Origin of the sequence: Pseudomonas sp. HMSC067G02 (assembly GCF_001813485.1) — a bacterium.
GTDB lineage: Bacteria > Pseudomonadota > Gammaproteobacteria > Pseudomonadales > Pseudomonadaceae > Pseudomonas > Pseudomonas aeruginosa.
In genome coordinates, this window is record NZ_KV812698.1 from 55,609 (window position 1) to 111,331 (window position 55,723).

Below are 55,723 nucleotides of genomic sequence, written 5' to 3' on the forward strand. Positions count from 1 at the left end.
TGAGCAGTACACCCGCAACATGGCCACCGGTGCCTCGACCTGCGACCTGGCGATCATCCTGATCGATGCCCGCTACGGCGTGCAGACCCAGACCCGCCGGCACAGTTTCATCGCGTCCCTGCTGGGCATTCGGCATATCGTGGTCGCCATCAACAAGATGGACCTGAAGGACTTCGACCAGGGTGTCTTCGAACAGATCAAGGCCGACTACCTGGCCTTTGCCGAGAAGATCGGTCTGAAGACCAGTTCGCTGCACTTCGTGCCGATGTCGGCGCTCAAGGGCGACAACGTGGTCAACAAGTCCGAGCGTTCGCCCTGGTACGCCGGCCAGTCGCTGATGGAAATCCTCGAAACCGTCGAGATCGCCGCCGACCGCAACCTCGATGACATGCGCTTCCCGGTGCAGTACGTGAACCGGCCGAACCTGAACTTCCGCGGTTTCGCCGGTACCCTGGCCAGCGGCGTGGTGCGCAAGGGCGACGAAGTGGTGGCGTTGCCGTCGGGCAAGGGCAGCAAGGTGAAATCCATCGTCACCTTCGAGGGCGAACTGGAGCAGGCCGGTCCCGGCCAGGCCGTCACCCTGACCCTGGAAGACGAGATCGACGTTTCCCGCGGCGACATGCTGGTGCATGCCGACAATCGCCCGCTGGTCACCGACGGCTTCGATGCCATGCTGGTGTGGATGGCCGAGGAGCCGATGCTTCCGGGCAAGAAGTACGATATCAAGCGCGCTACCAGCTATGTGCCGGGTTCGATTCCGAGCATCGTCCACAAGGTGGACGTGAATACCCTGGAGCGGACCCCGGGCAGCGAGCTGAAGCTGAACGAGATCGCCAGGGTCAAGGTCAGCCTGGACGCGCCCATCGCGCTCGATGGCTATGAGCAGAACCGCACCACCGGCGCCTTCATCGTCATCGATCGCCTGACCAACGGCACCGTTGGCGCCGGCATGATCGTCTCCGCTCCGCCGGCGGCCCATGGCAGCAGCGCGCATCACGGTTCGAATGCCCATGTAACGCGCGCGGAGCGTGCCGGCCGCTTCGGCCAGCAGCCGGCGACCGTACTGTTCAGCGGCCTCTCCGGCGCCGGCAAGAGCACCCTGGCCTACGCCGTGGAGCGCAAGCTGTTCGATATGGGCCGCGCGGTCTACGTGCTGGACGGGCAGAACCTGCGCCACGACCTGAACAAGGGGTTGCCGCAGGACCGCGCCGGACGCACCGAGAACTGGCTGCGTACCGCCCATGTCGCCAAGCAGTTCAACGAGGCCGGGTTGATCAGCCTCTGCGCCTTCGTCGCGCCGAGCGCGGAAGGGCGCGAGCAGGCCAGGGCGCTGATCGGTGCCGAGCGCCTGATCACCGTCTATGTGCAGGCGTCGCCGCAGGTCTGCCGCGAACGCGATCCCCAGGGGCTGTATGCGGCGGGCGAGGACAATATCCCCGGCGAGTCCTTCCCCTACGACGTGCCGCTGGATGCCGACCTGGTGATCGATACCCAGTCGCTGAGCGTCGAGGACGGCGTGAAGCAGGTGCTCGACCTGTTGCGCGAACGCCAGGCGATCTGATCGTCTCGCAGCCATGAAAAAGCCCCGCGGATGCGGGGCTTTTTCATGGGCGTCGGCAGGTTCGCGCAGTGCGTCAGTACTTGCCTTTCAGGCCGTAGGTGGCGTCGAGGGTGCCGGGGCTGTCCGGGCTCTTCGGCGCATAGTCCTTCGGCACTTCGCCGGAGGCCGGCGGAGTCAGGCGCTCGCGGCGCTCGGCCGGGTAGGCCTCGTCGGCATGCAGCGCAGCCAGCAGACGCTGGCGGGTCTGTTCGTCCAGGGCCAGGCGCTGGGCGCCGTCGGAGAGGTGCTCCTGCACGTCCTGGTAGCTCTGGGTCAGCTTCTTCACGAGGCTGGCGGTGGTGTTGAAATGGGTCACGACTTCGCGCTGATAGCTGTCGAAGCGGTCCTGCAGGTCGTCCATCTGGCGTTGCACCTTGTTCGGCGCGGCGTTGGGCAGCAGGCGGGCGATCAGAAAACCGATGGCGACCCCGGCGACCAGGGCGAGGGCCGGCAGCAGCCAGGCGGTGAGCGACTGTTCCACGCGAATCCTTCCTCTATAGACGGCTTTGCTTTACGTTAACGGCTTGAGTCCGAGCTGTATACCACGGCACGCGAGTAAGTGCCTGTGTCGCTTGGAGTAATCTGCTAGACGAGTCGACCCGAGCCGGGGTCACGGAGTTTCTGTTTGTCTACCCGCGAAATCCCTGTATCCATCGATGGCCCCTGCGGGCCGCTGGAAGCCCTGCACCTCGATCTGCCCGATGCCCGCGGCATCGCTCTGGTCTGCCATCCGCACCCGCTGTTCGCCGGCACCATGCAGAACAAGGTGGTCGCCACTCTGCAACGCAGCGCCCGCGATGCCGGCCTGGCGACCCTGCGTTTCAACTTCCGTGGCGTTGGCCAGAGCGCCGGCAGCTATGGCGAGGGGATCGGCGAAATCGACGACGCCGAGGCCGCTGCGCGCTGGTTGCTGGCACGCCATCCGGGGCTGCCGCTGACACTGATGGGCTTTTCCTTCGGTTCCTGCGTTGCCGGCAATCTGGCGGGTCGCCTGGAGGCGGAGGGTGTCGGGCTGGCGCGGCTGTTCATGATCGCGCCGCCGGTGGAGCGCTTCGCGGTCAGCCTGCCTGCGCGCTGCCCGCTGACCGTGGTGCAGCCGGAGGACGACGACGTGGTCACGCCGGCCGCGGTATATGCCTGGAGCGAGTCCCTGGCACGACCGCACGAGCTGTTGCGGGTGGCGGAAAGCGGACATTTCTTCCATGGCAAGCTGATCGATCTGAAGGACCTGTTGCTGCCACGCCTGCAGGACTGACGTCGTCGCGCCGGCCCTGCTACCATCCGGCGCGCCATTCTTTTCTTTGCCTGACATCTGGTATCGCATGACTACTCGTATCCTGACCGGCATCACTCCTACCGGCACTCCGCACCTGGGCAACTACGCCGGCGCCATCCGCCCGGCGATCCTCGCCAGCCGTCGGAGCGACGTGGATTCGTTCTACTTCCTGGCGGACTACCACGCCTTGATCAAGTGCGACGATCCCGCTCGTATCCAGCGCTCGCGCCTGGAAATCGCCGCGACCTGGCTGGCCGGCGGCCTGGACGTCGAGCGTGCGACCTTCTACCGGCAGTCGGACATCCCCGAGATTCCCGAGCTGACCTGGTTGCTCACCTGCGTCAGTGCCAAGGGTCTGCTCAACCGCGCGCATGCCTACAAGGCCGCGGTGGACCGCAATGTCGAGGCCGGCGAAGACCCGGACGCCGGCGTGACCATGGGCCTCTACAGCTATCCGGTGCTGATGGCCGCGGACATCCTGATGTTCAACGCGCACAAGATCCCGGTCGGCCGCGACCAGGTGCAGCACGTGGAGATGGCCCGCGACATCGGCCAGCGTTTCAACCACCTGTTCGGCAACGGCCGCGAGTTCTTCGTCCTGCCCGAAGCGGTGATCGAGGAAAACGTCGCCACCCTGCCGGGCCTGGACGGACGCAAGATGTCCAAGAGCTACGACAACACCATTCCGCTGTTCAGCCCGTCCAGGCAGCTCAAGGACGCCATCGCACGCATCGTCACCGACTCGCGCGCGCCGGGTGAGCCGAAGGACCCGGACAGTTCGCACCTGTTCCTTCTTTACTCGGCCTTCGCCAGCGCCGAACAGGTCGCCGCGTTCCGCCAGGAACTGCTCGACGGCCTGGCCTGGGGCGAAGCCAAGCAGCGCCTGTTCCAGTTGCTCGACAACGAACTGGGCGAGGCTCGCGAGCGTTACCAGGCGCTGATCGCCAAGCCCGACGATATCGAGGATATTCTCCTCGCCGGCGCCGCCAAGGCGCGCCGCATCGCCACCCCATTCATCGCCGAGTTGCGCGAGGCAGTCGGCCTGCGCTCCCTGCGCGAGCCGCTGAAAAGTACCGAGAGCGGCAAGAAGAAGGCCGCCAAGGCTGCGCGCCTGGTCAGCTTCCGCGACGACGACGGCAGCTTCCGCTTCCGCCTGCTGGACGCCGCCGGCGAACAGCTGCTGCTGTCCCGCGCCTTCGCCGACGGCAAGGCCGCCGGTGCGGTGAGCAAGCGCCTGCTGGCTGGCGAGACTGCCGACCTGCGGGCCGAGGGCAATGCCTTTGGCCTGTGGCTGGATGGCGAGGCGGTGGCGCAGAGCCCGGCCTTCGCCGACGCCGCCGCCCGTGACGCCGCCATCGAGCGCACCCGCGAAGCGCTGGCGCCGCAGGAGTAGGCAGCCCCGGTGCATCCTCGACGGATGGCCGATTGCCAAGAGACGGGGTCGTCGCTAAAGTGACGGCCCCGTTTTCGTTGCATTGCTACCGATCATGACGCCCCTCGAGCGCTACCAGGCCGATCTCCAACGCCCCGATTTCTTCCACGATGCCGCACAGGCGAATGCCGTGAAGCATCTGCAACGCCTCTACGATGACCTGGTCGCCGCCGACCATGCCAAGCCCGGCCTGTTCGGCAAGCTGCTCGGCAGGAAGTCCGGCGGGCCGGTGAAGGGCCTGTATTTCTGGGGCGGCGTCGGCCGTGGCAAGACCTACCTGGTGGACACTTTCTTCGAGTCGCTGCCGTTCGAGCAGAAGGTGCGCACGCACTTCCACCGCTTCATGAAGCGGGTACACGAAGAACTGAAGACCCTCAAGGGCGAGAAGAACCCGCTGACCATCATCGGCAAGCGCTTCGCCGACGAGGCGCGGGTGATCTGCTTCGACGAGTTCTTCGTCTCCGACATCACCGATGCGATGATCCTCGCCACCCTGCTGGAAGAGCTGTTCAAGAACGGCGTGAGCCTGGTGGCGACCTCCAACATCGTGCCGGACGGCCTGTACAAGGACGGCCTACAACGCGCCCGTTTCCTGCCGGCGATCGCCCTGCTCAAGGAGCATACCGAGATCGTCAACGTCGATAGCGGCGTCGACTATCGCCTGCGCGCGCTGGAGCAGGCCGAGCTGTTCCACTGGCCGCTCAGCGAACAGGTCGAGGAGGAGATGGCGCGCAGCTTCAAGGCCTTGACCCCGGACTGTGCCAAGGCCCAGCGCGACGAGGCGCTGATGATCGAGAACCGCGAGATCCGCGCGCGCCTGACCTGCGACGACGTGGCCTGGTTCGAATTCCGTGAGCTGTGCGACGGCCCGCGCAGCCAGAACGACTACATCGAGCTGGCGAAGATTTTCCACGCCGTGCTGATCTCCAACGTCGAGCAGATGGGCGTCACCAAGGACGACATGGCGCGGCGTTTCATCAACCTGGTGGATGAGTTCTACGACCGCAGCGTCAAGCTGATCATCTCCGCCGAGGTCGAGCTAAAGGATCTCTACAGCGGCGGCCGACTGGAGTTCGAATTCCAGCGCACCCTCAGTCGTCTGCTGGAAATGCAGTCCCACGAATACCTCACGCGTCCGCACCGGCCCTGATCCGGGGCTGAAACGAGAAAGGGGTTGCCGATGGCAACCCCTTCTTTCATGGACGCGCGGCGTTTCAGCGCTGCGCGGTGTTCTGCTCGAAGCCGGCGAGGAGCTTCTTCGCATGGGCCACTTCGAGGGCTTCCATGGCGTTGATCGGCTTGATCGCCACGGCCTGCTTCAGTTGGGCGATGGCCTTCTCCCGCTCGTCGTCGCCGTATACGTAGGTCAGCGCGTTGGCGTACTCGTAGTGGCCGATCGGCAGGTCGTTGGCCTGGCGGAAGGAGCGGGCGAAGTACTGTTCCATCTTGTCGGCGCTGACCCCGTAGGTCATCTTGCCGACCAGCTTGCCGACCTTGCGGATCACTCCCGCCTCGTAGCCGCCGTAGAGCGCCAGGGCGAACGGCTGGTTGGGTTGCCTGGCCAGGAGGGCGTCCAGTTCCTTGGGGATTTCGCTGGTATAGCCGCGCTTGAGCACTACCGGTACCGATAGCTCCTCGGCCAGGCGCGCCTTGGCGTAGACGCTGCCGAACTGGGCGACGATATCGGCCTTGACCAGCGGGCCGGCCTGTTCGGTGTAGTCGATGACCTCTTCGAGCAGGCGCTGTTTCTCCGCCTGGTCGGGAGCCAGGAACATGGCGTAGAGCACCTGGGCGAACATCGCCGGTACCTGGCCGCCGACTCCCAGGGCCAGTCCCTGCTCCTTGGCCTTGGCGTAGTCGCCGCGGAACAGCAGGCGCCAGACATCCTGCAGGCGCGCCGCATATTGCGCGGCCTCTTCCGGCTTGCCGGTGAAGCCGGTGCCGGCCTTCACGGTCTTTTCCAGGGCATCCGGATGGGAGGTCGCCATGTTCACCACCCAGTCGGCGTCCGGATAGGGATAGTCGCCGAAGCCGCGGGTCAGGCGCGGCCAGGCTTCCTTCAACTTGTCGCCTGGATAGTCATAGGCGCTCTGGTCGTAGGGGAAGGCTTTCCAGTTGTCGGCGGCCATAGCATTCATACCGAAGAGGGCCAGGAAGGCGAGCAGATAAAGGCGCATGGCAAAGGTCCGTTCTTGTCGTTGTTCGGAACGCCCGCGTCTGCGGCGGGCCTGCGGATTCATGAGAACCCGCGAAGGCCGACCTGGCTACCTATCCTAGGTTCTGTAGGGAAAGCGCCGGCGCCGATGCCGTTCGGGCAGGCCTGGCGATGTCCGGCTCAGCTTTCCTTCTGCATGAACTGGCGACGGTAATGGTGGGGAGAGAGTTCGGTGTGCTGGCGGAACAGGCGGGCGAAGAAGCTGGCGTCGTCGTAGCCGACCTCGTAGCTGATCGTCTTGATGCTCTTGCGCGTGCTCGAGAGCATGCCCTTGGCGGTCTCGATCCGCAGTCGCTGCAGGTAGTGCAGTGGCTTGTCGCCGGTAGCGGCCTGGAAGCGCCGCATGAAGTTGCGGATGCTCATGCCGTGGTCGCGGGCGACGTCCTCGAAACGGAACTTGTCGGCGAAGTGGTCTTCCAGCCATTGCTGGATCTGCAGGATCGTCGGGTCATGGTGCAGCTTCTGTCCGCCGAAGCCGATACGCCCTGGGGTGTAGCTGCGCTGTACTTCGTAGAGGGTATCCCGGGCCACCGCCTGGGCCACCGATCCGCCGCAGAAACGCTCGATCAGATAGATGTAGAGGTCGCAGGCGGAGGTGACGCCGCTGGCGCAGAACAGGTCGTCGGCATCGGTCAGGTGCTTCTCCTGGTTGAGCAGCACGTTCGGGAAGCGTTCGGCGAATTCCCGATAGAAGCGCCAGTAGGTGGTCGCTTCCTTGCCATCCAGCAGGCCTGCCTGGGCCAGCCAGAAGACCCCGGTCGCCTCGCCGCAGAGGGCGGTTCCCTCGGCATGGCTGCGGCGCAACCAGGGAACGATTTGCGGATAGCGCCGTTCGAGCGCGTCGAAGTCGCCCCAGAAGGCGGGCAGGACCACGATATCGCAGGCGGCGAGGGGACCGTCCACGGCGATGCTGTCGCCGCTGAAGCTGCGTACCGGCTGGCCGTCGGGGCTGAGGATGCGGGTGCGGAAGGCCGGCTGGAGACCGAGGCCCTGCTGCTTGCCGTGGCGCAGGCTGGCCATGTGGAAGAAGTCCTTGGCCTGCATCAGGGTCGAGGCGAAGACGCCGTCGATGGCGACGATGCCGACATGTTTCAGCACCGGAGCGGATTGAGCGCGCATGGATTTTTATCGTTGTTGTGAGTAAGGGAAAGCGGTCAAAAGGCGGCTGGATCGTCTTATTTTTTGGCGCAACTGTCCAGTGCGTCGGTCGGGGCATTTCCCTACAGTCGAAGACCTGCCGCGTGCAGCCAACCCGATCCCAGACCGTTTCCAGGTGACCACGATGATACCGAGAACCCTGTTCAGCTCCGACCACGAACTGTTTCGCGACAGCGTGCGCAAGTTTCTCGAACAGGAAGCCGTGCCTTTCCATCACCAATGGGAAAAGGATGGGCATGTCGACCGCGCGCTCTGGAACAAGGCTGGCGAGGCCGGAATGCTCTGTTCGCACCTGCCGGAAGAGTATGGCGGGATGGGCGCGGACTTCCTCTACAGCGCCGTGGTCATCGAAGAGATCGGTCGGGCCGGCCTGACCGGGATCGGTTTCTCCCTGCATTCGGACATCGCTGCGCCCTACATCCTCCACTACGGCAGCGAGGCGCTGAAGCGCAAGTACCTGCCGAAGCTGGTATCCGGCGAGATGGTCGCGGCCATCGCCATGACCGAGCCGGGGGCCGGTTCCGACCTGCAAGGGGTGAAGACCACGGCGGTACTGGATGGCGACGAGTATGTCATCAATGGCTCGAAGACCTTCATCACCAACGGCTTCCTCGCCGACCTGGTGATCGTGGTGGCGAAGACCGATCCGAAGGCTGGCGCCAAGGGCATAAGCCTGTTCGTGGTCGAGGCGGGTACGCCGGGCTTCAGTAAGGGCAAGCGCCTGGAGAAGGTCGGGATGAAGGCCCAGGACACCTCCGAGCTGTTCTTCCAGGATGTGCGGATTCCCCGGGAGAACCTGCTCGGCAAGGACGGCCAGGGATTCATCTACCTGATGCAGGAGCTGCCGCAGGAGCGCCTGACCGTCGGTATCGGCGCGCTGGCGTCGGCCGAGGCGGCCCTGCAATGGACGCTCGACTACACTCGCGAGCGCAAGGCGTTCGGCAAGTCGGTGGCGGACTTCCAGAATACCCGCTTCAAGCTTGCCGAGATGGCTACCGAGATCCAGGTCGGCCGGGTCTTCGTCGATCGCTGCATGGAGCTGCATCTCCAGGGCAAGCTGGACGTACCCACCGCCGCCATGTGCAAGTACTGGACGACGGACCTGCAATGCAAGGTGCTCGACGAATGCGTGCAGTTGCACGGCGGCTACGGCTTCATGTGGGAATATCCGGTGGCGCGGGCCTGGGCCGATGCCCGGGTACAGCGGATCTACGCCGGTACCAACGAGATCATGAAGGAGATCATCGCGCGGGCCCTGTGAGGCGCTCCTGGCCACCGGGAGGGGCGAACGACCGCATCGCGCGGTTGTCCGCCGAACCCGCCGGCACCGCCAGGCCCCTGGAGCCTCAGGGAGCCGGGTTCGGTTGCTCCCGGTGGATCGCATCGATACCGGCGAGCACCTCCTCGTCCAGCCTCAGGTCGACGCTGCCGAGATTGGTTTCCAGCTGTTCCAGCGAGGTCGCGCCGATGATGTTGCTGGTCACGAACGGCCGCGAAGTGACGTAGGCCAGTGCCATCTGCGCCGGTTCCAGTCCATGTTCGCGGGCCAGCGCCACGTAGCGCGCGCAGGCCGCTTCCGCCTGCGGGTTGGTGTAGCGGGTGAAGCGACTGTAGAGACTGATGCGCGCGTTGGCCGGGCGGGCGCCGTCCGCGTACTTGCCGGAAAGCATGCCGAAGGCCATCGGCGAGTAGGCCAACAGGCCGCACTGCTCGCGGATGGCGATTTCCGCCAGGCCCACCTCGAAGCTGCGGTTGAGCAGGTTGTAGGGGTTCTGGATCGATACCGCGCGCGGCCAGCCGCGCTCCTCGGCGAGCCTGAGGAAGGTCATGGTGCCCCAGGGTGTCTCGTTGGACAGGCCGATGTGGCGGATCTTGCCGGCGCGCACCTGCTCGTCGAGCACTTCCAGGGTTTCCTCCAGCGGTGTGAAGCTCTCTTCCTGGTGCTGGTAGCCGAGCTGGCCGAAGAAGTTGGTCCGCCGCTCCGGCCAGTGCAACTGGTAGAGGTCCAGCCAGTCTGTCTGCAGGCGCTCCAGGCTGGCATCGAGGGCGGCGACGATGTGCTGGCGGTTGAACTTGAGGTTGCCGTCGCGCACATGGCTGATGCCGTTGCCGGGGCCGGCGATCTTGCTGGCGAGGATCCAGTCGGCGCGGTCGCCGCTGCGGCGGAACCAGTTGCCGATGATGCGCTCGGTGCTGGCGTAGGTCTCGGCGCGGGGCGGCACCGGATACATTTCGGCGGTATCCATGAAATTGATCCCGGCGGCCTTGGCCCTGGCGATCTGGGCGAAGGCGTCCTGCTCGCTGTTCTGCTCGCCCCAGGTCATGGTGCCGAGGCAGAGGACGCTGACTTTCAGATCGGTGCGGCCGAGCGGGCGATACTCCATGCGGGTGTCCTCGTGAAATTAAGTGGTTAATGCGGTTGTAAATTCTGGCGAAATCTGCATAATTCCGCAGCCTTTCATCGGTGGGGGATGCCAAGCCTGCCGATCGATGTATCTAGTCGTTACGGACGCACACCGACCCGAGCCCCAATTCGTGTCTGTTTTCGGCTGTCCTTGACTTGTCAAGGCAACCACTGTCCAGTAAGATTCGCCGTCTTATTTTCAGGCGGCCCCTGAGGCTATAACGAATGAAAACCTATACCGCGAAACCGGAAACTGTACAGCGCGACTGGTTCGTCGTCGACGCTGCCGGCCAGACCCTGGGTCGTCTGGCGACCGAAATTGCCCGCCGCCTGCGTGGCAAGCACAAGCCTGAGTACACTCCGCACGTTGACACCGGCGACTACATCGTCGTCATCAACGCCGAGCAGGTGCGTGTGACCGGTGCCAAGACCACCGACAAGATGTACTACCACCACTCCGGCTTCCCGGGCGGCATCAAGTCGATCAACTTCGAGAAGCTGATCGCCAAGGCCCCTGAGCGCGTCATCGAGACCGCTGTAAAAGGCATGCTGCCGAAGAACCCTCTGGGTCGCGATATGTATCGCAAGCTGAAGGTGTACAAGGGTGCCAGCCACCCGCACACCGCTCAGCAGCCCCAAGAACTGAAGATTTAACGGGATAGCTCATTATGTCGGCGACTCAAAATTACGGCACTGGCCGTCGTAAGACCGCTACCGCTCGCGTCTTCCTGCGTCCGGGTACTGGCAAGATTTCCATCAACAACCGTGGTCTCGATCAGTTCTTCGGTCGTGAAACCGCTCGCATGGTCGTGCGTCAGCCGCTCGAGCTGACCGAGACCGTCGAGAAGTTCGACATCTTCGTTACCGTCGTTGGCGGTGGCGTAAGCGGTCAGGCCGGTGCGATCCGTCACGGCATCACCCGTGCCCTGATCGAGTACGACGAAACCCTGCGTAGCTCGCTGCGCAAGGCCGGCTACGTGACTCGCGATGCCCGTGAAGTCGAGCGTAAGAAAGTCGGTCTGCGTAAAGCGCGTAAGCGTCCGCAGTACTCCAAGCGTTAATTCGACGCTTGCTGAAAAACGCCCACCTCTTCGGAGCTGGGCGTTTTTTTATGTCTACGCTTTAACTCTGCGGCAAGGTGTCGCATGGCCGAAGGGCGCGCCCTACAAGGGTTTCGGGCGTTTTGTGTCAGGCTATTACCTTGTCATCAAAGGGGGTTTTCTTTACCATTTGGCGAATTTTTTGCGCGGCTCGAATTTTTACTTAAAGGCCTGATTAGAACAGGTCTGAAGCTGATGGGAGACGACTGAATGAGTAATGACGGCGTGAATGCAGGCCGGCGTCGCTTCCTCGTCGCGGCCACCTCTGTGGTTGGCGCGGCGGGAGCGGTGGGTGCTGCGGTCCCGTTCGTAGGGTCATGGTTCCCCAGTGCCAAAGCCAAGGCTGCTGGCGCGCCGGTGCAGGTGAACGTGGGCAAGATCGATCCAGGTCAGCAGATCATCGCTGAATGGCGCGGCAAGCCTGTATTCATCGTGCACCGCACGAAGGAGATGCTGGACGCCCTGCCGAGCCTCGAAGGACAACTGGCCGACCCGGACTCCAAGGCCTCGGAGCAGCCGGAGTACGTCGATCCCAAGCTTCGCTCGATCAAGCCGGAACTGGCGGTGATCGTCGGCATCTGCACCCACCTGGGCTGCTCGCCGACCTTCCGTCCCGAAGTCGCCCCCGCCGACCTCGGTCCGGACTGGAAGGGTGGCTACTTCTGCCCTTGCCACGGCTCCCACTACGACCTCGCCGGTCGTGTCTACAAAGGCCAGCCAGCGCCGCTGAACCTGCCGATTCCGCCTTATACGTTCGATGCTGACGACGTCATCACCATCGGCGTGGACCAGGAGAAAGCCTGATGAACAAGTTCATGGCTTGGGTCGATGCGCGTTTTCCCGCGACCAAGATGTGGGAAGACCATCTGAGCAAGTACTACGCACCGAAGAACTTCAACTTCTGGTATTTCTTCGGTTCCCTGGCGCTGCTGGTGCTGGTCAACCAGATCCTCACCGGCATCTGGCTGACCATGAGCTTCACGCCGTCGGCCGAAGAGGCGTTCGCTTCCGTCGAATACATCATGCGCGATGTCGACTACGGCTGGATCATTCGCTACATGCACTCCACCGGTGCATCGGCGTTCTTCATCGTGGTCTACCTGCACATGTTCCGCGGCCTGCTCTACGGCTCCTATCAGAAGCCGCGCGAGCTGGTGTGGATCTTCGGCATGCTGATCTACCTGGCGCTGATGGCCGAGGCCTTCATGGGCTACCTGCTGCCTTGGGGTCAGATGTCCTACTGGGGCGCCCAGGTGATCATTTCCCTGTTCGGCGCGATTCCGGTGGTCGGCGAAGACCTGGCCCAGTGGATCCGCGGTGACTTCCTGATCTCCGGCATCACCCTGAACCGCTTCTTCGCCCTGCATGTGATCGCCCTGCCGATCGTCCTGCTCGGCCTGGTCGTGCTGCACATCCTGGCGCTGCACGAAGTCGGTTCGAACAACCCGGACGGCGTTGACATCAAGAAGAAGAAGGACGAGAACGGCGTACCGCTGGACGGCATCGCGTTCCATCCGTACTACACCGTGAAGGATATCGTCGGTGTGGTGGTGTTCCTGTTCATCTTCTGCACCGTGATCTTCTTCTTCCCGGAAATGGGCGGCTACTTCCTCGAGAAGCCCAACTTCGAGATGGCCAACCAGTTCAAGACCCCCGAGCACATCGCTCCGGTCTGGTACTTCACCCCGTTCTACGCGATCCTCCGCGCGGTTCCGGACAAGCTGATGGGCGTGGTGGCGATGGGGGCGGCGATCGCCGTGCTGTTCGTCCTGCCGTGGCTGGATCGCAGCCCGGTTCGCTCGATCCGCTACAAGGGCTGGCTGAGCAAGCTGTGGCTGGTGATCTTCGCGGTGTCCTTCGTGATCCTCGGCTACTACGGCGCCCAGGCTCCGAGCCCGCTGGGTACTACCCTGTCGCGCGTTTGCACCGTCCTGTATTTCGCCTTCTTCATCCTGATGCCGTTCTACACCCGGATGGAGAAGACCAAACCGGTTCCGGAAAGGGTGACTGGCTGATGAAAAAGCAATTCGCTGCACTGATTCTGGCGGTACTGCCAGTCCTGGGTTTCGCCGCTGGCGGCCATGGGCCGCAACTGGATCATGTCGACATCGACCTGACCGACAAGGCGGCCATGCAGGATGGCGCGCGTACCTTCGCCAACTACTGCATGGGCTGCCATAGCGCCAAGTTCCAGCGTTACGAGCGTGTCGCCACCGACCTGGGCATTCCTACCGATCTGATGATGGAGAAGCTGGTGTTCACCGGCGCCAAGATCGGCGACCACATGGACATCGGCATGAAGCCGGCCGACGCCAAGACCTGGTTCGGCGCTGCTCCGCCGGACCTGACCCTGGTTGCCCGCGTACGCGGCACCGACTGGCTGTACAGCTACCTGCGCTCGTTCTACGAGGATCCCAAGCGTCCGTGGGGCGTGAACAACGTGATCTTCCCCAACGTCGGCATGCCGAACGTCCTGGCGCCCCTGCAGGGACGCCAGGTGATCGGCTGCAAGCAGGTACAGGTGGTCGAGGATGGCAAGAAGCAGTTCGATCCGTTGACCGGTACCCCGCTGACTCACGAAGCTTGTGACCAGTTGACCGTGGTCCCGAAGACCGGCGAGCTGAACGAAGCCCAGTTCGACGAGAAGGTCAAGAACCTGGTGACCTTCCTGGCCTATTCGGCCAACCCGAACAAGCTGGCCTCCGAGCGTATCGGTACCTACGTCCTGCTCTACCTGGCCTTCTTCTTCGTATTCGCCTATCTCCTCAAGCGCGAGTACTGGAAGGACGTGCACTAACCCGCACGTTGGTCTTCGAAGCGCGCGCCCTACGGGGCGCGCGCGTCTTTTCACCTCCCACAAGTCGACCTGCGAGGAGGGCTCCATGGCTTCAATCAACAAGCTGACCTGCTATTCCGACCCTGCCGATCATTACTGCCATCGCATCCGCCTGGTCCTGGCCGAGAAGAACGTGGCGGTAGAGGTGATCGATATCGAGGCGGGCCGCTGTCCGCCGATGCTGGCGGAGGTCAACCCCTACGGCAGCGTACCGACCCTGGTCGATCGCGACCTGGCGCTGTACGAGCCGACGGTGGTCATGGAATACCTCGACGAACGCTATCCGCATCCGCCGCTGCTGCCCGATTATCCGGTGAAGCGTGCCAACAGCCGCCTGTTGATCCATCGTATCCAGCGGGACTGGTGTTCCCTGGTGGACCGGATCCTGGATGCGCGCAGCAAGGAGGCCGAGCGGGTCCAGGCGCGCAAGGAGTTGCGCGAGAGCCTGACCGGGGTTTCCCCGCTGTTCGCCGACAAGGCATATTTCCTCAGCGAGGATTTCAGCCTGGTGGATTGCTGCCTGTTGCCGATCCTCTGGCGTCTGCCGTTGCTGGGCATCGAGTTGCCGCGGCAGGCCAAGCCGTTGCTCGACTATATGGAGCGCGGATTCGCCCGGGAAAGCTTCCGGGCCAGCCTGTCTTCCGTTGAACGAGATATGCGTTAAGGAACATGAAGATGAATTCCAGCCGTCCCTATCTGGTCCGCGCGCTCTATGAATGGATCGTCGACAACGATTGCACGCCGCATATCCTGGTGAACGCAGAGTTCGCCGGGGTAAAGGTGCCTCCGGGCTATGCCAGCGATGGGCAGATCGTGCTCAATGTCTCGCCCTCTGCCGTGCGGCATCTGCACATGGACAACGAGGCGGTCAGCTTCGAGGGGCGTTTCGGCGGCGTGGCGCAGAGCCTGTACATTCCAGCGCTGGCGGTAATGGCCATCTACGCCCGGGAAAACGGCCAGGGCATGGTCTTCGATCTGGAGCAGCCGGGTCCGGTGGACGACGAGCCGGGCGATGACGATGGCGGACCGTCCGATGAGCCGCCGCGTCCCAGTGGCAGGCCATCCCTGAAGGTGGTCAAGTAAACGGCGAGCAATGAAAAAGGCGATCGAAGGATCGCCTTTTTTTCGTTCGCTGTTCTTCAGTTTATGTATTCGAACAGCTTGACGATCTTCTGCACCCCGTCGACGCCCTGGGCGACGCGGACAGCCTGGGCGGCTTCCTGCTGGTTGACCAGGCCCATCATGTAGACGATGCCGTTCTCGGTGACCACCTTGATCCGCGACGAGGGCACGTTGGGATCGCTGAGCATCTGGGTCTTCAGCTTGGTGGTGATCCAGGCGTCGTTGTTGCGGGCGAGCAGGGAGGAGGGCGAGGTCACCTGCAGTTCGTTATGCACGTTCTTGACCTTCTGCACCGTGCGTGCGGCCTGCTCGGCCTTGCTCTTGAGGTCGGCGCGCGGGGTCTGGCCGGCGATCAGCACGATGCCGTTGTAGCTGACCACGACGATGTGAGAGTCCTTGTCCAGGGCCGGATCGGCCTTGGCGATGTTCACCGCGGCCTTGGTCTCGATCAGCGAGTCGTCGATCTTGCTGCCGATGGTTCGGGTCCCGCGATCGTCGTCGATCGGTTTGTCCCGGGTGGCGCTGAGGAAACTGCTGCAGCCTCCCAGGGCCAGGCTCAGGGCCAGGGTGGCGGCGACGAAGGCGGTACGGCTCATTCTTCACTCCCGAACAGTTGGCGGTCGATCAGGTCGCAGAGGCAGTGGATGGCCAGCAGGTGGACTTCCTGGATGCGTGCGGTGATCTTGGAAGGAACGCGGATCTCCACGTCTTCCGGCAGCAGCAGCGAAGCCATGCCGCCACCGTCGCGGCCGGTCAGGGCGACCACCAGCATCTCGCGGTCGTGGGCAGCCTGGATGGCCTGGATCACGTTGGCCGAATTGCCGCTGGTGGAAATCGCCAGCAGGACGTCGCCCGGCTGGCCCAGGGCGCGGATCTGCTTGGAGAAGACTTCGTTGTAGCTGTAGTCGTTGGCGATCGAGGTGATGGTCGAGCTGTCGGTGGTCAGGGCCACGGCCGGCAGGCTCGGACGTTCGCGCTCGAAGCGGTTGAGCAGTTCGGAGGAGAAGTGCTGGGCATCGCCGGCCGAGCCGCCATTGCCGCAGGAGAGGATCTTGCCCTCGTTGAGCAGCGCATTGACCATCACCAGGCTGGCTTGCTCGATATAGGGAGGCAGTACTTCCAGGGCCTGCTGCTTGGTCTCGATGCTGGCCTGGAAGAGCTGGCGGATACGGTGTTGCATGTCCATCGGTAATGACCTTCGGTGGGGCGGCTGATCAGGCGTCGAATGCGTTCTGAATCCAGTCCAGTCGCGGTGGTGATTGTCCGTCGCTGGTATCGACGGTGACCACATCGAAGCGACAGGGGCGTTTGGCCCAGCGCGCCTCCTGTTGCAGAAAAAGTTCGGCGGAGAGAATCAGGCGTTGCCGCTTGCGCGCGTCGATGCTCTCCAGGGCTCCGCCCCAGGCGCGATGCCGGCGGGAGCGGACTTCGACGAATACTACTGTATCGCCGTCGAGCATGACCAGATCGAGCTCTCCGCGGCGACAGGTCCAATTCTTGCCAAGTGTGGCAAGGCCCTGTCGCCGTAGATGGGCGCAGGCCAGTTCCTCGGCCTGGCGCCCCTTGTCCCGGGAGCTTTCCCTATCGGTCAAAAGCTGGTGGTCCCCAGCGGCTGGGCCTGGCCATTGCGGAATTCGGCCCATTGCAACTGGCGTTCGATGCGCTGGGTCGGATTCAGGCTCAGGGTACCGGTCAGGCCGTCGATCTGCAGGCTCGGCACGGCCTTCAGTTCAGGCAGTCGCGGAGCGAGGCGGTAGGCGTCGACGCCCATGGCGTAGAGGCGGCCCATGCTGCCGTTGGCCTGGGGCCATTGGGCGGCGACCTGCTGGCGGGTCGGGTCGCTGGGGTTGAGCAGCCACGGGGTCTCGCAGAAGCGGATGCCGTTGAGGTCCTGGTCCTGGGTCGGGTTGTTGGTCCCGGTGTAGAGGTGCGAAGTGGCGTAGACCGGAAGGTCGCCGGCGTACTGGAAGGCCAGGGTCGGCTTGATCTGGCGGGCCTGCTGCGGGGTGGCGGCGAGGAACACGAAGTCGATGTCCTGGCGGCGCGACGGCTGGGTGGCGATCTGGCTGCCGAGGGCGCCTTGCAGGCGCTGGGCGCGGCCTTCGCTCTGGCGCAGTTGCAGCAGGTCGGCGATCTGTTGCGCCAGTTGTACCGGCTGGTCGACATGCTCGGCGGCGATCAGGCTGCCGCCCGCGGACTGCCAGCTCTGGCTGAAGGCGGCCAGCACGCGGTCGCCCCATTCGCCGCGCGGCACCAGCGCCACGGCCCGGCGCATGCCGTCGCCCCAGGCCCGGCTGGCCACCGCGCGCGCTTCGTCCTCGGCGGCGAGGCCGAACTGGAACAGCTGCGCCGGGCCTTCCTGGCTGTTGTCGCTGTAGTTGAGTGCGAGGGTGGTGATCGGTAGTTGCTCGCGGCTGGCGAGTTGCTTGACCAGCGGCTTCTCCAGTGGACCGACGACCAGTTCGACGCCATCGGCCTGGACCTGGCGGTAGAAGTCATCTAGCGAGCGCACCTGGGTACTGTCGTAGAGTTTGATCGAAGGAGGGTTCTGGCCGGCCTGCTGGGCCTGGAAGTGGGCGGCGAGGAAGCCGTCCTGCAGGGCCCGGGCGACGTTGGCCAACTGTCCCTGCTGGGGCAGCAGGAGGGCGATGCGGGTCAGCGGCTGCTGGGACAGCGTCTTGAGTTTCTCCAGCGCCGCCGGCAAGTGCTTGGCCGCCGGGTGCTCGGGGTTCTGCTGTTGCCAGCTCTCGATGCTGGCCTGCTGTTGCTGCAGGGTCGGCGAGGTCTTGGTGATGCGGGCCAGGGCCAGCCAGCCACTGAGGTCGCCTTCGTTGGCGCTCGGTTGCAACTGGTCGACCGGCAGGCTGCTGACCAGGGTCCAGATCTTTTCCTGGTTCTCGATCACCGCCGGGCCCTCGAGCAGCGGGGCGAAGTAGATGCGCTCCTTGGCTGCGGCAAGGACCTGGCCGTCGGCGGCGAGGGCCTGGGCCTTGGCGCGCTGGGTACGAACCTGCTGGGTCACCGGCAACTCGCTGAGATGCTGCATGCTCGGATGCTGCAATGCCTGCAGGGCGGCCTTGGGCTTGCTGCGGGCGAGGGCCAGTTCGGCGTTCAGGGTGCTGGCGAAGACCTGCTGGGCCGGTTTCAGGCTTTCCAGCGGGATCTGTCCCAGGATGGCGGTGGACCTGGCGAGGTCCTTCTGCTGGTAGGCAAGGTCCGCTGCCGAGAGGCGCAGCAGCGCCGCTTCCTCGGGCTTGCTCTGGCTGGCCTGTTGCAACAACTGCTCGATGCTGGCATTCGGCGTACGGGGAAGTTCGCCCAGTCCGGAATTGGACGAGGTCGCGCAGGCGGTCAGCAGACCGGCCAGGATCAGAGCAGAAAGCGGACGCAGGCAAGCGATCATATAGGGCTTCTCATGGCGCATTCACGAAGAGTCGCCGATTGTACCGGAGGCCCGCCTCGGGTGCGATGGCGGCACCCTGAATCGCGATACAATGCCGCCTTTTCAGATAGCTCCCGAGGTATTTTCGTGTCAGCAGGCACTCTGTTCGTAGTGGCGACCCCGATCGGCAATCTCGACGACATCACCCCGCGCGCCCTGCGGGTGCTGCGGGAGGTGGCCCTGGTGGCTGCGGAGGATACCCGCCATTCGATCCGGCTGTTCCAGCACTTCGGCATCGAGACGCCATTGGCGGCCTGCCACGAGCACAACGAGCGCGAGGAGGGCGGGCGCTTCATCTCCCGGCTGCAGGGGGGGGAGGACGTCGCGCTGATCTCGGACGCCGGTACCCCGCTGATTTCCGATCCCGGCTTCCACCTGGTGCGCCAGGCACAGGCGCTGGGTATCCGGGTGGTCCCGGTGCCGGGCTCCTGCGCGCTGATCGCGGCGCTGTCGGCGGCGGGATTGCCGTCGGACCGGTTCATCTTCGAAGGTTTCCTGCCCGCCAAGGCTGCGGGACGACGCAGCCGCCTCCAGGCGGTACAGGAAGAGCCACGCACGCTGATTTTCTACGAGGCGCCCCATCGTCTGCTGGAAAGCCTGGCGGACATGCGCGATGTGTTCGGCGGGGAGCGCCGTGCGGTGCTGGCGCGGGAGCTGAGCAAGACCTTCGAGACCATTCGCAGCCTGCCGTTGGCCGAACTGCATGATTGGGTCGCGTCGGACAGCAACCAGCAGCGCGGCGAGTGCGTTGTGCTGGTGGCGGGGTGGCAGGCGCCGGAAGGCGAGGAGTCGATCGGTGCAGAGGCGCTCAGGGTGCTCGACCTGCTGCTTGCCGAGCTGCCGTTGAAGAAAGCCGCGGCGCTGGCGGCGGAAATCACCGGGGTGCGAAAAAACCTTTTGTATCAACAGGCTTTGCAACGCCAAGGGAAGAGTTGAGCTTGTTCTTCGCGCCTGCTCCCGCTAACCTTGTCGGCGGAGAGTCGATTGGACAGTCGCTGTCGCGCAATAGCGCGGTGGAGGAAAGTCCGGGCTCCATAGGGCAGAGTGCCAGGTAACGCCTGGGAGGCGCGAGCCTACGGAAAGTGCCACAGAAAATAACCGCCTAAGCGCAACAGCGCCGGTAAGGGTGAAAAGGTGCGGTAAGAGCGCACCGCACGGCTGGCAACAGTGCGTGGCTAGGTAAACCCCACTCGGAGCAAGACCAAATAGGAATCCATTGGCGCGGCCCGCGTTGGATTCGGGTAGGTCGCTTGAGGCGTACAGTGATGTGCGTCCCAGAGGAATGGCTGTCCTCGACAGAACCCGGCTTATAGATCGACTCTCCCACTTCTTCCCACTCTCTTCGCTTTTCCCGGTTTTATCCGTCCGTCGCAAAAGCGAAAAGCCGCAACTCTTGATAAATCACTTTAAGTTCGAAGGCTAAGACTTTGGGCTTATTGTGTTTTGTCATCTCTTTTACTTCTAAAAGCGCTCCGCAACCTTCCAAAAGCACGCTAAATCTCCGTCCTGTAAGGATTTTTCACTTCTGACGCGCCTTGACGGTGGGGAGTGTGGATTTCTATAGTGTGCAGAAGTGGTATGAAGTGGGTAAAAGTGGGATCAATTGGCATGGAAAGCCAACCACAGGGGAAGCGCTGACGTGTTTCGCGGAGCTAATGCCATAAGTCTTGACGCCAAAGGGCGCCTCGCGATGCCGAGTCGGTATCGTGACGAGCTCGTTTCGCGTTGTGCCGGCCAGCTCATCGTCACTATCGACGCAGTCGACCCCTGCCTCACCGTTTACCCCTTGCCCGAATGGGAACTGATCGAAGCCAAGCTGCGCGAGCTGCCTTCTTTGCGAGAAGAAACGCGGCGCCTGCAGCGGCTGCTGATCGGTAATGCCGTCGATCTGGAACTGGACGGAAACGGGCGTTTCCTGATTCCGCCGCGCCTGCGCGAGTACGCCAAGCTGGACAAGCGGGCGATGCTGGTGGGGCAACTGAACAAGTTTCAGTTGTGGGATGAGGATGCCTGGAACGCCATGGCTGAAGCCGACCTGGCGGCAATCAAACAACCCGGTGGGCTGCCGGACGAACTACGCGACCTGATCCTTTGACTATGAATGCCACCTACCGCCATATCACCGTTCTGCTCGAGGAGGCCGTTTCCGCACTGGCCCCGCGGGAGGACGGCTGCTATCTGGACGGTACCTTCGGAAGAGGGGGCCATAGTCGAGCCTTGCTCGAGAAACTGGGCGCCGGGGGACGCCTGCTCGGATTCGACAAAGATCCCCAGGCCATCCAGACAGGAAAAGCATTGGCGGCCGAAGACGGCCGCTTCGTCATTGTGCAGCGCTCGTTCGCCGAACTGGGCGATGAGGTGCGCGCACGCGGTCTCGAAGGGCGGGTCGATGGCGTCCTGCTCGACCTTGGCGTGTCGTCGCCGCAACTCGACGATCCCGAGCGCGGCTTCAGCTTCCTCAACGATGGTCCGCTGGACATGCGCATGAATCCCGGCCAGGGCATCAGCGCAGCGGAGTTCATCGCCAACGCCACCGAAGAGGAAATCGCCCGGGTCTTCAAGGAATATGGCGAAGAGCGCTTCGCCAAGCGGATGGCCCGCGCCATCGTGCAGCGCCGTCAGGAGCGGCCGTTCGAACGGACTGCCGATCTCGCCGAAGTGATCACGGTTGCCAACCCCGCCTGGGAGAAGGGCAAGAATCCGGCGACCCGCGCATTCCAGGGCCTGCGCATCCATGTGAACAATGAGCTGGGCGATCTCGAGCGTGGCCTTGACGCCGCGCTCGAATCGCTGGCCGTCGGCGGCCGGCTGGTGGTGATCAGTTTCCATTCCCTGGAAGACCGCATCGTCAAGCTGTTCATGCGCAAGCACGCCAAGGGCGAGGCGGACAACCTGCCGCGCGACCTGCCGATCCGTTCCAAGGTCTTCGAGCCGCGCCTGAAGCTGCTGGGCAAGCCGCAGTACGCTTCGGAAGAAGAACTCAAGGCCAACCCGCGCTCGCGCAGCGCGGTCATGCGCGTGGCGGAGAAGCTGAGATGAGCCGTCTCTTCGTCAAGCGCCTGCCTACCGGCAGCTTCCTCATGTTGCTGCTTTATATAGGTCTGCTGCTCTCGGCGATTGCCGTGGCCTACAGCACCTACTGGAACCGGCAACTGCTCAACTCGCTGTATTCCGAGCTGAGCGTGCGCGACAAGGCGCAGGCCGAGTGGGGCCGGTTGATTCTCGAGCAGAGCACCTGGACCGCCCATAGCCGCATCGAAAGCCTGGCGGTGGAACAGTTGCGCATGCGCGTTCCCGACCCGGCCGAGGTCAGGATGGTGGCGCCATGAAACTGAATTATTTCCAGGGCGCCCTCTACCCATGGCGGTTCTGCGTGATCGTCGGCCTGCTGCTGGCGATGGTCGGCGCCATCGTCTGGCGAATCGTCGACCTGCACGTGATCGACCATGACTTCCTCAAGGGCCAGGGCGACGCGCGTAGCGTGCGGCATATCGCCATCCCTGCGCACCGGGGCCTGATCACTGACCGCAACGGCGAACCGCTGGCGGTGAGCACCCCGGTCACCACCCTGTGGGCCAACCCCAAGGAGCTGATGACCGCCAAGGAACGCTGGCCGCAACTGGCGGCGGCGCTCGGGCAGGATACCAAGCTGTTCGCCGACCGCATCGAGCAGAACGCCGAGCGCGAGTTCATCTATCTGGTCCGTGGGCTGACCCCGGAGCAGGGCGAAGGCGTGATCGCCCTGAAGGTGCCGGGCGTGTACTCCATCGAGGAGTTTCGGCGTTTCTACCCGGCTGGCGAAGTGGTGGCCCATGCGGTCGGCTTCACCGATGTCGACGACCGCGGTCGCGAAGGTATCGAGCTGGCTTTCGACGAATGGCTGGCCGGCGTGCCGGGCAAGCGCCAGGTGCTCAAGGATCGCCGTGGCCGCGTGATCAAGGACGTGCAGGTCACCAAGAATGCCAAGCCGGGCAAGACCCTGGCGCTGTCCATCGACCTGCGCCTGCAGTACCTGGCTCATCGCGAACTGCGCAACGCTCTGCTGGAGAACGGCGCCAAGGCCGGCAGCCTGGTGATCATGGACGTGAAGACCGGGGAGATCCTGGCCATGACCAACCAGCCCACCTACAACCCGAACAATCGTCGTAACCTGCAGCCGGCGGCCATGCGCAACCGGGCGATGATCGACGTGTTCGAGCCGGGCTCGACGGTCAAACCGTTCTCGATGAGCGCGGCGCTGGCCAGCGGGCGTTGGAAACCCAGCGATATCGTCGACGTCTACCCGGGCACCCTGCAGATCGGCCGCTACACCATTCGCGACGTATCGCGCAATTCGCGGCAACTCGATCTCACCGGCATCCTGATCAAGTCGAGCAACGTCGGCATCAGCAAGATCGCCTTCGACATCGGCGCCGAATCCATCTACTCGGTCATGCAACAGGTCGGCCTCGGGCAGGACACGGGGTTGGGCTTCCCCGGCGAGCGCGTCGGCAACCTGCCCAACCACCGCAAGTGGCCGAAGGCGGAAACCGCGACCCTGGCCTACGGCTACGGTCTCTCGGTAACCGCGATCCAGTTGGCGCATGCCTATGCGGCCCTGGCCAACGACGGCAAGAGCGTGCCGCTGAGCATGACCCGAGTCGACCGCGTGCCGGATGGCGTGCAGGTGATCTCGCCGGAAGTGGCTTCCACCGTGCAGGGCATGCTGCAACAAGTGGTCGAGGCCCAGGGCGGGGTGTTCCGCGCCCAGGTGCCGGGTTACCACGCCGCCGGCAAGAGCGGGACCGCGCGCAAGGTCTCGGTCGGCACCAAGGGCTACCGGGAAAACGCCTATCGCTCGCTGTTCGCCGGTTTCGCCCCGGCCACCGATCCGCGCATCGCGATGGTCGTGGTGATCGACGAGCCGAGCAAGGCGGGCTACTTCGGCGGCCTGGTGTCGGCGCCGGTGTTCAGCAAGGTCATGGCTGGCGCGCTGCGCCTGATGAACGTGCCGCCGGATAACCTGCCGACGGCCACCGAACAGCAGCAGGTCAATGCTGCGCCCGCAAAAGGAGGGCGTGGCTGATGCCTATGAGCCTGAACCAACTGTTTCCCCAGGCCGAGCGCGATCTGCTGATCCGCGAGCTGACCCTGGATAGCCGCGGCGTTCGTCCGGGCGACCTGTTCCTGGCGGTGCCGGGCGGGCGCCAGGATGGTCGTGCGCACATCGCCGATGCCCTGGCCAAGGGCGCGGCTGCCGTGGCTTACGAGGCGGAAGGCGCCGGAGAGCTGCCGCCCAGCGATGCGCCGCTGATCGCGGTGAAGGGGCTGGCCGCGCAACTGTCGGCGGTCGCCGGGCGTTTCTACGGCGAGCCGAGCCGCGGGCTGGACCTGATCGGCGTCACCGGCACCAACGGCAAGACCAGCGTCAGCCAACTGGTGGCCCAGGCCCTGGATCTGCTCGGCGAGCGCTGCGGCATCGTCGGCACCCTCGGCACCGGTTTCTACGGCGCCCTGGAGAGCGGCCGGCACACCACGCCGGACCCGCTCGCGGTGCAAGCCACGCTGGCCACGCTGAAGCAGGCCGGCGCCCGCGCGGTAGCGATGGAAGTGTCTTCCCACGGCCTCGACCAGGGCCGCGTGGCGGCGCTCGGTTTCGATATCGCGGTGTTCACCAATCTGTCCCGCGACCACCTCGACTATCACGGCTCGATGGAAGCCTATGCCGCCGCCAAGGCCAAGCTGTTCGCCTGGCCGGGCCTGCGCTGCCGGGTGATCAACCTGGACGACGATTTCGGCCGTCGACTGGCCGGCGAGGAACAGGACTCGGAGCTGATCACCTACAGCCTCACCGACAGCTCGGCGTTCCTCTATTGCCGCGAAGCGCGCTTCGGCGACGCCGGCATCGAGGCGGCACTGGTCACTCCGCACGGCGAGGGCCTGCTGCGCAGCCCGTTGCTCGGCCGCTTCAACCTGAGCAACCTGCTGGCGGCGGTCGGTGCGTTGCTTGGCCTGGGTTATCCCCTGGGCGATATCCTCCGCACCTTGCCGCAACTGCAGGGGCCGGTCGGCCGCATGCAGCGCCTGGGAGGCGGCGACAAGCCGCTGGTGGTGGTGGACTACGCGCATACTCCCGACGCCCTGGAAAAAGTCCTGGAGGCCCTGCGTCCGCACGCGGCCGCGCGCCTGCTGTGCCTGTTCGGCTGCGGTGGCGATCGCGATGCCGGCAAGCGTCCGTTGATGGCTGCGATCGCCGAACGCCTGGCGGATGGGGTGCTGGTCACCGACGACAACCCGCGCACCGAGGCCAGTGCGGCGATCATCGCCGATATCCGCAAAGGCTTCGCTGCCGCTGACAAGGTTACCTTCCTGCCGTCGCGCGGTGAGGCGATCGCCCATCTGATCGCTTCCGCTGCGGTGGATGACGTGGTGCTCCTGGCTGGCAAGGGTCACGAGGATTATCAGGAGATCGACGGCGTACGCCATCCGTTCTCCGACATCGAGCAGGCCGAGCGCGCCCTGGCCGCCTGGGAGGTGCCGCATGCTTGAGCCTCTTCGCCTCAGCCAGTTGACGGTCGCGCTGGACGCCCGCCTGATCGGCGAGGACGCCGTCTTTTCGGCGGTTTCCACCGACAGTCGCGCCATCGGGCCCGGCCAACTGTTCATTGCCCTGAGTGGGCCGCGTTTCGACGGCCACGACTATCTCTCCGAGGTTGCCGCCAAGGGCGCGGTGGCTGCGCTGGTGGAGCGCGAAGTCGCCGACGCGCCCCTGCCGCAATTGCTGGTGCGCGATACCCGTGCGGCCCTGGGGCGACTGGGCGCGCTGAACCGGCGCAAGTTCACCGGCCCGCTGGCGGCCATGACGGGCTCCAGCGGCAAGACCACGGTCAAGGAGATGCTCGCCAGCATCCTGCGTACCCAGGCCGGCGATGCCGAGTCGGTGCTGGCTACCCGTGGCAATCTGAACAACGACCTCGGCGTACCGCTGACCCTGCTGCAACTGGCGCCGCAGCACCGTAGCGCAGTGATCGAACTGGGCGCCTCGCGCATCGGCGAGATCGCCTACACGGTCGAGCTGACCCGCCCCCACGTGGCGATCATCACCAATGCCGGCACCGCCCATGTCGGCGAGTTCGGCGGACCGGAGAAGATCGTCGAGGCGAAGGGCGAGATACTCGAAGGGCTGGCCGCCGACGGCACCGCCGTGCTGAACCTGGACGACAAGGCCTTCGACACCTGGAAGGCCCGTGCCAGCGGCCGTCCGTTGCTGACTTTCTCCCTCGACCGGCCCCAGGCCGATTTCCGCGCCGCCGATCTGCAGCGCGATGCGCGCGGCTGCATGGGCTTCAGGCTGCAGGGCGTAGCGGGTGAAGCGCAGGTCCAGCTCAACCTGCTGGGGCGGCACAATGTCGCCAATGCCCTGGCTGCCGCCGCTGCCGCCCATGCACTGGGCGTGCCGCTGGATGGGATCGTCGCCGGGCTGCAGGCGCTGCAGCCGGTCAAGGGCCGCGCGGTAGCGCAACTGACCGCCAGCGGGCTGCGTGTGATAGACGACAGCTACAACGCCAACCCCGCGTCAATGCTGGCGGCGATTGATATACTGAGCGGCTTTTCCGGGCGCACCGTCCTGGTCCTCGGAGACATGGGCGAACTCGGTTCCTGGGCCGAGCAGGCCCACCGCGAGGTGGGCGCCTACGCCGCTGGCAAGGTGTCCGCGCTCTATGCGGTCGGACCGCTGATGGCCCACGCCGTACAGGCGTTCGGCGCCACGGGCCGGCACTTCGCCGACCAGGCCAGCCTGATCGGGGCGCTGGCCACCGAACAACCGACAACCACCATTTTGATCAAGGGTTCCCGCAGCGCGGCGATGGACAAAGTCGTCGCGGCGCTGTGCGGTTCCTCCGAGGAGAGTCACTAATGCTCCTGCTGCTGGCCGAATACCTGCAACAGTTCTACAAGGGCTTCGGCGTCTTCCAGTACCTGACCCTGCGCGGCATTCTCAGCGTGCTCACCGCGCTGTCGCTGTCGCTGTGGCTGGGGCCCTGGATGATCCGTACCTTGCAGATCCGCCAGATCGGCCAGGCCGTGCGCAACGACGGTCCGCAGTCGCACCTGTCGAAGAAGGGCACCCCGACCATGGGCGGCGCCCTGATCCTTACCGCCATCGCCATCAGCACTCTGCTGTGGGCGGATCTTTCCAACCGCTACGTGTGGGTGGTGCTGGTCGTTACCCTGCTGTTCGGTGCCATCGGCTGGGTGGACGACTACCGCAAGGTGATCGAGAAGAACTCCCGCGGCCTGCCGAGCCGCTGGAAGTACTTCTGGCAGTCGGTGTTCGGCATCGGCGCCGCCGTGTTCCTCTATATGACTGCCGAAACCCCGATCGAGACCACCCTGATCGTGCCGATGCTGAAGAGCGTCGAGATCCAGTTGGGCATCTTCTTCGTGGTCCTGACCTACTTCGTCATCGTCGGTTCGAGCAATGCGGTGAACCTCACCGACGGTCTCGACGGCCTGGCGATCATGCCGACGGTAATGGTTGCCGGCGCGCTGGGCATCTTCTGCTACCTGTCGGGCAACGTGAAGTTCGCCGAGTACCTGCTGATTCCCAACGTACCGGGCGCCGGCGAGCTGATCGTGTTCTGCGCCGCGCTGGTCGGCGCCGGCCTCGGCTTCCTCTGGTTCAACACCTATCCGGCGCAGGTCTTCATGGGCGACGTCGGCGCGCTGGCGCTGGGCGCCGCGCTGGGCACCATCGCGGTGATCGTGCGCCAGGAGATCGTGCTGTTCATCATGGGTGGGGTGTTCGTCATGGAAACCCTCTCGGTGATGATCCAGGTCGCTTCCTTCAAGCTGACCGGACGCCGCGTCTTCCGTATGGCGCCGATCCATCACCATTTCGAACTGAAAGGCTGGCCGGAGCCGCGCGTGATCGTGCGCTTCTGGATCATCACCGTGATCCTGGTGCTGATCGGCCTCGCCACCTTGAAGCTGCGTTGAGGACGAAGAGAGCATGAGCCTGATCGCCTCCGACCACTTCCGCATCGTTGTCGGCCTCGGCAAGAGCGGCATGTCCCTGGTGCGCTACCTGGCGCGCCGCGGCTTGCCTTTCGCCGTGGTCGATACCCGAGAGAACCCGCCGGAGCTGGCCACCCTGCGTGCCCAGTATCCGCAGGTGGAAGTGCGTTGCGGCGAACTCGACGCCGAGTTCCTCTGCTCCGCCCGCGAACTCTACGTCAGCCCCGGCTTGTCGCTGCGCACCCCTGCGCTGGTACAGGCCGCCGCGAAAGGCGTGCGCATCTCCGGTGACATCGATCTCTTCGCCCGCGAGGCGAAGGCCCCGATCGTCGCCATCACCGGTTCCAACGCGAAGAGCACCGTGACCACCCTGGTGGGCGAAATGGCGGTGGCCGCGGACAAGCGTGTCGCCGTCGGCGGCAACCTCGGCACCCCGGCGCTCGACCTGCTGGCCGACGACATCGAGCTGTACGTGCTGGAGCTGTCGAGCTTCCAGCTGGAAACCTGCGATCGCCTCAACGCCGAGGTGGCGACCGTGCTGAACGTCAGCGAAGACCATATGGATCGCTACGACGGCATGGCTGACTACCACCTGGCCAAGCACCGGATCTTCCGCGGTGCCCGCCAGGTCGTGGTGAATCGCGCCGATGCCCTGACCCGACCGCTGATCGCCGATACCGTGCCGTGCTGGTCGTTCGGCCTGAACAAGCCGGACTTCAAGGCTTTCGGCCTGATCGAGGAAGACGGCCAGAAGTGGCTGGCGTTCCAGTTCGACAAGCTGCTGCCGGTCGGCGAACTGAAGATCCGTGGCGCCCACAACTATTCCAACGCGCTCGCCGCGCTGGCGCTGGGCCATGCGGTCGGCCTGCCGTTCGACGCCATGCTCGGCGCGCTGAAGGCGTTTTCCGGCCTGGCTCATCGCTGCCAGTGGGTACGCGAGCGGCAGGGCGTGAGCTACTACGACGATTCCAAGGCCACCAACGTCGGCGCCGCCCTGGCGGCGATCGAGGGGCTGGGTGCCGACATCGACGGCAAGCTGGTGCTGCTCGCCGGCGGAGACGGCAAGGGCGCCGATTTCCATGACCTGCGCGAGCCGGTCGCGCGCTTCTGCCGGGCGGTGGTACTGCTCGGCCGCGACGCCGGGCTGATTGCCCAGGCGCTGGGCAACGCGGTACCGCTGGTGCGCGTCGCAACGCTGGACGAGGCAGTCCGGCAGGCCGCCGAGCTGGCCCGCGAAGGCGATGCGGTGCTGTTGTCGCCGGCCTGCGCGAGCCTGGACATGTTCAAGAACTTCGAAGAACGCGGACGCCTGTTCGCCAAAGCCGTAGAGGAGCTAGCGTGATGCTGTCGGTGTTGCGCCCCTTCCCGTCGCCGCTGTTGAGCCGGCACGGCATCGACCTGGACTTCCCGCTGCTGGCGGGTTGCCTGGCGCTGCTCGGCCTCGGCCTGGTGATGGTGACTTCCGCCTCTTCCGAGGTGGCGGCGGCGCAGTCGGGCAACCCGCTGTACTTCTCCGTCCGTCACCTGATCTACCTGGTGATCGGCCTGATTTCCTGCGGCCTGACCATGATGGTCCCGATGGCCACCTGGCAGCGTTGGGGCTGGAAGCTGTTGCTGGTCGCCTTCGGCCTGCTGGTGCTGGTGATCACCCCCGGTATCGGCCGCGAGGTGAACGGCTCGATGCGCTGGATCGGCTTCGGCCTGTTCAACATCCAGCCTTCGGAGATCGCCAAGGTCTGCGTGGTGATCTTCATGGCCGGCTACCTGATCCGCCGCCAGCAGGAGGTCCGGGAAAGCTGGATGGGCTTCTTCAAGCCCTTCGTGGTGTTGCTGCCGATGGCCGGCCTGCTGCTGCGCGAGCCGGACTTCGGCGCCACCGTGGTAATGATGGGCGCTGCCGCGGCCATGCTGTTCCTCGGCGGGGTGGGGCTGTTCCGCTTCGGCCTGATGGTGCTGCTGGCGGTCGGCGCGGTGGTCCTGCTGATCCAGACCCAGCCCTACCGGATGGCACGCCTGACCAACTTCACCGACCCCTGGGCCGACCAGTTCGGCGCCGGCTATCAGTTGAGCCAGGCGCTGATCGCCTTCGGCCGCGGCGGCTGGTTGGGCATGGGACTGGGCAACAGCATCCAGAAGCAGTTCTACCTGCCGGAGGCGCACACCGACTTCGTCTTCGCCGTGCTTGCAGAGGAGCTGGGCATCGTCGGCGCCCTGGCGACCGTCGCCCTGTTCGTGTTCGTCAGCCTGCGCGCGCTGTACATCGGCATCTGGGCCGAGCAGGCCAAGCAGTTCTTCTCCGCCTACGTGGCCTACGGCCTGGCCTTCCTCTGGATCGGCCAGTTCCTGATCAACATCGGGGTGAACGTCGGCCTGCTGCCGACCAAGGGCCTGACCCTGCCGTTCCTCAGCTACGGCGGCAGTTCGCTGGTGATCTGCTGTGCCTGTCTGGGGATGTTGCTGCGCATCGAATGGGAACGGCGAACCCACCTGGGTAGCGAGGAATATGAGTTCAACGAAGAGGACTTTGCCGATGAAAGGTAATGTCCTGATCATGGCGGGTGGCACCGGCGGACACGTGTTCCCGGCGCTCGCCTGTGCGCGGGAGTTCCAGGCGCGCGGCTATGCCGTGCACTGGCTGGGGACGCCGCGCGGCATCGAGAATGACCTGGTACCCAAGGCCGGCCTGCCGTTGCACCTGATCCAGGTCAGCGGGCTGCGCGGCAAGGGCCTGAAGTCGCTGGTCAAGGCGCCGCTGGAACTGCTCAAGTCGCTGTTCCAGGCGCTGCGGGTGATCCGCCAGCTGAGGCCGGTCTGCGTGCTCGGCCTGGGTGGCTATGTCACCGGCCCGGGCGGCCTGGCCGCGCGCCTCAATGGCGTGCCGCTGGTGATCCACGAGCAGAACGCCGTGGCCGGCACCGCCAACCGCAGCCTGGCGCCGATCGCCAGGCGCGTCTGCGAGGCATTCCCGGATACCTTCCCGGCCAGCGACAAGCGTCTGACCACCGGCAATCCGGTGCGCGGCGAGCTGTTCCTCGACGCGCACGCCCGCGCGCCGCTGACCGGCCGTCGGGTCAATCTGCTGGTGCTCGGCGGCAGCCTTGGCGCGGAACCGCTGAACAAGCTGTTGCCAGAGGCCCTGGCGCAGGTGCCGCTGGAAATCCGTCCGGCAATCCGCCATCAGGCCGGTCGTCAGCATGCCGAGATTACCGCCGAGCGTTATCGCACAGTGGCGGTCGAAGCGGACGTCGCGCCCTTCATCAGCGATATGGCCGCGGCCTATGCCTGGGCCGACCTGGTGATCTGCCGCGCCGGCGCGCTGACCGTCAGCGAGCTGACGGCGGCGGGATTGCCCGCCTTCCTGGTGCCGTTGCCTCACGCGATCGACGATCACCAGACCCGCAATGCCGAATTCCTGGTACGCAGCGGCGCCGGCCGCCTGCTGCCGCAAAAGTCTACCGGCGCGGCCGAACTGGCCGCGCAGCTGTCCGAGGTCCTGATGCATCCCGAAACCCTGCGCTCCATGGCAGACCAGGCACGCAGCCTGGCGAAACCCGAGGCTACCCGGACGGTGGTCGATGCCTGCCTGGAGGTGGCCCGTGGTTAAAGAACCGAATGGCGTCACCCGGACCATGCGCCGTATCCGCCGCATCCATTTCGTCGGCATCGGCGGCGCCGGCATGTGCGGGATCGCCGAAGTGCTGCTGAACCTCGGCTACGAGGTATCCGGCTCGGACCTCAAGGCCTCGGCGGTGACCGAGCGCCTGGAGAAGTTCGGCGCGCAGATCTTCATCGGCCACCAGGCGGAAAACGCCGACGGTGCCGACGTGCTGGTGGTGTCCAGTGCCATCAACCGGGCCAACCCGGAAGTGGCCTCGGCCCTGGAACGGCGGATTCCGGTGGTGCCGCGTGCGGAGATGCTCGCCGAACTGATGCGCTACCGGCACGGTATCGCGGTAGCCGGCACCCACGGCAAGACCACCACTACCAGCCTGATCGCCTCGGTGTTCGCCGCCGGCGGCCTGGACCCGACCTTCGTCATCGGCGGCCGACTGAACGCCGCCGGGACCAACGCCCAGCTTGGCGCCAGCCGCTACCTGGTGGCCGAGGCCGACGAGAGCGACGCCAGCTTCCTGCACCTGCAACCGATGGTCGCGGTGGTCACCAATATCGACGCCGACCACATGGCGACCTACGGCGGCGACTTCAACAAGCTGAAGAAGACCTTCGTCGAGTTCCTCCACAACCTGCCGTTCTACGGACTGGCAGTGATGTGCGTGGATGACCCGGTGGTGCGCGAGATCCTCCCGCAGATCGCCCGCCCGACCGTGACCTACGGCCTCAGCGAAGACGCCGACGTGCGCGCGATCAACATCCGCCAGGAAGGCATGCGCACCTGGTTCACCGTGTTGCGCCCGGAGCGCGAGCCGCTGGACGTCTCGGTGAACATGCCCGGACTGCACAACGTGCTGAATTCCCTGGCGACCATCGTCATCGCTACCGACGAGGGCATCTCCGACGAAGCCATCGTCCAGGGGCTGTCCGGCTTCCAGGGCGTGGGCCGGCGCTTCCAGGTCTACGGCGAGCTGCAGGTCGAGGGTGGCAGCGTGATGCTGGTGGACGACTACGGCCACCATCCGCGCGAAGTCGCCGCGGTGATCAAGGCGATCCGTGGCGGTTGGCCGGAGCGTCGCCTGGTGATGGTCTACCAGCCGCATCGCTATACCCGTACCCGCGACCTGTACGAAGACTTCGTGCAGGTGCTGGGCGAAGCCAACGTGCTGCTGTTGATGGAGGTCTATCCGGCCGGCGAAGAGCCGATCCCGGGAGCCGACAGCCGCCAGCTGTGCCACAGCATCCGCCAGCGCGGCCAGCTCGACCCGATCTACTTCGAGCGCGACGCCGACCTGGCGCCGCTGGTCAAGCCGCTGCTGCGCGCTGGCGACATCCTGCTTTGCCAGGGCGCTGGCGATGTCGGCGGCCTGGCCCCGCAACTGATCAAGAACCCGCTGTTCGCCGGCAAGGGAGGGAAGGGCGCATGAACCTTTGCCTCGATAGCCTGCTGAACGGCACCCAGGATCCCAAGGCGTTCGGCCGTGTCGCCGTGCTGTTCGGTGGCAAGAGCGCCGAGCGCGAGGTGTCGCTGAAGTCCGGCGCGATGGTCCTGCAATCCCTGCTGGCCGCCGGGGTCGATGCCTTCGGCATCGATGTCGGCGAAGACCTGCTGCAACGCTTGGTCGAGGAGAAGATCGACCGTGCCTTCATCATTCTCCACGGTCGTGGCGGCGAGGATGGCAGCATGCAGGGCCTGCTCGAGTGCGCGGGCATTCCCTACACCGGCAGCGGCGTGCTGGCCTCGGCGCTGGCGATGGACAAGCTGCGGACCAAGCGGGTCTGGCTCAGCCTCGGCCTGCCGACCCCGGACTACGCGGTGCTGGCCAGCGAGGATGACTGCCGCGACGCGGCGCAGCGACTGGGTTTCCCGCTGATCGTCAAGCCGGCTCACGAAGGCTCGAGCATCGGCATGGCCAAGGTCGGCGGGCTCGACGAATTGATCGCGGCGTGGCGCGAAGCGGCCCGCTACGACTCGCAGGTGCTGGTCGAGCAGTGGATCAGCGGCCCGGAATTCACCGTGGCGACCTTGCGCGGGCAGGTGCTGCCGGCGATCCGCCTGGGCACGCCGCACACCTTCTACGACTACGACGCCAAGTACCTGGCCAGCGATACCCGCTACCAGGTGCCCTGCGGTCTCGACGAGGCCAAGGAACGCGAGCTGAAGGAACTCACCGCGCGCGCCTGCGACGCCCTGGGCATCCAGGGCTGGGGGCGGGCGGACGTGATGCAGGACGCCGAAGGGCGTTTCTGGCTGCTTGAAGTCAACACCGCACCAGGCATGACCGACCACAGCCTGGTGCCTATGGCCGCTCGGGCCGCCGGCCTGGATTTCCAGCAACTGGTGCTGGCGATCCTGGCCGATAGCCGCGAGGCGAGGGGATAAGCCATGAACGGCGTACTGCTCCGTCATCAGCAACCCGGTGGACTCGGCCGCGCTCCGCGCAAGCCGATGCCGCGCGGCGCCAGCCGTCTGGTGGCCAAGGAACCGCTGAGCGTGCGCCTGCCGAAAGCCGACTTCAGTTTCCTCAAGTACCTGGCTTGGCCGCTGTTGCTGGCCGTTCTCGGCTATGGCGCCTATCGCGGCGCCGAGTACATCCTGCCGTACGCCGACCGGCCGATCGCCAAGGTCAGTGTCGAGGGCGACCTCAGCTACATCAGCCAGCGCGCGGTGCAGCAGCGGATTTCCCCGTACCTGGCGGCGAGCTTCTTCACCATCGACCTGGCGGGCATGCGCGGGCAACTGGAACAGATGCCCTGGATCGCCCACGCCGAGGTGCGCCGGGTGTGGCCGGACCAGGTGGTGATCCGCCTGGACGAGCAACTGCCGATCGCCCGGTGGGGCGACGAAGCGCTGCTGAACAACCAGGGACAGGCTTTTACGCCAAAGGAGCTGGCGAATTATGAACATCTGCCCCGCTTGCATGGTCCACAGCGGGCGCAACAGCAGGTGATGCAGCAATACCAGTTGCTCAGCCAGTTGCTGCGTCCCCTCGGGTTCTCCATTGCCCGCCTGGAAATGAGCGATCGCGGCGGTTGGGCGCTGACCACGGCCCAGGGCGTCGAGATCCAGATCGGGCGCGACCACGTGGTAGACAAGATTCGCCGCTTCGTAAGCATCTACGACAAGGCACTCAAAGATCAGATTTCGAACATTGCGCGGATCGACCTGCGTTACCCCAACGGCCTCGCCGTTGCGTGGCGCGAGCCGGTCACGCCCGCGACGGTGGCCACGGCCAGCGCCGTGCAGTGAGTTGAGGAGACAGTAATAACCATGGCAAGCGTGCAGAGCGGCAAGATGATCGTCGGCCTCGACATCGGTACCTCCAAGGTGGTGGCGCTGGTGGGCGAGGTGACGGCCGATGGCCAGCTGGAGGTCGTTGGCATCGGTACTCATCCGTCCCGCGGCCTGAAGAAGGGCGTGGTGGTGAACATCGAGTCCACCGTGCAGTCGATCCAGCGCGCCATCGACGAGGCCCAGCAGATGGCCGGTTGCCGTATCCACTCGGCGTTCGTCGGCATCGCCGGCAACCACATCCGCAGCCTCAATTCCCACGGCATCGTGGCGATCCGCGATCGCGAGGTGAACCCGGCGGATATCGAACGGGTACTGGATGCCGCCCAGGCGGTGGCGATCCCGGCGGACCAGCGGGTGCTGCATACCCTGGCCCAGGATTACGTGATCGATAACCAGGAAGGCGTGCGCGAGCCGCTGGGCATGTCCGGGGTGCGCCTGGAAGCCAAGGTGCACGTGGTGACCTGCGCGGTGAATGCTTCGCAGAACATCGAGAAGTGCGTGCGCCGCTGCGGCCTCGAGGTCGACGACATCATCCTCGAGCAGTTGGCCTCGGCCTATTCGGTGCTGACCGAGGACGAGAAGGAACTGGGCGTGTGCCTGGTGGATATCGGCGGCGGCACCACCGATATCGCGATCTTCACCGAAGGCGCGATCCGCCATACCGCGGTGATCCCGATCGCCGGCGACCAGGTCACCAATGACATCGCCATGGCCCTGCGTACGCCGACCCAGTACGCGGAAGAGATCAAGATCCGCTACGCCTGCGCCCTGGCCAAGCTGGCCGGTGCCGGCGAGACCATCAAGGTGCCCAGCGTCGGCGACCGGCCGCCGCGCGAACTGTCGCGCCAGGCCCTGGCCGAAGTGGTCGAGCCTCGTTACGACGAGCTGTTCACCCTGGTCCAGGCCGAGCTGCGCCGCAGCGGCTACGAGGACCTGATCCCGGCCGGGATCGTCCTCACCGGCGGCACCTCGAAGATGGAAGGCGCGGTCGAGCTGGCCGAGGAAATCTTCCACATGCCGGTACGCCTCGGCGTGCCGTATAGCGTGAAGGGCCTCACCGACGTGGTGCGCAACCCGATCTATTCGACGGGCGTCGGCCTGCTGATGTACGGACTGCAGAAGCAGTCCGATGGCATGTCGATGTCTGTGTCAGGCAGCAGCTACAGCAGCGACGAACCCAAGGCACCTGTCCTGGAGCGGCTCAAACGCTGGGTCCAGGGCAATTTCTGATTCAACGCGGTAACAGTAGGCGACAAAACTAGAAAGGAAGGAGAGGGGAAATGTTTGAACTGGTCGATAACATCGCACAAACCGCCGTCATAAAAGTGATCGGTGTAGGTGGTGGTGGCGGCAACGCCGTCAATCACATGGCCAAGAACAACGTCGAGGGCGTCGAGTTCATCTGCGCCAACACCGACGCACAAGCGCTGAAGAACATCGCGGCGCGCACCGTTCTGCAACTCGGCCCGGGCGTCACCAAGGGGCTGGGTGCCGGCGCCAATCCGGAAGTCGGTCGTCAGGCGGCTCTGGAAGATCGCGAGCGCATTTCCGAAGTGCTGGAAGGCGCCGACATGGTCTTCATCACCACCGGCATGGGTGGCGGCACCGGTACCGGCGCCGCGCCGATCATCGCCGAAGTGGCGAAGGAAATGGGCATCCTCACCGTCGCGGTGGTGACCCGTCCGTTCCCGTTCGAAGGTCGCAAGCGCATGCAGATCGCCGACGAGGGCATCCGCGCGCTGGCCGAGAGCGTCGATTCGCTGATCACTATCCCGAACGAGAAGCTGCTGACCATCCTCGGCAAGGATGCCAGCCTGCTGGCTGCCTTCGCCAAGGCCGATGACGTGCTGGCCGGTGCCGTGCGCGGTATCTCCGACATCATCAAGCGTCCGGGCATGATCAACGTCGACTTCGCCGACGTGAAGACCGTCATGAGCGAAATGGGCATGGCGATGATGGGTACCGGCTGCGCCAGCGGTCCGAACCGTGCCCGCGAGGCCACCGAGGCGGCAATCCGCAACCCGCTGCTGGAAGACGTCAACCTGCAGGGCGCGCGCGGCATCCTGGTGAACATCACCGCGGGTCCGGACCTGTCCCTGGGCGAGTACTCCGATGTCGGCAACATCATCGAACAGTTCGCTTCCGAGCACGCCACTGTGAAGGTGGGCACCGTGATCGACGCGGACATGCGCGATGAACTGCACGTCACCGTAGTCGCCACCGGCCTGGGCGCGCGCCTGGAGAAACCGGTGAAGGTCGTCGACAACACCGTGCAGGGCAGTGCAGCCCAGGCAGCCGCTCCGGCCCAGCGCGAGCAGCAGTCGGTGAACTACCGCGACCTCGACCGTCCTACCGTGATGCGCAACCAGTCTCACGGCAGCGCGGCGACCGCGGCCAAGCTGAACCCGCAGGATGACCTGGATTACCTGGATATCCCGGCGTTCCTGCGTCGTCAGGCCGATTGAAGTAATTAATCAGGAGTAGAGATGTGATTGGTGTTCAGCAAAGGCCGGTTCTGCTATCATCGCCGGCCATTGTTGAAAACAGTTCGCAGTCAGCGCTTAAGCGGCCAAAGCCATGATCAAACAACGCACCTTGAAGAACATCATCCGGGCTACTGGCGTCGGTCTGCACTCGGGGGAAAAGGTTTACCTGACCCTGAAACCGGCGCCGGTGGACACCGGTATCGTGTTCTGCCGCACCGACCTGGATCCGGTAGTGGAAATCCCGGCCCGGGCCGAGAACGTCGGCGAAACCACCATGTCGACCACCCTGGTCAAGGGTGACGTCAAAGTGGATACGGTGGAGCACCTGCTCTCGGCCATGGCCGGCCTGGGTATCGACAACGCCTACGTCGAGCTGTCCGCTTCGGAAGTGCCGATCATGGATGGCAGCGCTGGTCCGTTCGTATTCCTGATCCAGTCCGCCGGATTGCAAGAGCAGGAAGCTGCCAAGAAGTTCATCCGCATCAAGCGCGAAGTCAGCGTGGAAGAGGGCGACAAGCGCGCCGTCTTCGTTCCGTTCGACGGCTTCAAGGTCAGCTTCGAGATCGATTTCGATCATCCGGTCTTCCGTGGTCGCACCCAGCAGGCCTCGGTCGATTTCTCCAGTACTTCCTTCGTCAAGGAGGTCAGCCGCGCCCGTACCTTCGGGTTCATGCGCGACATCGAGTACCTGCGTTCGCAGAACCTGGCACTCGGCGGTAGCGTGGAGAACGCGATCGTGGTCGACGAGAACCGCGTGCTCAACGAAGACGGCCTGCGTTACGAGGACGAGTTCGTCAAGCACAAGATCCTGGATGCCATCGGCGACCTGTATCTGCTCGGCAACAGTCTTATCGGCGAGTTCCGTGGCTTCAAGTCCGGTCATGCCCTGAACAACCAACTGCTGCGTACGTTGATCGCAGACAAGGATGCTTGGGAAGTGGTGACCTTCGAAGACGCGCGTACCGCGCCTATTTCCTATATGCGCCCGGCGGCGGCAGTGTAGGAAAACTCTCCTTTCCATATTTGGAGGCCACCTCAGGGTGGCCTCTTTTTATTTCGGGATTTATTCTTGCCGGCTTTTCTCGGCGCGGCTTGCCAACCGCTCGAGCGCTTCCCGCAGGCGTGGATTGCCGACGATGTCGGCGGATTCGCGAAGGTTTTCCGCCGCGACGGCAGACAGGGTCAAGCTGCGACGTGCCGCACGTTGTGTGGACGTGGTGGGTTGCACCTTGAAAAGGATTTTCGCTAAGTTCGCGAATTCTTCGAAAGCCTGCAGCTGCCGCTGCAGGCGCCGCTGCTGATAGCGCAGGCGTGTGGCCCAGTGGCCATCGGTGACGATCAGCAGCAGGCAACCGCCGCGCCACGAAGCCACATGGCAGTACGGGCGCGCCGCCGGTTGCAACTGGCTTTCCAGCAGTTGCTGCAGGCGGCAGATGCGCTGGGCTTCGGCGAACAGCATCTGCAGCGGCCTGGCCTGGCGCAGCAACTGGGTCGATGCCTGGGCGGGCAAGGGACGAAAAGACATGGCGGGAAGCCTGGGGGTTACTGAGTCGGAATGGTAGCAGAAAGCGTTTCGCTACTGCCGGCCCGTATGAAGGATAAGTCATGCACATCATTTTTCTGAGCCGGCACCATGGGGCCGCTCGCTCCGTTCATCTGCAGCCGCGGTTGCTGATGCTGGCCGGGGCCTGCGTGGTCGGTGCCAGCCTGTTGGCCGGGGGCTTCATGGGCGCCTGGCTGTTCCGCGCGCCGGCTCCGGTGGCCGGCATCGAAGTCGATGCCGCGCTGCAGGCGCAGAGCGCCGAGATCAGCAGCGCCCGCGAGGACGCGCAGCGGCAGATGGACGCACTGAGCGTGCACCTCGGCGAACTGCAGGCGCGCCTGGTTCGGCTGGATGCCCTCGGCGAACGTCTCACCGAGTTGGCCGACGTCGACCCCGACGAGTTCGACTTCTCCCTGAGCGTCGGCCAGGGTGGCGTCGACGAACCGCTGGAGGGCAGCGCCTATGCCCCGCCGTCGTTCATGGCGACGCTGGACGAACTGGCGGCACGCCTGGATACCCGCGAGCAGCAGCTCGAGGTGCTGGAGCAACTGCTCGCCGACAAGCACATCAGCCAGTCGACCTACCTGGCCGGCCAGCCGGTGCGCCAGGGCTACATCTCCTCGCCGTTCGGGCGCCGGGTCAATCCGGTGAGCGGCCGCCTGAGCATGCACAAGGGCATCGACTTCGCCGCGCCGGCCGGCAGCGACGTGGTGGCCGTGGCGGCGGGGGTGGTGACCTGGTCCGGGCGCAAGAACGGCTATGGCAACGTGGTCGAGGTCGGGCACGCCGATGGCTACACCACGTTGTATGCCCATAACCAGAAGAACCTGGTCGAGGTCGGTGACCTGGTCAAGCGCGGCCAGGTGCTGGCCAAGGTCGGCAGCACCGGACGCTCCACCGGCTACCACGTACATTTCGAAGTGATGAAGGATGGCCGGGTAATGAATCCGCAAAGCTTCATCGCACGCGCGTCTGTTTCCGAGTGAGCGACGCGCATTGATCTGCTGTACTTTTCTCATACCCGTTTCCGGGTAGAATGTTCCCTTTCATGCCGTTGATCGGCACGGGCCGCCGGATGGGTGAGCCTTCCATTCCCCACGTGTGGATGACCAAGTCGATATGTTTGCGCCTTTGTTGAAGAAACTCTTTGGAAGCAAGAACGAGCGTGATGTAAAGCGCATGGCCAAGGCTGTACAGGCCATCAATGCGCTCGAGCCCCAGATGGTGGCGCTCTCCGACGAGCAGTTGAAGGCGAAAACGGCTGAATTCCAGCAGCGCTACGCCAAGGGCGAAACGCTCGACCAATTGCTGCCCGAAGCCTTCGCCGTGGTTCGCGAGGCTGGCAAGCGGGTGATGGGCATGCGCCACTTCGACGTCCAGCTGATCGGCGGCATGACCCTGCACGACGGCAAGATCGCCGAAATGCGTACCGGCGAGGGCAAGACCCTGGTGGGCACCCTGCCGGTCTACCTCAACGCGCTGTCCGGCAAGGGCGTGCACGTGGTCACGGTGAACGACTACCTGGCGCGCCGCGACGCCAACTGGATGCGCCCGCTGTACGAGTTCCTCGGCCTCAGCGTCGGCGTGGTCACTCCCTTCCAGCCGCCGGAAGACAAGCGCGCCGCCTACGCCGCCGATATCACCTACGGCACCAACAACGAATTCGGCTTCGATTACCTGCGCGACAACATGGCCTTCAGCCTGGACGACAAGTTCCAGCGCGAGCTGAACTTCGCCGTGGTCGACGAAGTGGACTCGATCCTCATCGACGAGGCGCGTACCCCGCTGATCATCTCCGGCCAGGCCGAAGACAGCTCCGAGCTGTACATCAAGATCAACAAGCTGATCCCGCGTCTCAAGCGCCAGGTCGAAGAGGTCGAGGGCAAGCCGACCGAGGAAGGCCACTACAGCATCGACGAGAAGACCCGCCAGGTCGAACTCAACGAGCAGGGCCACCAGTTCATCGAGGACCTGCTGAGCCAGAACGGCCTGCTCGGCGAAGGCGAGAGCCTCTACTCGGCGCACAACCTGAGCCTGCTGACCCACGTCTACGCAGCGCTGCGCGCGCACACCCTGTTCCACCGCAACGTCGAGTACATCGTCCAGGGCGACCAGATCCTCCTGATCGACGAGCACACCGGCCGCACCATGCCTGGCCGTCGCCTGTCCGAGGGCCTGCACCAGGCCATCGAGGCGAAGGAAGGCCTGCCGATCCAGGCCGAGAGCCAGACCCTGGCCTCCACCACCTTCCAGAACTACTTCCGCCTGTACAACAAGCTGGCCGGCATGACCGGCACCGCCGATACCGAGGCCTTCGAGTTCCGCCAGATCTACGGTCTCGACGTGGTGGTGATCCCGACCCACCGGCCGATCGCGCGCAAGGACTTCAACGACCTGGTCTACCTGACCCAGGAAGAGAAGTACGCGGCGATCATCACCGACATCAAGCAGTGCCAGGCCCTCGGCCGGCCGATCCTGGTCGGCACAGCGTCGATCGAGAGTTCCGAGTACGTTTCCAAGCTGTTGCAAGAGGCAGGCATCGAGCACAAGGTGCTCAACGCCAAGTACCACGAGAAGGAAGCCGAGATCATCGCCCAGGCTGGCGCGCCCGGTTCGGTGACCATCGCCACCAACATGGCCGGCCGCGGTACCGACATCCTCCTCGGTGGCAACTGGGAAGTCGAAGTCGCGGCCCTGGAGAACCCCACCGAGGAGCAGATCGCCCAGATCAAGGCCGAATGGCAGAAGCGCCACCAGCAGGTGATCGAGGCGGGTGGCCTGCACGTGATCGCCTCCGAGCGCCACGAATCCCGCCGGATCGACAACCAGTTGCGCGGCCGTGCCGGTCGTCAGGGCGACCCGGGTTCCAGCCGCTTCTACCTGTCGCTGGAAGACAACCTGATGCGGATCTTCGCCTCCGACCGGGTGAAGAACTTCATGAAGGCGCTGGGCATGCAGTCCGGCGAGGCGATCGAGCACCGCATGGTGACCAACGCCATCGAGAAGGCCCAGCGCAAGGTCGAAGGGCGCAACTTCGACATCCGCAAGCAACTGCTGGAATTCGATGACGTAGCCAACGAGCAGCGCAAGGTGATCTACCACATGCGCAACACCCTGCTGTCGGCAGAGGACGTGGGCGAGACCATCAAGGAGTTCCGCGAGGAAACCCTCAGCGCCACCATCAACCAGCACATTCCGCCGCAGTCGCTGCCCGAGCAGTGGGACATCGAAGGCCTGGAGGCCGCGCTGTACAGCGACTTCGCCGTGCGCCTGCCGATCCAGCAGTGGCTGGACGAAGACGACAAGCTGTACGAGGAAACCCTGCGTAGCAAGATCCTCGAGCAGATCGTCGCCGCCTACTACGAGAAGGAAGAGCTGGCCGGCGCCGAAGCCCTGCGCGCCTTCGAGAAGCAGATGCTGCTGCGGGTGCTGGACGACCTGTGGAAGGACCACCTGTCGACCATGGACCACCTGCGGCACGGCATCCACCTGCGTGGCTACGCGCAGAAGAATCCGAAGCAGGAATACAAGCGCGAGTCCTTCACCCTGTTCCAGGAGCTGCTGGACTCGATCAAGCGCGACACCATCCGCGTGCTGTCCCACGTCCAGGTCCGTCGCGAAGACCCGGCCGAAGAGGAGGCCCGCCTGCGTCGCGAGGCGGAGGAACTGGCCAAGCGCATGCAGTTCCAGCACGCCGAGGCTCCCTCGATGGAGCAGGCCGTGGCCGGCGAGGAAGAAGCGCTTCCCGAGGGCCCGGCTCCGGTCGTGCCGCTCGAGCCTGTGCGCAACGAGCAGAAGATCGGCCGCAACGAGCCTTGCCCGTGCGGTTCCGGCAAGAAATACAAGCACTGCCACGGGCAGCTGGACTAAGCTTCCCGCCTGGTTCACCAACGCCGCGACCGGTCCTGCCGCTCGCGGCGTTTGTTCGAATTGGCGCCAGACCGGCGCCGATGCGTTTTCCGTCACGCCGTCGCAGACGGCATCGAGTCCACTGTTTGGTAAAGGAGCGCGTTCCCATGGCTGTCGGTCTTGGCCCCCTGTCCACCCTGCACCCGGTCCCCGGTTTCGAACTCGGCATCGCTTCCGCCGGCATCAAGCGACCGGGGCGCAAAGACGTGGTGGTCATGCGCTGCGCCGAAGGCTCCAGCGTGGCCGGGGTGTTCACCCTGAACGCGTTCTGTGCCGCGCCGGTGACCCTGGCCAAGCAGCGTTTCCTCGGTGAGGTGCGCTACCTGCTGACCAATACCGGCAACGCCAACGCCGGTACCGGCGAGGCCGGCCTCGTCGCCGCCGCGCAAACCTGTGCCAAGCTCGCCGAACTGGCCGGGGTCGCCGAGACTTCGGTGCTGCCATATTCCACCGGGGTGATCGGCGAGCCCCTGCCGGTGGCCAAGATCGAGGCGGCGTTGCCTGCGGCCCTGGCCGACCTGGCCGAGGACCGCTGGGCCGAAGCTGCCGCGGGAATCATGACCACCGATACCCTGCCCAAGGGCGCCAGCCGCCAGTTCGTGCACGATGGCGTGACCGTCACCGTCACCGGGATCAGCAAGGGCGCCGGGATGATCAAGCCGAACATGGCGACCATGCTCGGTTATATCGCCACCGACGCCAAGGTCGCCCAGGGCGTGCTGCAGGATCTGTTGCGCGACGCCGCCAACAAGTCCTTCAACCGCATCACCATCGACGGCGATACCTCCACCAACGACTGCTGCATGCTGATCGCCACCGGTCGCGCGGCGCTGCCGGAAGTCACCCAGGCCAGCGGCGCGCTGTTCGCCGCGTTGAAGCAAGCGGTACTGGAGGTTTCCATGGAGCTGGCCCAGGCCATCGTTCGCGATGGCGAGGGCGCGACCAAGTTCGTCACTGTTCAGGTCAACGGCGGCGCCACCCACCAGGAGTGCCTGGATGTCGGCTATGCCGTGGCCCACTCGCCGCTGATCAAGACCGCGCTGTTCGCCTCCGACCCGAACTGGGGACGCATCCTCGCCGCGGTCGGACGTGCCGGCGTGGCCAATCTGGACGTGAGCAAGATCGACGTGTTCCTTGGCGACGTCTGTATCGCCAGCCGTGGCGGCCGGGCGGCCAGTTACACCGAGGAGCAGGGTGCGGCGGTGATGGCCCAGGCCGAGATCGGCATCCGCATCGAACTGGGACGCGGCACCTGCAGCGAGACCATCTGGACCACCGACCTGTCCCACGAATACGTGAAGATCAACGCAGAGTACCGCACCTGAAGCCAGGCATTCCGATCCTTCATCGATGGATGAAAATCGGGAATTTGCCATCGGTCCGTGCGCCTCTTAAGTTCTCTGGTGCATGGCCGTCCGCGTCGGGCGGCCGAAGAGGAGAGGCGCATGGCCCTGACCATCGTGATTGGCAATCGCAATGACTCGTCCTGGTCGCTGCGGGGCTGGCTGGCCCTGCGCATGAGCGGGGCGGCGTTCGACGAGATCCTCGTCCCGCTGGGGCGGCCCGATACCCGGGAGCGGATCCTGCAATATTCGCCGACCGGCAAGGTGCCCTTGCTGAAAAGCGAGGATGGCGACATCTGGGATTCCCTGGCCATCGCCGAGTACCTCGCCGAGCGCTTCCCCGAGGCCCACCTGTGGCCGCGCGGCGAGGCGGCGCGGGCGCTGGCCCGTTCGGTCTGCGCGGAAATGCACAGCGGTTTCGCCGCGTTGCGCGGCGAGCTGCCGATGGACCTGCGGCGCCAGCAGCCATTGGTGGAATTGTCCGAGGCGACACGACAGGATATTCAACGTATCTGCGAAGCCTGGGCGGATTGCCGGCGGCGCTTCGGCCAGGACGGTCCGTTCCTGTTCGGCCACGCCAGCCTGGCGGATGCGTTCTACGCACCGGTGGCGGCGCGTTTCCGCAGTTATGCGGTGGAGTTGCCGGATATCGCCCGGACCTATGTCGAGACGATTTATCAGTGGCCTGCGTTCCGCACCTGGTACGACGCGGCATTGCGCGAGCAGGCCGGTAGTTGATGGCCGTCCGCCGCTTCCGGCGGTGCGTGACGGCAGTAGCGAGGAGATGATCCGTGAAACGAGTACATGTCGCCGCGGCCGTGATTCGTGGCTCCGATGGCCGGGTGCTGATCGCCCGGCGGCCGGAAGACAAGCATCAGGGCGGCCTGTGGGAGTTTCCCGGGGGCAAGGTGGAGGACGGCGAGCCGGTGCGCGCGGCGTTGGCCCGTGAGCTGGAAGAGGAACTGGGCATCCGTGTCGAGCGGGCCCGGCCGCTGATCCAGGTCCGTCACGACTATGCCGACAAGCACGTCCTGCTCGATGTCTGGGAGGTCGACGGGTTTTCCGGCGAAGCCCACGGCGTCGAGGGCCAACCGCTGGCCTGGGTGGAGCCGCGCGAGCTGGCGGACTACGAGTTCCCCGCTGCCAACGCGCCGATCGTCCAGGCCGCGCGCCTGCCGGCGCACTATCTGATCACTCCGGACGGCCTGGAGCCGGGCGAGCTGATCAGCGGCGTACGCAAGGCGGTGGAGGCGGGCATCCGCCTGATCCAGTTGCGCGCGCCGAACATGTTCAGTCCCGAATACCGCGATCTCGCCATCGATATCCAGGGACTCTGCGCCGGCAAGGCGCAACTGATGCTGAAAGGCCCGCTGGAGTGGCTGGGCGACTTCCCGGCTGCCGGTTGGCACCTGACCTCCGCTCAACTGCGCAAATACGCCAGCGCCGGTCGGCCGTTCCCCGAAGGGCGCCTGCTGGCCGCCTCCTGCCACGACGCGGAGGAACTGGCCCTGGCCGCCTCGATGGGAGTGGAGTTCGTCACCCTTTCGCCGGTACAGCCGACCGAGAGCCATCCCGGCGAGCCGGCGCTGGGGTGGGACAAGGCCGCCGAACTGATCGCCGGCTTCAACCAGCCGGTCTACCTGCTGGGTGGCGTCGGTCCGCAGCAAGCCGAGCAGGCTTGGGAGCATGGAGCCCAGGGCGTGGCGGGTATCCGTGCGTTCTGGCCGGGCGGCCTTTGACGGTGGAATGAAGAAAAAAGGAGGCTTCGGCCTCTTTTTTTTCGTCTCGATGCCGAGCCCTCGCTCGCCGTCAGTCCGGTTTTGCCGCCGCTTCCCAGAGAATCTCCGCCACGCCCTGGCGCCGGGCGATGGCGCGGGCGGCGACGAACAGCAGGTCGGAGAGCCGGTTCAGGTAGCGCAGGCCGACGCCCTCCAGCGTTTCCTCCTGGTCCAGCGCCTGGCAGCGCCGTTCGGCACTGCGCGCCAGGCTGCGGCAGACATGGGCCTGGGCGACCAGGCGGGAACCGCCGGGGAGGATGAAATTCTTCAGCGGGCCCAGCTCGTCGTTCCAGCGGTCGATGCAGCTTTCCAGGCGTGCCACTTCCGTCTCGTCCAGGGCCCGATACTCCGGCATCGCCAGCTCCCCGCCGAGGTCGAACAGGCGGTGTTGCACTGGCGCCAGCGCCTGGACGATCTCCTCCAGGCCGGGATGTGCGCCACGCGCTTCCAGCAGCTCGGCAAGGAGCAGCCCCAACTGGCTGTTCAATTCGTCCACCGCGCCGATCGCCTCGATGCGTGGATGGCTCTTGGGCACCCGGCGTCCGCCGGCCAGGCCGGTCTCGCCACGGTCGCCGGTACGGGTGTAGATCTTCGACAATCGATTGCCCATGGTTTCAACCTTCCTCTTCGTCGCCCCGCCGCAGGCTGCTACCGGGTTGCGGCAGAGCGGGCGGCAGGGCCTTGGCTTGTGCCGGGGCGACCGCTTCGGAGCTTTCCAGCGGCAGGCGGATGCTGAAGCATGTGCCGCGGCCCAGTTCCGAGCGTACTTCCATCTGGCCCTTGTGATTGTTGGTGATGATGAAATACGAGACGGACAGGCCGAGACCGGTGCCCTGGCCGACTTCCTTGGTGGTGAAGAACGGCTCGAAGATACGCTTGCGCACCAGTTCGGGCATGCCGCTGCCGTTGTCTTCCACCTGGACTTCCGCCCAGGGCGGCGTCAGGCGCGTGCGCAGGACGATCCGACCCTGTTCGCCTTCCTCTTCGTCGTCGCGCTGGTGGATGGCCTGGGCGGCGTTCTTCAGCAGGTTGAGCAGGACCTGCTCGACCTCGTTGGCGATCACCGGCACCGGGCCGAGGTTGGGGTCGAACTCGTGGACGATCTGCAACGACTTGAAGTCGAAGCCTTCGGCCAGGTCGAAGTCGTTACCGGCGATTTCCACCGCCTGTTCGAGCAGTGCGGGCAGTTCGCAAGCGGTCATCTGCCGGTGGCTGCGGCGGCTGAAGGCGAGCATGTGGGTGACGATCTTCGCTGCCCGCGAGCCGGCGTGCTGGATGCCTTCCAGCAGGCGCGGGATGTCGCGGCCGTCGAGGTAGTGATTGATATCTTCCAGCGGTACTCCGACCTCGGCCGCCAGCTCGACGTTCTTCGCCAGCTCCGGGGACAGGCGCCGCTTGATGTTCTGCACGTTGTGCAGGATCGCGCCGAGCGGGTTGTTGATCTCGTGGGCCATGCCGGCGGCGAGGCTGCCGACCGAGAGCATCTTCTCCGATTGCACCATCACTTCTTCCAGGCTCAGCCGCTGGGTGATGTCATCGATGCGGATCACCGCGCCGCGGCCGGTGCCGCCCATCAGCGGGTAGAAGGTCAGGGCGTAGTGGCGTGGCGTGTCGATCAGCGCCCAGGTGACCCGTTCGACACGCTCCACGCTGTGCTTCTCGGCAGCCCGGGTGAGCTGCGGAAGGAACGGCTTTAGCGAGGGAAAGGCGAGGAACACCGGCTGGTTGACCGCATCGTCCAGGCTGGTGCCGGAAAGCTGGCTGGCCTCCTGGTTCCACTGCGTGACGTAGAGTTGCTCGTCCACCGCGATCAGCGCCGAAGGCATGGAGTCGATGATGCTGTTGAGGTAGTGCTGGAAACCGGTGAGCTTCTTCTCGATCTTGCTGCGCACCTGCACTTCCAGTTCCAGCTTGCGGTTCGAGCGGCGGGTTTCCTCGGCCAGGCTCTGGGCCTGCTCGACCGCTTCCTGGGCATCGTCGCGGGCGCGCTTGAGCTGCTGCTCGCGGGCCTCGATGCGGGTCAGCATGGTGTTGAACGCGTCGGCCAGGCGGCCGATTTCGTCGCCGTTGCCGCGCTGGGCGCGGAGGGCGTAGTTCTCCTCGCGGGTGACCTGTCGCGACAGTTCCTCGAGATCGCGGATCGGCCGGGTGATCAGGCGGCGTATCTGCTGCGCCACCAGCAGCCAGAGCAGCACGCTGACGCCGAGGATCGCCAGGCTGGCGGTGAGGGTTCCGGTGTAGAACGCGCTCGGCAGTTCGCCGCTGGCCACCAGCAGCAGGTAGCCGGGGCGGGCGTTTTCCTGGGGCAGTTCGATCAGCGCGTTGAGGCGGTACTCGCCGCGCCTCCAGTGCTCCAGGCGGTCCAGGCGGGCCGGCAGCTTGAGGGTGTCGCCGCGTTGCAGGTCGGCTAGCATCAGCCCATTGCTGTCGTACAGGGCCGCGGCGCGCAACGGCTGGTAATCGTTGAGCTGGCGCAGCAGGACCTCGGCGGTCTGCGGCGAACTGAGCGCCGGCTGGCTGAGCGCCGGGTTGGCGATCAGCCGGCCGATGGTCTGCATCGCCTGGGGGGCGACGCTTTCCTGGGAAATCCAGTAGGCGGCGCTGATGAACGCCAGGTTGGCCACCAGCAGCACGGTGGCCAGCAGGATCAGCAGGGCGGCGAGCAGTTTCTGCCCTACGGGCAGGTTGTCGAGGCGCTGGCGCAGGTTCATGGGCTCTGGCGGTCCGCGGCGAAAAGGAATGGCGGGCAGGGTAACGCGCTTTAGCGGTCGGGCAAACCGCGCTGGCGCAGATGGGCCTGGAGGCGGGCGAGCAAGGTTCCCAGGCGCGGCAACGGTAGTCCCAGGCGCTGCCCGTGCTGGCAGGCGTAGCCGAGCAGATAGCCGATTTCCGTGCGCCGGCCCCGGGTGACGTCCTGATGCATCGAGGAATAGTTGGCCGCGGTGGCGTCGATCACCGCCCGGACATCCTCCAGCAGGCTCCTGGCGGCGGCGTCGTAGCCGCTGGCGTGGAGCAACTGGCCGAGTTCGTCGCAAAGCGCGGCGATCTCTTCCGGGTGCTGCCGCAGGCCGCCGTTGCGGCAATCGTGAAGGACGGTCAGTGGGTTGATCGCGCAGTTCAGGGCCAGCTTGCGCCACAGGCGTTCGAGGATGTCGTCGCTCCAGCTGTGCGGGATCCCGGCCTGGGACAGCTGCGTCAGCCAGGCGGGGGCGCTTGTGTCGCGCGGATCGCCGAGCCAGGTGTGCCCGCGGCCGGCGAAGACCACGCGGAAATCGCCATCGCGGAACGCGCCTTCGGTGCTGGAGGCGAACAGGCAGCGGCTGCGCGGCAGGCGGGCGGCGACCGCCTGCTGGCTGCCCAGGCCGTTCTGCAGCAACAGCAGTTCGGCGTTTCCGGCCAGGCGATGGGCCACGCTGGAGGCGGCTTCCTCCGCGTCGTAGGCCTTGCAGGCCAGCAGCAGGCGCTGGATGGGTTGCCCGCCGTCCGGGGTTTCCGCGGCGATCGGGTAGAGGCTGGCCTGGCCGTCTTCCACCAGGCTCAGTCCGCCGGCCTGTTGGTAGCGGCGCAGGCGCTGGCGGTCGCGCAGGATCAGGCGGACGGGCAGGCCGGCGCGCCCGAGGCGCGCGGCCCATAGGCTGCCGAGGCTACCGGCGCCGAGGATATGCCAGGTCATGGTGGCTACTGCGAATGGCTGACGATAGAGCGAAGTCTAGCGCAGTGCCGGTAGCCGGCAGGTTGCGATCCTGCCGCTGGCATAGGCATCGGGCAACAGGGCCTCGGTGCGCTGCAGCAGTTCGTCGATGCCCAGCGGCAATGCCCCGCTGTCGAGGCCTAGCATGGCGATGCCGGCTTTCAGGCTGATGAAGCCTTCGCTGGTCTTGAAGGCCTTCAGGTTGAGCCCGTCGTGCAGCCGCTTGAAGCTGCTCGACGAGCATTCGTGCAGGTCCTCCACCAGGGTGATCAGGGCGAAATGCTGCTCGTCCAGGCGCACCAGCACGTCCAGCGGCCGGACCAGCTGTTGCAGGCGCCTGGCCACGCCGAGCAGCAGCTCGCGATGGAAGGCCTCGCCGTGCCGCTGGCGCAGGACCGGTGCCTCGGGCATGCCGACCAGCAGGTAGCACAGCGCTCCACCGCGGGTTTCCACCTGGCGCAGGCTGTCGGCCAGCTTCTGGCGCAGGTAGCGGGGATTGCCGAGGCCGGTGAGGGTATCCACCAGGTTGCGTTCTTCCATCCGCGCGATGTTTTCGGTGAGCAGGCGGTTTTCCACCAGCAACCGTTGCAGGGTGTTGCACAGGCGGTCGGCTGCGTAGATGCGCGGCACCAGTTGCTCGTTCATTGCGGCCTTGCTGACGAAGTCGTCGACGCCGCGGTCGAAGGCCTCGCCGAGGACGTTCTCGCCTTCCTTGCCGGTGAGCAGGACGATGTAGGTGTAGTGGTTGATGCTTTCGTCCAGTTGGCGGACCCGGGCGGTCAGTTCCAGGCCGTCCATCTCCGGCATCAGCCAGTCGGCCAGGAGCACGCTGACCGGGCGTTGTTCGAGCTGCTGCAGGGCCTCGCTGGCGCTGCTGGCGAAGCGGATGTCCTGGTAGCCGGCCTGGCTGAGGGCGCGGCCGATCATGGCGCTGGAAAACTTGGCGTCGTCGACGACCAGGATGCTGAGATCGGGGTTGGGCATGAACGGACTCGAGAAGAGGATGGGCGCCGGTACGCTGCCGGCAAGGGCCCGGTTCGTCGCGGGAGGCCGGGTCCCGGCCGCGGTCGCGCGCGCCATCGGGAAGAAATCGTCGGTCTCCGCCACACCGGCGGGCATTCGCTCGCGAGGGCTCGGTTATAATGGGCGGGCATTTTTTACCGTCAAGCCAGGCGCGGTTCCGTCTGTGAACCCTGTCGCGCCGTCCATCTGGAGAGATGACATGCCTTCGTTCGACGTGGTGTCCGAACTGGACAAACACGAGTTGACCAACGCCGTGGACAACGCCATCAAGGAACTGGATCGCCGTTTCGACCTGAAAGGCAAATGCAGTTTCGAAGCCAAGGACAAGTCGGTGACCCTCACCGCCGAAGCCGATTTCATGCTCGAGCAGATGCTCGACATCCTGCGTTCCAACCTGGTCAAGCGCAAGGTCGACAGCCAGTGCATGGAGATCAAGGATGCCTACCCGTCGGGCAAGGTGGTCAAGCAGGAAGTGAACTTCCGCGAGGGCATCGACAAGGACCTGGCGAAGAAGATCGTCGGCCTGATCAAGGAGCGCAAGCTCAAGGTCCAGGCCGCCATCCAGGGCGAGCAGGTACGCGTCACCGGCAAGAAGCGCGACGATCTGCAGGAGGCCATCGCCCTGCTGCGCGGCGAATCCCTCGGCATGCCGCTGCAGTTCACCAACTTCCGCGATTGACGAGGTTTTTCGGAACCTCTCGCCATCCCGGGCATCGCAATAGGGAGTAGCGCCGCCGCGACCTCTCCCGCGTTGTCCGCCCCTGTCGGCGCAGCGTCGGTTCGTCCGCGCTGCGCCGATTCGTATCCAGGCCCGGGAACGTCGGCCCACGGCGTCCGGGCAGGAATCTGCAAGCCCGTCCCGTTTCCGTTGCGGAAGGGAGGGGTGTTTTTTCGAGAAATGGAGGTAATGCATGGAATTGAACTACGACCGACTGGTGCAGCAGACCGAGTCCTGGCTGCCGATCGTGCTGGAGTACAGCGGCAAGGTCGCCCTGGCGCTGCTGACCCTGGCGATCGGCTGGTGGCTGATCAACACCCTGACCGGCCGGGTCGGCGGCCTGCTCGCCAGGCGCAGCGTCGACCGCACCCTGCAGGGCTTCGTCGGCAGCCTGGTGAGCATCGTCCTGAAGATCCTGCTGGTGGTCAGCGTGGCTTCCATGATCGGCATCCAGACCACCAGCTTCGTCGCCGCCATCGGCGCCGCCGGCCTGGCCATCGGCCTGGCCCTGCAGGGCAGCCTGGCTAACTTCGCTGGCGGCGTGCTGATCCTGCTGTTCCGCCCGTTCAAGGTCGGCGACTGGATCGAGGCGCAGGGCGTGGCCGGTACCGTGGATTCGATCCTGATCTTCCACACCGTGCTGCGTAGCGGCGACAACAAGCGGATCATCGTGCCCAACGGGGCGCTGTCCAACGGAACGGTGACCAACTACTCCGCCGAGCCGCTGCGCAAGGTGATCTTCGACGTCGGCATCGACTACGACGCCGACCTGAAGAATGCGCAGAACATTCTCCTGGCCATGGCCGACGACCCGCGGGTTCTGAAGGACCCGGCACCGGTGGCGGTGGTTTCCAATCTCGGCGAAAGCGCGATTACCCTGTCCCTGAGGGTCTGGGTGAAGAACGCCGACTACTGGGACGTGATGTTCATGTTCAACGAAAAGGCCCGCGACGCGCTGGGCAAGGAAGGTATCGGCATTCCCTTCCCGCAGCGGGTGGTCAAGGTTGTGCAGGGCGCGATGGCCGACTGAGGGCCCGCACGATCCACGAAAAAGGCCGGCGAATGCCGGCCTTTTTCATTCTTGCCTCAGTGCTGCTCGGCGTTCTGGTGACCCGGCGCCGGCGTCTCGCTGGACGGCGCGCGGCGCAGCCACAACCAGCCGATCAGCAGCAGGGTGGGAATGCCCATCACCGCGGTGACGTAGAAGAAGTGCTCGTAGCCGAGGCTCTCGACCATGGTTCCGGAGTAGCCGCCGATGAAGCGCGGCAGCAGGAGCATGGTCGAGCTGAGCATGGCGTACTGGGTGGCGGAGAACTTCAGGTTGGTCAGGCTCGACAGGTAGGCGACGAAGGCCGAGGCGGCGAGGCCGCCGCTGAAGTTGTCGAGGGTGATGGTCATCACCAGCATCAGCACGTGCGGCTCGAGCGCCATCACCAGGCTGATCACGTCATGGCTGGGCAGGGCCTCGGCGTGCAGCGGGCCGAGCTGGGCGAGCATGGCGAACAGCAGGTTGGTGGCAGCCGAAGCGGCACCGCCGATGAACAGGATGGAGAGGATGCTGAAGCGGGCGATCAGCACCCCGCCGGCGGCGGCGCCGATCAGGGTCATGAGTACGCCGAAGACCTTGCTGACACTGGCGATGACTTCCTTGGAGAAGCCCATGTCGATGTAGAAGACCCCGGCCATCACCCCCATCACCGTGTCCGACAGGCGATAGGTGGAGATCAGGCCGAGCAGCAGCAGGGCCTGCCAGCGATAACGCTGGACGAACTCGGTGATCGGCGTCAGCACCGGGGCCATCAGCAGGCGTCCGGGTGCCGACAGGCAGGACGCGGCGATCAGCAGGAACAGCGTGCCGCGCGGCCAGGCGCCGGAGTAGTAGGCGCGGCACATGGCGGTGACGGTGACGAGGAGGATGATCAGCACCATCACCGAGACCGCCTGGTGGACGAAATCGAACAGCGGCACTTCCTTGCCGCGCGCCGCCACCAGCAGCGGCCTACGCACGGTGGCGAGCAGTTCGCGGACCGGGCGGATCTGCTGGCGTCCCCACGGCGACAGGCAGATCCCCATGAGCAGCGCGTAGAGGCCGGCGCGCGGCCAGGCGCGGTCGAGGAGGGCGGTGATCATCGCCGGCAGCGAAATCAGCAGGATCAGCAGCAGGAGCACCGAGAGCAGTTGGTGGTTGAAGTCGAAACGCGACGGGTTGACGTGGATCGGCACGTCCACCGCCGGCTCGCGGATCAGCAGGCTGGTGACCAGCCCAGGCAGGATCAGCAGGGCGAACAACGCATAGGTCAGGCCCCAGGCCGACTGGCTGTAGTTGAGGCTGGTGGAGCCGAACCATTCGGCGAGAATCAGCGCGCCGGCGCTGGCCAGCAGGATCGCCGCGCGGTAGCCGGTCATGTAGCAGGCAGCGAGGGCGGCCTGGCGGCTATCCTCGGCGATTTCCAGGCGGTAGGCGTCGATCGCGATGTCCTGGGTGGCGGAGGCGAACGCCACCAGCAGGGCCAGGCCGATCAGCCAGGGCAGGTGGCTCTGCGGATTGCACAGGGCCATGCCGAGCAGTCCCAGGGCGATCAGCACCTGCGAGAACACCAGCCAGGAACGGCGCCGGCCGAGACGGCCGACGAAGGGCAGGCGCCACTGGTCGAGCATCGGCGACCAGACCCACTTGAAGGCGTACACCAGCCCCAGCCAACTGGCGAAACCGATGGTATCCCGCGCCACGCCGGCTTCGCGCAGCCACACCGACAGGGTGTTGAACACCAGCATGGTCGGCAGGCCGGCGGCGAAGCCGAGCAGCAGGAGGGCCAGGCTGGCGGGAGACTTGTAGGCGACCAGGGCCTCTCGCCAGGATTGCTGAGTCATGGGGTAACCGTTCCGCAAAAAATAACGCGCACTCTAACCGCTCTACTTCGCTGTAAGCCAGCCATGCCGACGTATGTCCACCCTGTCGTTGTGCAGGAGAACGCCTTCCTCGCGCAAGCGTGCGCGCTGTTCGCGACCGCCGGGACTGTCCGCCGGCAGACTGATGCGACCGCCGGCGCCGAGAACCCGATGCCAGGGCAGGCGGGTATCCACCGGCAACTGGCTGAGCGTCCTGCCGACCCAGCGGGCGGCGCGGCCTAGGCCGGCCAGTTCGGCCAGTTGCCCGTAGCTGACCACCTGCCCCGGCGGCACCTGCGCCAGCACCAGGTACAGGGCCTCGCGGCGCGCCTGGGCACTTGCCGGGTCGCTGCCGGCCCAGGCATGCTCATCGGTTTTCCCTTTCCTGTCCGCCTTGTGAACGCCCATGTCGCTCAGAGCCCTCTGTTCAATCGTCGTGATGCTCCTGGCCGGCCCCGCGCTGGCCGACACCGTATGGCTGGACAACGGCGACCGCCTGTCCGGTGAGATCGTGCTGATGGACGGCGGCAAGCTGGCGCTGAAGACCCGTTATGCCGGCCAGGTGCTGATCGATTGGAAGGATATCGACACCATCAGTTCCGACAAACCCCTGCTGATCAAGCAGCAGGGCGTATCCGGGCAGCGTAGCCGAACCCTGGAGGCGGCGGGCAAGGGCATGGTGCGGATCGTCGATGGCGGCAGCCATACCGTCCCGCTGGCCAGTATTCGCCAGATGGTGCCGCCGCGACCGCTGGTGGAGGACCTGGTCTGGGAGGGCAATCTCGACGTCAAGCTGGATAGCAAGCGCAACGACAGCGACAAGGACGAATGGAAGCTCAAGGGGGATACCCGGCTTCGCCATGGTGCCTGGCGCCACGTGCTGGCGGGGGAAGTGGAGCGGGAAAAGAAGGACGGGCGCAAGGTCGAGGACAACTGGGAGCTGGACTACGACCTCGATCGCTTCTTCGACGAACACTGGTTCTGGCGCGGCAGCTATTCGCAGAAGCACGATGCGATCGACAACCTGGAGCGCCAGAGCGCGCTGGGAACCGGCCCCGGCTACCAGTTCTGGGACGACGAACTCGGGCGTTTCGACCTGGTCGCCGAGATCAGTCGCTGGCAACTGGAGTGGCGCGATCAGCCGCGCGAGGATTTCACCTCCTATTCGCTGGAGTGGGACTACAAGCGGCTGCTCGCCGGCACCCGGCTGGAGCTGTACAGCAAGGGAACCGTGCTGGTTCCCGGCATCGAGCGGATCGACTACCTGCTCGACAGCGAATACGGCCTGCGCTATCGCCTGAACAGTTGGGCGCGTCTTTCGTTCCTCTATGAACTGGACCAGTTGCGCACCGAGGGGGGCACCCAGTCCGACCGGCATTACCTGATCGGGGTCGGCGTCGGCTGGTGATGCGGCTCACCTTTCGGTCGATCCGGCTGAACTTTACCGCCCGTGCCCCGGTCCTTGCTCTGCCGCCCGGCATTTGGATAATGCCGGCCTCTTCGAACCCAACTCAGTTGATTTGTGCTCATGTTGTCGAGAATCCTGCTGTGCCTCGCTGCCCTTGCAAGTTCCACCTCTGCCCTTGCCGATACGGTCTGGATGAAGAACGGTGACCGCCTTACCGGCAAGATCACCCTGTTCGACGGCGGCAAGCTGCTGCTGAAGACCGACTATGGCGGCGACATCACGCTCAAGTGGGACAAGATCTCCACCTTCGAGAGCGAGCAGAACCTGCTGGTCAAGCAGGATGCCGAGACCGGCGAGCATTCCAAGGGCATCAGGGCCGCCGGGCCGGGCCAGGTGACCCTGGTCAATGGCGAGCCGAAGACCGTGGAGCTGGCCAGCATCCAGCA

General features: G+C 65.1%; 53 protein-coding genes and 1 other RNA gene (2 of these 54 running past the window's edge). 39 read left to right on the forward strand and 15 right to left on the reverse strand.

Annotated features, from left to right (window positions below; genetic code table 11):
* Positions 1–1,561: the 3' portion of a sulfate adenylyltransferase subunit CysN gene (gene cysN / locus HMPREF2914_RS20435; protein ID WP_023092851.1), read on the forward strand. 341 nt of this gene lie to the left of the window's left edge; the window shows 1,561 of its 1,902 coding nt (coding positions 342–1,902); its start codon lies beyond the left edge, outside the window; the stop codon is at positions 1,559–1,561.
* 73 nt (positions 1,562–1,634) lie between these two features.
* On the opposite strand, the gene HMPREF2914_RS20440 is transcribed toward cysN, so the two are convergent.
* Positions 1,635–2,081, reverse strand: a complete 447-nt coding sequence (locus tag HMPREF2914_RS20440; protein ID WP_003094304.1) for a Z-ring associated ZapG family protein — start codon at positions 2,079–2,081, stop codon at positions 1,635–1,637.
* Positions 2,082–2,225: 144 nt separating this feature from the next.
* On the opposite strand from HMPREF2914_RS20440, the gene HMPREF2914_RS20445 reads away from it, so the two are divergent.
* From HMPREF2914_RS20445 to zapE, 3 genes are all read left to right on the forward strand, one after another.
* On the forward strand, positions 2,226–2,855 hold the full coding sequence (locus HMPREF2914_RS20445; protein WP_003094302.1) for an alpha/beta hydrolase: 630 nt from the start codon (positions 2,226–2,228) through the stop codon (positions 2,853–2,855).
* Between the two features lie 67 nt (positions 2,856–2,922).
* The gene (locus HMPREF2914_RS20450) at positions 2,923–4,269 is read left to right on the forward strand and encodes a tryptophan--tRNA ligase (protein ID WP_003094300.1); all 1,347 of its coding nucleotides are present in this window, start codon (positions 2,923–2,925) and stop codon (positions 4,267–4,269) included.
* A 94-nt stretch (positions 4,270–4,363) separates the two neighbouring features.
* Positions 4,364–5,458 (forward strand): cell division protein ZapE, encoded by a 1,095-nt coding sequence (gene zapE / locus HMPREF2914_RS20455; protein ID WP_003094297.1) that lies wholly within the window; start codon positions 4,364–4,366, stop codon positions 5,456–5,458.
* Positions 5,459–5,522: 64 nt separating this feature from the next.
* On the opposite strand, the gene HMPREF2914_RS20460 is transcribed toward zapE, so the two are convergent.
* Together HMPREF2914_RS20460 and HMPREF2914_RS20465 are read right to left on the reverse strand one after the other, a co-directional pair.
* Positions 5,523–6,485: a hypothetical protein gene (locus HMPREF2914_RS20460; protein ID WP_023092850.1), complete on the reverse strand. Its 963-nt coding sequence runs from the start codon at positions 6,483–6,485 to the stop codon at positions 5,523–5,525.
* A 158-nt stretch (positions 6,486–6,643) separates the two neighbouring features.
* Positions 6,644–7,543: a GlxA family transcriptional regulator gene (locus HMPREF2914_RS20465; protein ID WP_003120906.1), complete on the reverse strand. Its 900-nt coding sequence runs from the start codon at positions 7,541–7,543 to the stop codon at positions 6,644–6,646.
* A 253-nt stretch (positions 7,544–7,796) separates the two neighbouring features.
* On the opposite strand from HMPREF2914_RS20465, the gene HMPREF2914_RS20470 reads away from it, so the two are divergent.
* On the forward strand, positions 7,797–8,942 hold the full coding sequence (locus HMPREF2914_RS20470; protein WP_003134747.1) for an acyl-CoA dehydrogenase family protein: 1,146 nt from the start codon (positions 7,797–7,799) through the stop codon (positions 8,940–8,942).
* Positions 8,943–9,027: 85 nt separating this feature from the next.
* On the opposite strand, the gene HMPREF2914_RS20475 is transcribed toward HMPREF2914_RS20470, so the two are convergent.
* A complete protein-coding gene (locus HMPREF2914_RS20475) occupies positions 9,028–10,065 on the reverse strand; it encodes an NADP(H)-dependent aldo-keto reductase (RefSeq protein WP_023092849.1) in 1,038 nt (345 codons plus the stop codon).
* 245 nt (positions 10,066–10,310) lie between these two features.
* Here HMPREF2914_RS20475 and rplM point away from each other — a divergent pair, with 245 nt between their 5' ends.
* From rplM to HMPREF2914_RS20510, 7 genes are all read left to right on the forward strand, one after another.
* Complete coding sequence (gene rplM, locus HMPREF2914_RS20480; RefSeq protein ID WP_003094164.1) at positions 10,311–10,739, forward strand: 50S ribosomal protein L13; 429 nt, start codon at positions 10,311–10,313, stop codon at positions 10,737–10,739.
* A gap of 14 nt (positions 10,740–10,753) precedes the next feature.
* Positions 10,754–11,146 carry a 30S ribosomal protein S9 gene (gene rpsI, locus HMPREF2914_RS20485; RefSeq protein WP_003098810.1) on the forward strand — a complete coding sequence of 131 codons (393 nt, stop codon included), beginning with the start codon at positions 10,754–10,756 and terminating at the stop codon, positions 11,144–11,146.
* A gap of 249 nt (positions 11,147–11,395) precedes the next feature.
* Positions 11,396–11,989: a ubiquinol-cytochrome c reductase iron-sulfur subunit gene (gene petA / locus HMPREF2914_RS20490; protein ID WP_003100631.1), complete on the forward strand. Its 594-nt coding sequence runs from the start codon at positions 11,396–11,398 to the stop codon at positions 11,987–11,989.
* Positions 11,989–13,200: a cytochrome b gene (locus tag HMPREF2914_RS20495; protein WP_003094159.1), complete on the forward strand. Its 1,212-nt coding sequence runs from the start codon at positions 11,989–11,991 to the stop codon at positions 13,198–13,200. The genes petA and HMPREF2914_RS20495 overlap by 1 nt, the downstream gene beginning before the upstream one ends.
* A complete protein-coding gene (locus HMPREF2914_RS20500; protein WP_003455493.1) occupies positions 13,200–13,982 on the forward strand; it encodes a cytochrome c1 in 783 nt (260 codons plus the stop codon). The genes HMPREF2914_RS20495 and HMPREF2914_RS20500 overlap by 1 nt, the downstream gene beginning before the upstream one ends.
* Positions 13,983–14,067: 85 nt before the next feature.
* Positions 14,068–14,685, forward strand: a complete 618-nt coding sequence (locus tag HMPREF2914_RS20505) for a glutathione S-transferase N-terminal domain-containing protein (RefSeq protein WP_003094155.1) — start codon at positions 14,068–14,070, stop codon at positions 14,683–14,685.
* Positions 14,686–14,696: 11 nt separating this feature from the next.
* Entirely contained in the window at positions 14,697–15,104 is a 408-nt protein-coding gene (locus HMPREF2914_RS20510) for a ClpXP protease specificity-enhancing factor (RefSeq protein ID WP_003094153.1), read from the forward strand.
* A 56-nt stretch (positions 15,105–15,160) separates the two neighbouring features.
* Here the strand turns inward: HMPREF2914_RS20510 and HMPREF2914_RS20515 are convergent, their stop codons facing one another.
* The 4 genes from HMPREF2914_RS20515 to HMPREF2914_RS20530 are packed head-to-tail and all read right to left on the reverse strand — an operon-like array spanning position 15,161 to position 18,546.
* Positions 15,161–15,739: a BON domain-containing protein gene (locus HMPREF2914_RS20515; protein WP_003094151.1), complete on the reverse strand. Its 579-nt coding sequence runs from the start codon at positions 15,737–15,739 to the stop codon at positions 15,161–15,163.
* Positions 15,736–16,329, reverse strand: coding sequence for a phosphoheptose isomerase (locus HMPREF2914_RS20520; RefSeq protein ID WP_003094149.1), 594 nt, complete (start codon positions 16,327–16,329; stop codon positions 15,736–15,738). The genes HMPREF2914_RS20515 and HMPREF2914_RS20520 overlap by 4 nt, the downstream gene beginning before the upstream one ends.
* Before the next feature lie 28 nt (positions 16,330–16,357).
* Positions 16,358–16,735 carry a YraN family protein gene (locus HMPREF2914_RS20525; RefSeq protein WP_003110149.1) on the reverse strand — a complete coding sequence of 126 codons (378 nt, stop codon included), beginning with the start codon at positions 16,733–16,735 and terminating at the stop codon, positions 16,358–16,360.
* Entirely contained in the window at positions 16,732–18,546 is a 1,815-nt protein-coding gene (locus HMPREF2914_RS20530; RefSeq protein ID WP_023092848.1) for a penicillin-binding protein activator, read from the reverse strand. The genes HMPREF2914_RS20525 and HMPREF2914_RS20530 overlap by 4 nt, the downstream gene beginning before the upstream one ends.
* Before the next feature lie 126 nt (positions 18,547–18,672).
* Between HMPREF2914_RS20530 and rsmI the strand changes: the two genes are divergently transcribed.
* The 18 genes from rsmI (at position 18,673) to lpxC (ending at position 37,978) form a co-directional block, all read left to right on the forward strand.
* The gene (gene rsmI / locus HMPREF2914_RS20535) at positions 18,673–19,521 is read left to right on the forward strand and encodes a 16S rRNA (cytidine(1402)-2'-O)-methyltransferase (protein WP_003134739.1); all 849 of its coding nucleotides are present in this window, start codon (positions 18,673–18,675) and stop codon (positions 19,519–19,521) included.
* Between the two features lie 40 nt (positions 19,522–19,561).
* Positions 19,562–19,911: RNase P RNA component class A (rnpB, locus tag HMPREF2914_RS20540), an RNA gene on the forward strand.
* Positions 19,912–20,224: 313 nt separating this feature from the next.
* Positions 20,225–20,680: a division/cell wall cluster transcriptional repressor MraZ gene (mraZ, locus tag HMPREF2914_RS20545; RefSeq protein WP_003103101.1), complete on the forward strand. Its 456-nt coding sequence runs from the start codon at positions 20,225–20,227 to the stop codon at positions 20,678–20,680.
* 2 nt (positions 20,681–20,682) lie between these two features.
* Positions 20,683–21,624, forward strand: a complete 942-nt coding sequence (gene rsmH, locus HMPREF2914_RS20550; RefSeq protein ID WP_003110151.1) for a 16S rRNA (cytosine(1402)-N(4))-methyltransferase RsmH — start codon at positions 20,683–20,685, stop codon at positions 21,622–21,624.
* On the forward strand, positions 21,621–21,914 hold the full coding sequence (gene ftsL / locus HMPREF2914_RS20555) for a cell division protein FtsL (protein ID WP_003094142.1): 294 nt from the start codon (positions 21,621–21,623) through the stop codon (positions 21,912–21,914). Before rsmH ends, ftsL begins: the two co-directional genes overlap by 4 nt.
* Positions 21,911–23,650 carry a peptidoglycan D,D-transpeptidase FtsI gene (gene ftsI, locus HMPREF2914_RS20560; protein ID WP_003094139.1) on the forward strand — a complete coding sequence of 580 codons (1,740 nt, stop codon included), beginning with the start codon at positions 21,911–21,913 and terminating at the stop codon, positions 23,648–23,650. The genes ftsL and ftsI overlap by 4 nt, the downstream gene beginning before the upstream one ends.
* Complete coding sequence (locus tag HMPREF2914_RS20565; RefSeq protein WP_003094133.1) at positions 23,650–25,113, forward strand: UDP-N-acetylmuramoyl-L-alanyl-D-glutamate--2,6-diaminopimelate ligase; 1,464 nt, start codon at positions 23,650–23,652, stop codon at positions 25,111–25,113. The genes ftsI and HMPREF2914_RS20565 overlap by 1 nt, the downstream gene beginning before the upstream one ends.
* Positions 25,106–26,482, forward strand: a complete 1,377-nt coding sequence (murF, locus tag HMPREF2914_RS20570) for a UDP-N-acetylmuramoyl-tripeptide--D-alanyl-D-alanine ligase (protein WP_003094130.1) — start codon at positions 25,106–25,108, stop codon at positions 26,480–26,482. Before HMPREF2914_RS20565 ends, murF begins: the two co-directional genes overlap by 8 nt.
* Positions 26,482–27,564, forward strand: a complete 1,083-nt coding sequence (gene mraY / locus HMPREF2914_RS20575) for a phospho-N-acetylmuramoyl-pentapeptide-transferase (protein WP_003094129.1) — start codon at positions 26,482–26,484, stop codon at positions 27,562–27,564. The genes murF and mraY overlap by 1 nt, the downstream gene beginning before the upstream one ends.
* A gap of 13 nt (positions 27,565–27,577) precedes the next feature.
* Complete coding sequence (gene murD / locus HMPREF2914_RS20580) at positions 27,578–28,924, forward strand: UDP-N-acetylmuramoyl-L-alanine--D-glutamate ligase (protein ID WP_003103104.1); 1,347 nt, start codon at positions 27,578–27,580, stop codon at positions 28,922–28,924.
* Entirely contained in the window at positions 28,924–30,123 is a 1,200-nt protein-coding gene (gene ftsW / locus HMPREF2914_RS20585; RefSeq protein ID WP_003094125.1) for a putative lipid II flippase FtsW, read from the forward strand. Before murD ends, ftsW begins: the two co-directional genes overlap by 1 nt.
* The gene (gene murG, locus HMPREF2914_RS20590) at positions 30,113–31,186 is read left to right on the forward strand and encodes an undecaprenyldiphospho-muramoylpentapeptide beta-N-acetylglucosaminyltransferase (RefSeq protein ID WP_003103107.1); all 1,074 of its coding nucleotides are present in this window, start codon (positions 30,113–30,115) and stop codon (positions 31,184–31,186) included. Before ftsW ends, murG begins: the two co-directional genes overlap by 11 nt.
* A complete protein-coding gene (gene murC / locus HMPREF2914_RS20595) occupies positions 31,179–32,621 on the forward strand; it encodes a UDP-N-acetylmuramate--L-alanine ligase (RefSeq protein WP_003094121.1) in 1,443 nt (480 codons plus the stop codon). The genes murG and murC overlap by 8 nt, the downstream gene beginning before the upstream one ends.
* Positions 32,618–33,577, forward strand: coding sequence for a D-alanine--D-alanine ligase (locus HMPREF2914_RS20600; RefSeq protein WP_003094120.1), 960 nt, complete (start codon positions 32,618–32,620; stop codon positions 33,575–33,577). The genes murC and HMPREF2914_RS20600 overlap by 4 nt, the downstream gene beginning before the upstream one ends.
* A gap of 3 nt (positions 33,578–33,580) precedes the next feature.
* The gene (locus HMPREF2914_RS20605; RefSeq protein WP_003094118.1) at positions 33,581–34,444 is read left to right on the forward strand and encodes a cell division protein FtsQ/DivIB; all 864 of its coding nucleotides are present in this window, start codon (positions 33,581–33,583) and stop codon (positions 34,442–34,444) included.
* A gap of 21 nt (positions 34,445–34,465) precedes the next feature.
* Complete coding sequence (gene ftsA / locus HMPREF2914_RS20610) at positions 34,466–35,719, forward strand: cell division protein FtsA (protein WP_003094115.1); 1,254 nt, start codon at positions 34,466–34,468, stop codon at positions 35,717–35,719.
* Between the two features lie 50 nt (positions 35,720–35,769).
* A complete protein-coding gene (gene ftsZ / locus HMPREF2914_RS20615; RefSeq protein ID WP_003094113.1) occupies positions 35,770–36,954 on the forward strand; it encodes a cell division protein FtsZ in 1,185 nt (394 codons plus the stop codon).
* Between the two features lie 112 nt (positions 36,955–37,066).
* A complete protein-coding gene (gene lpxC, locus HMPREF2914_RS20620) occupies positions 37,067–37,978 on the forward strand; it encodes a UDP-3-O-acyl-N-acetylglucosamine deacetylase (RefSeq protein WP_003094111.1) in 912 nt (303 codons plus the stop codon).
* Positions 37,979–38,038: 60 nt separating this feature from the next.
* On the opposite strand, the gene HMPREF2914_RS20625 is transcribed toward lpxC, so the two are convergent.
* The gene (locus tag HMPREF2914_RS20625) at positions 38,039–38,500 is read right to left on the reverse strand and encodes a DciA family protein (protein ID WP_003094105.1); all 462 of its coding nucleotides are present in this window, start codon (positions 38,498–38,500) and stop codon (positions 38,039–38,041) included.
* A gap of 80 nt (positions 38,501–38,580) precedes the next feature.
* Between HMPREF2914_RS20625 and HMPREF2914_RS20630 the strand changes: the two genes are divergently transcribed.
* The 5 genes from HMPREF2914_RS20630 (at position 38,581) to HMPREF2914_RS20650 (ending at position 45,509) form a co-directional block, all read left to right on the forward strand.
* Entirely contained in the window at positions 38,581–39,504 is a 924-nt protein-coding gene (locus tag HMPREF2914_RS20630) for a M23 family metallopeptidase (RefSeq protein ID WP_003094103.1), read from the forward strand.
* A gap of 133 nt (positions 39,505–39,637) precedes the next feature.
* Complete coding sequence (gene secA / locus HMPREF2914_RS20635) at positions 39,638–42,388, forward strand: preprotein translocase subunit SecA (RefSeq protein WP_003110155.1); 2,751 nt, start codon at positions 39,638–39,640, stop codon at positions 42,386–42,388.
* 146 nt (positions 42,389–42,534) lie between these two features.
* Positions 42,535–43,752, forward strand: coding sequence for a bifunctional glutamate N-acetyltransferase/amino-acid acetyltransferase ArgJ (gene argJ, locus HMPREF2914_RS20640; protein WP_003094095.1), 1,218 nt, complete (start codon positions 42,535–42,537; stop codon positions 43,750–43,752).
* A gap of 120 nt (positions 43,753–43,872) precedes the next feature.
* Entirely contained in the window at positions 43,873–44,508 is a 636-nt protein-coding gene (locus HMPREF2914_RS20645; RefSeq protein WP_009315946.1) for a glutathione S-transferase family protein, read from the forward strand.
* Between the two features lie 53 nt (positions 44,509–44,561).
* On the forward strand, positions 44,562–45,509 hold the full coding sequence (locus HMPREF2914_RS20650; protein ID WP_003110158.1) for a Nudix family hydrolase: 948 nt from the start codon (positions 44,562–44,564) through the stop codon (positions 45,507–45,509).
* Between the two features lie 70 nt (positions 45,510–45,579).
* Here HMPREF2914_RS20650 and HMPREF2914_RS20655 read toward each other — a convergent pair whose 3' ends face one another.
* Genes HMPREF2914_RS20655 through HMPREF2914_RS20670 form a run of 4 tightly spaced genes read right to left on the reverse strand, consistent with a single transcriptional unit; the run spans position 45,580 to position 50,358 of the window.
* Positions 45,580–46,158: a cob(I)yrinic acid a,c-diamide adenosyltransferase gene (locus tag HMPREF2914_RS20655; RefSeq protein WP_003094089.1), complete on the reverse strand. Its 579-nt coding sequence runs from the start codon at positions 46,156–46,158 to the stop codon at positions 45,580–45,582.
* 4 nt (positions 46,159–46,162) lie between these two features.
* Positions 46,163–48,259: a sensor histidine kinase gene (locus HMPREF2914_RS20660; RefSeq protein WP_003106517.1), complete on the reverse strand. Its 2,097-nt coding sequence runs from the start codon at positions 48,257–48,259 to the stop codon at positions 46,163–46,165.
* Positions 48,260–48,309: 50 nt separating this feature from the next.
* The gene (locus HMPREF2914_RS20665; RefSeq protein ID WP_023092847.1) at positions 48,310–49,221 is read right to left on the reverse strand and encodes a putative 2-dehydropantoate 2-reductase; all 912 of its coding nucleotides are present in this window, start codon (positions 49,219–49,221) and stop codon (positions 48,310–48,312) included.
* A 36-nt stretch (positions 49,222–49,257) separates the two neighbouring features.
* The gene (locus HMPREF2914_RS20670) at positions 49,258–50,358 is read right to left on the reverse strand and encodes a GGDEF domain-containing response regulator (protein ID WP_003106524.1); all 1,101 of its coding nucleotides are present in this window, start codon (positions 50,356–50,358) and stop codon (positions 49,258–49,260) included.
* Positions 50,359–50,461: 103 nt separating this feature from the next.
* On the opposite strand from HMPREF2914_RS20670, the gene HMPREF2914_RS20675 reads away from it, so the two are divergent.
* Positions 50,462–50,941: a YajQ family cyclic di-GMP-binding protein gene (locus tag HMPREF2914_RS20675; RefSeq protein WP_003094081.1), complete on the forward strand. Its 480-nt coding sequence runs from the start codon at positions 50,462–50,464 to the stop codon at positions 50,939–50,941.
* Between the two features lie 232 nt (positions 50,942–51,173).
* Positions 51,174–52,010 carry a mechanosensitive ion channel family protein gene (locus tag HMPREF2914_RS20680; protein ID WP_003094078.1) on the forward strand — a complete coding sequence of 279 codons (837 nt, stop codon included), beginning with the start codon at positions 51,174–51,176 and terminating at the stop codon, positions 52,008–52,010.
* A gap of 56 nt (positions 52,011–52,066) precedes the next feature.
* Here HMPREF2914_RS20680 and ampG read toward each other — a convergent pair whose 3' ends face one another.
* Complete coding sequence (gene ampG / locus HMPREF2914_RS20685) at positions 52,067–53,851, reverse strand: MFS transporter AmpG (RefSeq protein ID WP_003094076.1); 1,785 nt, start codon at positions 53,849–53,851, stop codon at positions 52,067–52,069.
* Between the two features lie 42 nt (positions 53,852–53,893).
* Positions 53,894–54,277, reverse strand: coding sequence for an MGMT family protein (locus HMPREF2914_RS20690; RefSeq protein WP_003112757.1), 384 nt, complete (start codon positions 54,275–54,277; stop codon positions 53,894–53,896).
* On the opposite strand from HMPREF2914_RS20690, the gene HMPREF2914_RS20695 reads away from it, so the two are divergent.
* Both HMPREF2914_RS20695 and HMPREF2914_RS20700 read left to right on the forward strand, forming a co-directional pair.
* On the forward strand, positions 54,276–55,277 hold the full coding sequence (locus tag HMPREF2914_RS20695) for a DUF481 domain-containing protein (protein ID WP_003120893.1): 1,002 nt from the start codon (positions 54,276–54,278) through the stop codon (positions 55,275–55,277). The genes HMPREF2914_RS20690 and HMPREF2914_RS20695 overlap by 2 nt on opposite strands.
* A 114-nt stretch (positions 55,278–55,391) precedes the next feature.
* Positions 55,392–55,723: the 5' portion of a DUF481 domain-containing protein gene (locus HMPREF2914_RS20700; protein ID WP_078452325.1), read on the forward strand. 676 nt of this gene lie beyond the right edge of the window; the window shows 332 of its 1,008 coding nt (coding positions 1–332); it begins with the start codon at positions 55,392–55,394; its stop codon lies off the right edge, out of view.

Excerpts from the sequence above, each read along its gene's own strand:
- HMPREF2914_RS20675 (WP_003094081.1), top strand. The coding sequence starts at position 50,462 with ATGCCTTCGTTCGACGTGGTGTCCGAACTGGACAAACACGAGTTGACC.
- ftsL (WP_003094142.1), top strand. The coding sequence starts at position 21,621 with ATGAGCCGTCTCTTCGTCAAGCGCCTGCCTACCGGCAGCTTCCTCATG.
- lpxC (WP_003094111.1), top strand. The coding sequence starts at position 37,067 with ATGATCAAACAACGCACCTTGAAGAACATCATCCGGGCTACTGGCGTC.
- ftsI (WP_003094139.1), top strand. The coding sequence starts at position 21,911 with ATGAAACTGAATTATTTCCAGGGCGCCCTCTACCCATGGCGGTTCTGC.
- HMPREF2914_RS20665 (WP_023092847.1), bottom strand. The coding sequence starts at position 49,221 with ATGACCTGGCATATCCTCGGCGCCGGTAGCCTCGGCAGCCTATGGGCC.
- HMPREF2914_RS20605 (WP_003094118.1), top strand. The coding sequence starts at position 33,581 with ATGAACGGCGTACTGCTCCGTCATCAGCAACCCGGTGGACTCGGCCGC.
- HMPREF2914_RS20680 (WP_003094078.1), top strand. The coding sequence starts at position 51,174 with ATGGAATTGAACTACGACCGACTGGTGCAGCAGACCGAGTCCTGGCTG.
- ftsZ (WP_003094113.1), top strand. The coding sequence starts at position 35,770 with ATGTTTGAACTGGTCGATAACATCGCACAAACCGCCGTCATAAAAGTG.
- HMPREF2914_RS20630 (WP_003094103.1), top strand. The coding sequence starts at position 38,581 with ATGCACATCATTTTTCTGAGCCGGCACCATGGGGCCGCTCGCTCCGTT.
- HMPREF2914_RS20495 (WP_003094159.1), top strand. The coding sequence starts at position 11,989 with ATGAACAAGTTCATGGCTTGGGTCGATGCGCGTTTTCCCGCGACCAAG.
- murD (WP_003103104.1), top strand. The coding sequence starts at position 27,578 with ATGAGCCTGATCGCCTCCGACCACTTCCGCATCGTTGTCGGCCTCGGC.
- HMPREF2914_RS20695 (WP_003120893.1), top strand. The coding sequence starts at position 54,276 with ATGTCGCTCAGAGCCCTCTGTTCAATCGTCGTGATGCTCCTGGCCGGC.
- HMPREF2914_RS20515 (WP_003094151.1), bottom strand. The coding sequence starts at position 15,739 with ATGAGCCGTACCGCCTTCGTCGCCGCCACCCTGGCCCTGAGCCTGGCC.
- HMPREF2914_RS20655 (WP_003094089.1), bottom strand. The coding sequence starts at position 46,158 with ATGGGCAATCGATTGTCGAAGATCTACACCCGTACCGGCGACCGTGGC.
- ftsA (WP_003094115.1), top strand. The coding sequence starts at position 34,466 with ATGGCAAGCGTGCAGAGCGGCAAGATGATCGTCGGCCTCGACATCGGT.
- HMPREF2914_RS20660 (WP_003106517.1), bottom strand. The coding sequence starts at position 48,259 with ATGAACCTGCGCCAGCGCCTCGACAACCTGCCCGTAGGGCAGAAACTG.
- HMPREF2914_RS20505 (WP_003094155.1), top strand. The coding sequence starts at position 14,068 with ATGGCTTCAATCAACAAGCTGACCTGCTATTCCGACCCTGCCGATCAT.
- HMPREF2914_RS20500 (WP_003455493.1), top strand. The coding sequence starts at position 13,200 with ATGAAAAAGCAATTCGCTGCACTGATTCTGGCGGTACTGCCAGTCCTG.
- HMPREF2914_RS20450 (WP_003094300.1), top strand. The coding sequence starts at position 2,923 with ATGACTACTCGTATCCTGACCGGCATCACTCCTACCGGCACTCCGCAC.
- murF (WP_003094130.1), top strand. The coding sequence starts at position 25,106 with ATGCTTGAGCCTCTTCGCCTCAGCCAGTTGACGGTCGCGCTGGACGCC.
- HMPREF2914_RS20600 (WP_003094120.1), top strand. The coding sequence starts at position 32,618 with ATGAACCTTTGCCTCGATAGCCTGCTGAACGGCACCCAGGATCCCAAG.
- HMPREF2914_RS20690 (WP_003112757.1), bottom strand. The coding sequence starts at position 54,277 with ATGGGCGTTCACAAGGCGGACAGGAAAGGGAAAACCGATGAGCATGCC.
- HMPREF2914_RS20475 (WP_023092849.1), bottom strand. The coding sequence starts at position 10,065 with ATGGAGTATCGCCCGCTCGGCCGCACCGATCTGAAAGTCAGCGTCCTC.
- zapE (WP_003094297.1), top strand. The coding sequence starts at position 4,364 with ATGACGCCCCTCGAGCGCTACCAGGCCGATCTCCAACGCCCCGATTTC.
- HMPREF2914_RS20520 (WP_003094149.1), bottom strand. The coding sequence starts at position 16,329 with ATGGACATGCAACACCGTATCCGCCAGCTCTTCCAGGCCAGCATCGAG.
- HMPREF2914_RS20645 (WP_009315946.1), top strand. The coding sequence starts at position 43,873 with ATGGCCCTGACCATCGTGATTGGCAATCGCAATGACTCGTCCTGGTCG.
- rsmH (WP_003110151.1), top strand. The coding sequence starts at position 20,683 with ATGAATGCCACCTACCGCCATATCACCGTTCTGCTCGAGGAGGCCGTT.
- murG (WP_003103107.1), top strand. The coding sequence starts at position 30,113 with ATGAAAGGTAATGTCCTGATCATGGCGGGTGGCACCGGCGGACACGTG.
- HMPREF2914_RS20510 (WP_003094153.1), top strand. The coding sequence starts at position 14,697 with ATGAATTCCAGCCGTCCCTATCTGGTCCGCGCGCTCTATGAATGGATC.
- ampG (WP_003094076.1), bottom strand. The coding sequence starts at position 53,851 with ATGACTCAGCAATCCTGGCGAGAGGCCCTGGTCGCCTACAAGTCTCCC.
- mraY (WP_003094129.1), top strand. The coding sequence starts at position 26,482 with ATGCTCCTGCTGCTGGCCGAATACCTGCAACAGTTCTACAAGGGCTTC.
- argJ (WP_003094095.1), top strand. The coding sequence starts at position 42,535 with ATGGCTGTCGGTCTTGGCCCCCTGTCCACCCTGCACCCGGTCCCCGGT.
- rplM (WP_003094164.1), top strand. The coding sequence starts at position 10,311 with ATGAAAACCTATACCGCGAAACCGGAAACTGTACAGCGCGACTGGTTC.
- HMPREF2914_RS20670 (WP_003106524.1), bottom strand. The coding sequence starts at position 50,358 with ATGCCCGCCGGTGTGGCGGAGACCGACGATTTCTTCCCGATGGCGCGC.
- HMPREF2914_RS20530 (WP_023092848.1), bottom strand. The coding sequence starts at position 18,546 with ATGATCGCTTGCCTGCGTCCGCTTTCTGCTCTGATCCTGGCCGGTCTG.
- HMPREF2914_RS20460 (WP_023092850.1), bottom strand. The coding sequence starts at position 6,485 with ATGCGCCTTTATCTGCTCGCCTTCCTGGCCCTCTTCGGTATGAATGCT.
- HMPREF2914_RS20565 (WP_003094133.1), top strand. The coding sequence starts at position 23,650 with ATGCCTATGAGCCTGAACCAACTGTTTCCCCAGGCCGAGCGCGATCTG.
- ftsW (WP_003094125.1), top strand. The coding sequence starts at position 28,924 with ATGCTGTCGGTGTTGCGCCCCTTCCCGTCGCCGCTGTTGAGCCGGCAC.
- HMPREF2914_RS20625 (WP_003094105.1), bottom strand. The coding sequence starts at position 38,500 with ATGTCTTTTCGTCCCTTGCCCGCCCAGGCATCGACCCAGTTGCTGCGC.
- secA (WP_003110155.1), top strand. The coding sequence starts at position 39,638 with ATGTTTGCGCCTTTGTTGAAGAAACTCTTTGGAAGCAAGAACGAGCGT.
- HMPREF2914_RS20465 (WP_003120906.1), bottom strand. The coding sequence starts at position 7,543 with ATGGCCAGCCTGCGCCACGGCAAGCAGCAGGGCCTCGGTCTCCAGCCG.
- petA (WP_003100631.1), top strand. The coding sequence starts at position 11,396 with ATGAGTAATGACGGCGTGAATGCAGGCCGGCGTCGCTTCCTCGTCGCG.
- rpsI (WP_003098810.1), top strand. The coding sequence starts at position 10,754 with ATGTCGGCGACTCAAAATTACGGCACTGGCCGTCGTAAGACCGCTACC.